Source organism: Bradyrhizobium sp. HKCCYLS3077, assembly GCF_051167555.1.
Taxonomy (GTDB): Bacteria; Pseudomonadota; Alphaproteobacteria; order Rhizobiales; family Xanthobacteraceae; genus Bradyrhizobium.
Genome location: NZ_JBNPTH010000004.1, coordinates 841,376 through 896,703, shown reverse-complemented (window position 1 = coordinate 896,703; position 55,328 = coordinate 841,376). Strand labels below are relative to the sequence as shown.

Annotated in this window: 55 protein-coding genes and 2 tRNA genes (2 of these 57 running past the window's edge); 40 read left to right on the top strand and 17 right to left on the bottom strand. The window is 65.9% G+C overall.

Going from position 1 to position 55,328, the window contains the following annotated elements:
• From ACQR0Z_RS20390 to dhaK, 12 genes are all read left to right on the top strand, one after another.
• A protein-coding gene (locus ACQR0Z_RS20390; protein ID WP_434919790.1) for an ABC transporter substrate-binding protein crosses the window boundary here: on the top strand, positions 1 to 972 show its 3' portion. It extends 360 nt beyond the left edge of the window; the window shows 972 of its 1,332 coding nt (coding positions 361–1,332); its start codon lies off the left edge, out of view; the stop codon is at positions 970 to 972.
• Between the two features lie 228 nt (positions 973 to 1,200).
• Positions 1,201 to 2,163, top strand: coding sequence for a carbohydrate ABC transporter permease (locus tag ACQR0Z_RS20385; protein WP_434857321.1), 963 nt, complete (start codon positions 1,201 to 1,203; stop codon positions 2,161 to 2,163).
• A complete protein-coding gene (locus ACQR0Z_RS20380; RefSeq protein ID WP_434919789.1) occupies positions 2,160 to 3,113 on the top strand; it encodes a carbohydrate ABC transporter permease in 954 nt (317 codons plus the stop codon). The genes ACQR0Z_RS20385 and ACQR0Z_RS20380 overlap by 4 nt, the downstream gene beginning before the upstream one ends.
• A complete protein-coding gene (locus ACQR0Z_RS20375) occupies positions 3,110 to 3,328 on the top strand; it encodes a hypothetical protein (protein WP_434919788.1) in 219 nt (72 codons plus the stop codon). The genes ACQR0Z_RS20380 and ACQR0Z_RS20375 overlap by 4 nt, the downstream gene beginning before the upstream one ends.
• 4 nt (positions 3,329 to 3,332) lie before the next feature.
• Complete coding sequence (locus ACQR0Z_RS20370) at positions 3,333 to 4,442, top strand: ABC transporter ATP-binding protein (RefSeq protein WP_434919787.1); 1,110 nt, start codon at positions 3,333 to 3,335, stop codon at positions 4,440 to 4,442.
• Positions 4,435 to 5,445, top strand: a complete 1,011-nt coding sequence (locus ACQR0Z_RS20365; protein WP_434919786.1) for an ABC transporter ATP-binding protein — start codon at positions 4,435 to 4,437, stop codon at positions 5,443 to 5,445. The genes ACQR0Z_RS20370 and ACQR0Z_RS20365 overlap by 8 nt, the downstream gene beginning before the upstream one ends.
• A gap of 2 nt (positions 5,446 to 5,447) precedes the next feature.
• On the top strand, positions 5,448 to 6,053 hold the full coding sequence (gene dhaL, locus ACQR0Z_RS20360) for a dihydroxyacetone kinase subunit DhaL (protein ID WP_434919785.1): 606 nt from the start codon (positions 5,448 to 5,450) through the stop codon (positions 6,051 to 6,053).
• A 2-nt stretch (positions 6,054 to 6,055) separates the two neighbouring features.
• Positions 6,056 to 6,454, top strand: coding sequence for a dihydroxyacetone kinase phosphoryl donor subunit DhaM (dhaM, locus tag ACQR0Z_RS20355; protein WP_434857315.1), 399 nt, complete (start codon positions 6,056 to 6,058; stop codon positions 6,452 to 6,454).
• Between the two features lie 12 nt (positions 6,455 to 6,466).
• The gene (locus tag ACQR0Z_RS20350; protein ID WP_434876020.1) at positions 6,467 to 6,769 is read left to right on the top strand and encodes an HPr family phosphocarrier protein; all 303 of its coding nucleotides are present in this window, start codon (positions 6,467 to 6,469) and stop codon (positions 6,767 to 6,769) included.
• On the top strand, positions 6,770 to 8,377 hold the full coding sequence (gene ptsP / locus ACQR0Z_RS20345; RefSeq protein WP_434919784.1) for a phosphoenolpyruvate--protein phosphotransferase: 1,608 nt from the start codon (positions 6,770 to 6,772) through the stop codon (positions 8,375 to 8,377).
• Positions 8,374 to 8,826 carry a hypothetical protein gene (locus tag ACQR0Z_RS20340; RefSeq protein ID WP_434857312.1) on the top strand — a complete coding sequence of 151 codons (453 nt, stop codon included), beginning with the start codon at positions 8,374 to 8,376 and terminating at the stop codon, positions 8,824 to 8,826. Before ptsP ends, ACQR0Z_RS20340 begins: the two co-directional genes overlap by 4 nt.
• Positions 8,823 to 9,812: a dihydroxyacetone kinase subunit DhaK gene (dhaK, locus tag ACQR0Z_RS20335; protein ID WP_434919783.1), complete on the top strand. Its 990-nt coding sequence runs from the start codon at positions 8,823 to 8,825 to the stop codon at positions 9,810 to 9,812. Before ACQR0Z_RS20340 ends, dhaK begins: the two co-directional genes overlap by 4 nt.
• A gap of 8 nt (positions 9,813 to 9,820) precedes the next feature.
• Here dhaK and ACQR0Z_RS20330 read toward each other — a convergent pair whose 3' ends face one another.
• Positions 9,821 to 10,582 (bottom strand): GntR family transcriptional regulator, encoded by a 762-nt coding sequence (locus tag ACQR0Z_RS20330; RefSeq protein ID WP_434919782.1) that lies wholly within the window; start codon positions 10,580 to 10,582, stop codon positions 9,821 to 9,823.
• Positions 10,583 to 10,661: 79 nt separating this feature from the next.
• Between ACQR0Z_RS20330 and ACQR0Z_RS20325 the strand changes: the two genes are divergently transcribed.
• From ACQR0Z_RS20325 to ACQR0Z_RS20300, 6 genes are read left to right on the top strand one after another with little or no spacing between them, the layout of a single operon-like run.
• Positions 10,662 to 11,969 (top strand): M20 family metallopeptidase, encoded by a 1,308-nt coding sequence (locus ACQR0Z_RS20325; RefSeq protein WP_434919781.1) that lies wholly within the window; start codon positions 10,662 to 10,664, stop codon positions 11,967 to 11,969.
• Positions 11,970 to 11,984: 15 nt separating this feature from the next.
• Positions 11,985 to 13,535, top strand: a complete 1,551-nt coding sequence (locus tag ACQR0Z_RS20320) for an ABC transporter substrate-binding protein (RefSeq protein ID WP_434919780.1) — start codon at positions 11,985 to 11,987, stop codon at positions 13,533 to 13,535.
• 15 nt (positions 13,536 to 13,550) lie between these two features.
• On the top strand, positions 13,551 to 14,498 hold the full coding sequence (locus ACQR0Z_RS20315; protein WP_434875725.1) for an ABC transporter permease: 948 nt from the start codon (positions 13,551 to 13,553) through the stop codon (positions 14,496 to 14,498).
• Positions 14,491 to 15,321: an ABC transporter permease gene (locus ACQR0Z_RS20310; protein ID WP_434919779.1), complete on the top strand. Its 831-nt coding sequence runs from the start codon at positions 14,491 to 14,493 to the stop codon at positions 15,319 to 15,321. Before ACQR0Z_RS20315 ends, ACQR0Z_RS20310 begins: the two co-directional genes overlap by 8 nt.
• Positions 15,318 to 16,892: a nickel ABC transporter ATP-binding protein NikE gene (nikE, locus tag ACQR0Z_RS20305; RefSeq protein ID WP_434919778.1), complete on the top strand. Its 1,575-nt coding sequence runs from the start codon at positions 15,318 to 15,320 to the stop codon at positions 16,890 to 16,892. Before ACQR0Z_RS20310 ends, nikE begins: the two co-directional genes overlap by 4 nt.
• An 18-nt stretch (positions 16,893 to 16,910) precedes the next feature.
• On the top strand, positions 16,911 to 18,125 hold the full coding sequence (locus tag ACQR0Z_RS20300; RefSeq protein WP_434919777.1) for a M20 family metallopeptidase: 1,215 nt from the start codon (positions 16,911 to 16,913) through the stop codon (positions 18,123 to 18,125).
• A 7-nt stretch (positions 18,126 to 18,132) separates the two neighbouring features.
• On the opposite strand, the gene ACQR0Z_RS20295 is transcribed toward ACQR0Z_RS20300, so the two are convergent.
• The 4 genes from ACQR0Z_RS20295 to ACQR0Z_RS20280 all read right to left on the bottom strand — a co-directional run bounded on the left by ACQR0Z_RS20295 (position 18,133) and on the right by ACQR0Z_RS20280 (position 23,140).
• Positions 18,133 to 18,489 carry a carboxymuconolactone decarboxylase family protein gene (locus ACQR0Z_RS20295; RefSeq protein ID WP_434857303.1) on the bottom strand — a complete coding sequence of 119 codons (357 nt, stop codon included), beginning with the start codon at positions 18,487 to 18,489 and terminating at the stop codon, positions 18,133 to 18,135.
• 9 nt (positions 18,490 to 18,498) lie between these two features.
• Positions 18,499 to 21,726 (bottom strand): efflux RND transporter permease subunit, encoded by a 3,228-nt coding sequence (locus tag ACQR0Z_RS20290; RefSeq protein ID WP_434919776.1) that lies wholly within the window; start codon positions 21,724 to 21,726, stop codon positions 18,499 to 18,501.
• On the bottom strand, positions 21,723 to 22,712 hold the full coding sequence (locus tag ACQR0Z_RS20285) for an efflux RND transporter periplasmic adaptor subunit (RefSeq protein WP_434875730.1): 990 nt from the start codon (positions 22,710 to 22,712) through the stop codon (positions 21,723 to 21,725). Before ACQR0Z_RS20285 ends, ACQR0Z_RS20290 begins: the two co-directional genes overlap by 4 nt.
• 119 nt (positions 22,713 to 22,831) lie before the next feature.
• Positions 22,832 to 23,140: an ArsR/SmtB family transcription factor gene (locus ACQR0Z_RS20280; RefSeq protein ID WP_434876021.1), complete on the bottom strand. Its 309-nt coding sequence runs from the start codon at positions 23,138 to 23,140 to the stop codon at positions 22,832 to 22,834.
• Between the two features lie 117 nt (positions 23,141 to 23,257).
• Here ACQR0Z_RS20280 and ACQR0Z_RS20275 point away from each other — a divergent pair, with 117 nt between their 5' ends.
• The 4 genes from ACQR0Z_RS20275 to ccoG are packed head-to-tail and all read left to right on the top strand — an operon-like array spanning position 23,258 to position 26,727.
• Positions 23,258 to 24,544: an NAD(P)/FAD-dependent oxidoreductase gene (locus ACQR0Z_RS20275; RefSeq protein ID WP_434919775.1), complete on the top strand. Its 1,287-nt coding sequence runs from the start codon at positions 23,258 to 23,260 to the stop codon at positions 24,542 to 24,544.
• Positions 24,541 to 24,981: a thioredoxin TrxC gene (trxC, locus tag ACQR0Z_RS20270; RefSeq protein ID WP_434875732.1), complete on the top strand. Its 441-nt coding sequence runs from the start codon at positions 24,541 to 24,543 to the stop codon at positions 24,979 to 24,981. The genes ACQR0Z_RS20275 and trxC overlap by 4 nt, the downstream gene beginning before the upstream one ends.
• A gap of 52 nt (positions 24,982 to 25,033) precedes the next feature.
• Positions 25,034 to 25,237, top strand: coding sequence for a YgaP family membrane protein (locus tag ACQR0Z_RS20265; protein WP_434875733.1), 204 nt, complete (start codon positions 25,034 to 25,036; stop codon positions 25,235 to 25,237).
• Between the two features lie 44 nt (positions 25,238 to 25,281).
• Positions 25,282 to 26,727, top strand: a complete 1,446-nt coding sequence (gene ccoG / locus ACQR0Z_RS20260; protein ID WP_434919774.1) for a cytochrome c oxidase accessory protein CcoG — start codon at positions 25,282 to 25,284, stop codon at positions 26,725 to 26,727.
• A 1,293-nt stretch (positions 26,728 to 28,020) separates the two neighbouring features.
• Here the strand turns inward: ccoG and eutC are convergent.
• Together eutC and ACQR0Z_RS20250 are read right to left on the bottom strand one after the other, a co-directional pair.
• Entirely contained in the window at positions 28,021 to 28,797 is a 777-nt protein-coding gene (gene eutC / locus ACQR0Z_RS20255) for an ethanolamine ammonia-lyase subunit EutC (RefSeq protein ID WP_434875735.1), read from the bottom strand.
• Positions 28,797 to 30,182: an ethanolamine ammonia-lyase subunit EutB gene (locus tag ACQR0Z_RS20250; protein ID WP_434919773.1), complete on the bottom strand. Its 1,386-nt coding sequence runs from the start codon at positions 30,180 to 30,182 to the stop codon at positions 28,797 to 28,799. The genes eutC and ACQR0Z_RS20250 overlap by 1 nt, the downstream gene beginning before the upstream one ends.
• A 262-nt stretch (positions 30,183 to 30,444) precedes the next feature.
• Here ACQR0Z_RS20250 and ACQR0Z_RS20245 point away from each other — a divergent pair, with 262 nt between their 5' ends.
• On the top strand, positions 30,445 to 30,789 hold the full coding sequence (locus ACQR0Z_RS20245; protein WP_035655349.1) for a Lin0512 family protein: 345 nt from the start codon (positions 30,445 to 30,447) through the stop codon (positions 30,787 to 30,789).
• Between the two features lie 10 nt (positions 30,790 to 30,799).
• Here the strand turns inward: ACQR0Z_RS20245 and ACQR0Z_RS20240 are convergent, their stop codons facing one another.
• The 3 genes from ACQR0Z_RS20240 to ACQR0Z_RS20230 all read right to left on the bottom strand — a co-directional run bounded on the left by ACQR0Z_RS20240 (position 30,800) and on the right by ACQR0Z_RS20230 (position 33,304).
• On the bottom strand, positions 30,800 to 31,606 hold the full coding sequence (locus ACQR0Z_RS20240) for an SDR family NAD(P)-dependent oxidoreductase (RefSeq protein ID WP_434919772.1): 807 nt from the start codon (positions 31,604 to 31,606) through the stop codon (positions 30,800 to 30,802).
• 16 nt (positions 31,607 to 31,622) lie between these two features.
• Positions 31,623 to 32,270, bottom strand: a complete 648-nt coding sequence (locus tag ACQR0Z_RS20235; protein ID WP_434857291.1) for a peroxiredoxin-like family protein — start codon at positions 32,268 to 32,270, stop codon at positions 31,623 to 31,625.
• Between the two features lie 266 nt (positions 32,271 to 32,536).
• Positions 32,537 to 33,304, bottom strand: a complete 768-nt coding sequence (locus tag ACQR0Z_RS20230) for an enoyl-CoA hydratase/isomerase family protein (RefSeq protein WP_434919771.1) — start codon at positions 33,302 to 33,304, stop codon at positions 32,537 to 32,539.
• 130 nt (positions 33,305 to 33,434) lie between these two features.
• Here ACQR0Z_RS20230 and ACQR0Z_RS20225 point away from each other — a divergent pair, with 130 nt between their 5' ends.
• Together ACQR0Z_RS20225 and ACQR0Z_RS20220 are read left to right on the top strand one after the other, a co-directional pair.
• Positions 33,435 to 34,346, top strand: coding sequence for a LysR family transcriptional regulator (locus ACQR0Z_RS20225; RefSeq protein WP_434875741.1), 912 nt, complete (start codon positions 33,435 to 33,437; stop codon positions 34,344 to 34,346).
• A 95-nt stretch (positions 34,347 to 34,441) separates the two neighbouring features.
• On the top strand, positions 34,442 to 34,690 hold the full coding sequence (locus ACQR0Z_RS20220) for a hypothetical protein (RefSeq protein WP_434919770.1): 249 nt from the start codon (positions 34,442 to 34,444) through the stop codon (positions 34,688 to 34,690).
• Positions 34,691 to 34,826: 136 nt separating this feature from the next.
• Here the strand turns inward: ACQR0Z_RS20220 and ACQR0Z_RS20215 are convergent, their stop codons facing one another.
• From ACQR0Z_RS20215 to ACQR0Z_RS20200, 4 genes are all read right to left on the bottom strand, one after another.
• On the bottom strand, positions 34,827 to 36,167 hold the full coding sequence (locus ACQR0Z_RS20215) for a TROVE domain-containing protein (RefSeq protein WP_434875743.1): 1,341 nt from the start codon (positions 36,165 to 36,167) through the stop codon (positions 34,827 to 34,829).
• Between the two features lie 97 nt (positions 36,168 to 36,264).
• Positions 36,265 to 36,343 (bottom strand) — tRNA-Glu (locus ACQR0Z_RS20210).
• A gap of 1 nt (position 36,344) precedes the next feature.
• A tRNA-Ser gene (locus ACQR0Z_RS20205) sits at positions 36,345 to 36,421 on the bottom strand.
• Between the two features lie 430 nt (positions 36,422 to 36,851).
• Positions 36,852 to 36,998, bottom strand: a complete 147-nt coding sequence (locus ACQR0Z_RS20200) for a hypothetical protein (RefSeq protein WP_434875744.1) — start codon at positions 36,996 to 36,998, stop codon at positions 36,852 to 36,854.
• A gap of 536 nt (positions 36,999 to 37,534) precedes the next feature.
• Between ACQR0Z_RS20200 and ACQR0Z_RS20195 the strand changes: the two genes are divergently transcribed.
• Both ACQR0Z_RS20195 and ACQR0Z_RS20190 read left to right on the top strand, forming a co-directional pair.
• Positions 37,535 to 38,617 (top strand): Acg family FMN-binding oxidoreductase, encoded by a 1,083-nt coding sequence (locus tag ACQR0Z_RS20195; protein WP_434875745.1) that lies wholly within the window; start codon positions 37,535 to 37,537, stop codon positions 38,615 to 38,617.
• Positions 38,618 to 38,696: 79 nt separating this feature from the next.
• Positions 38,697 to 38,924 (top strand): hypothetical protein, encoded by a 228-nt coding sequence (locus ACQR0Z_RS20190; RefSeq protein WP_434875746.1) that lies wholly within the window; start codon positions 38,697 to 38,699, stop codon positions 38,922 to 38,924.
• 3 nt (positions 38,925 to 38,927) lie between these two features.
• Here ACQR0Z_RS20190 and ACQR0Z_RS20185 read toward each other — a convergent pair whose 3' ends face one another.
• Positions 38,928 to 39,275 carry a hypothetical protein gene (locus tag ACQR0Z_RS20185; RefSeq protein WP_434919769.1) on the bottom strand — a complete coding sequence of 116 codons (348 nt, stop codon included), beginning with the start codon at positions 39,273 to 39,275 and terminating at the stop codon, positions 38,928 to 38,930.
• Between the two features lie 126 nt (positions 39,276 to 39,401).
• Here ACQR0Z_RS20185 and ACQR0Z_RS20180 point away from each other — a divergent pair, with 126 nt between their 5' ends.
• The 3 genes from ACQR0Z_RS20180 (at position 39,402) to ACQR0Z_RS20170 (ending at position 44,518) form a co-directional block, all read left to right on the top strand.
• A complete protein-coding gene (locus ACQR0Z_RS20180) occupies positions 39,402 to 40,106 on the top strand; it encodes a glutathione S-transferase N-terminal domain-containing protein (protein ID WP_434919768.1) in 705 nt (234 codons plus the stop codon).
• Positions 40,103 to 41,080: an oxygenase MpaB family protein gene (locus ACQR0Z_RS20175; protein WP_434919767.1), complete on the top strand. Its 978-nt coding sequence runs from the start codon at positions 40,103 to 40,105 to the stop codon at positions 41,078 to 41,080. The genes ACQR0Z_RS20180 and ACQR0Z_RS20175 overlap by 4 nt, the downstream gene beginning before the upstream one ends.
• A 141-nt stretch (positions 41,081 to 41,221) precedes the next feature.
• A complete protein-coding gene (locus ACQR0Z_RS20170; protein WP_434919766.1) occupies positions 41,222 to 44,518 on the top strand; it encodes an SNF2-related protein in 3,297 nt (1,098 codons plus the stop codon).
• Positions 44,519 to 44,548: 30 nt separating this feature from the next.
• Here ACQR0Z_RS20170 and ACQR0Z_RS20165 read toward each other — a convergent pair whose 3' ends face one another.
• Complete coding sequence (locus ACQR0Z_RS20165) at positions 44,549 to 44,749, bottom strand: hypothetical protein (protein WP_434857279.1); 201 nt, start codon at positions 44,747 to 44,749, stop codon at positions 44,549 to 44,551.
• A 218-nt stretch (positions 44,750 to 44,967) separates the two neighbouring features.
• Between ACQR0Z_RS20165 and ACQR0Z_RS20160 the strand changes: the two genes are divergently transcribed.
• From ACQR0Z_RS20160 to ACQR0Z_RS20120, 9 genes are all read left to right on the top strand, one after another.
• The gene (locus ACQR0Z_RS20160; RefSeq protein ID WP_434857278.1) at positions 44,968 to 45,324 is read left to right on the top strand and encodes an ArsC family reductase; all 357 of its coding nucleotides are present in this window, start codon (positions 44,968 to 44,970) and stop codon (positions 45,322 to 45,324) included.
• Positions 45,325 to 45,629: 305 nt separating this feature from the next.
• Entirely contained in the window at positions 45,630 to 46,385 is a 756-nt protein-coding gene (locus ACQR0Z_RS20155; protein ID WP_035648423.1) for an ABC transporter ATP-binding protein, read from the top strand.
• Entirely contained in the window at positions 46,378 to 47,124 is a 747-nt protein-coding gene (locus tag ACQR0Z_RS20150; protein WP_434857277.1) for an ABC transporter ATP-binding protein, read from the top strand. The genes ACQR0Z_RS20155 and ACQR0Z_RS20150 overlap by 8 nt, the downstream gene beginning before the upstream one ends.
• Before the next feature lie 40 nt (positions 47,125 to 47,164).
• Entirely contained in the window at positions 47,165 to 48,388 is a 1,224-nt protein-coding gene (locus tag ACQR0Z_RS20145; protein WP_434919765.1) for an ABC transporter substrate-binding protein, read from the top strand.
• A gap of 78 nt (positions 48,389 to 48,466) precedes the next feature.
• Entirely contained in the window at positions 48,467 to 49,354 is an 888-nt protein-coding gene (locus ACQR0Z_RS20140; protein WP_434875753.1) for a branched-chain amino acid ABC transporter permease, read from the top strand.
• Position 49,355: 1 nt separating this feature from the next.
• Positions 49,356 to 50,324, top strand: coding sequence for a branched-chain amino acid ABC transporter permease (locus ACQR0Z_RS20135; RefSeq protein ID WP_434857274.1), 969 nt, complete (start codon positions 49,356 to 49,358; stop codon positions 50,322 to 50,324).
• Between the two features lie 143 nt (positions 50,325 to 50,467).
• Entirely contained in the window at positions 50,468 to 51,112 is a 645-nt protein-coding gene (locus tag ACQR0Z_RS20130) for a DUF47 domain-containing protein (protein WP_434919764.1), read from the top strand.
• A 14-nt stretch (positions 51,113 to 51,126) separates the two neighbouring features.
• Entirely contained in the window at positions 51,127 to 52,134 is a 1,008-nt protein-coding gene (locus tag ACQR0Z_RS20125; RefSeq protein WP_434919763.1) for an anion permease, read from the top strand.
• Positions 52,135 to 52,469: 335 nt separating this feature from the next.
• Entirely contained in the window at positions 52,470 to 54,089 is a 1,620-nt protein-coding gene (locus tag ACQR0Z_RS20120) for a peptide chain release factor 3 (protein ID WP_434857272.1), read from the top strand.
• Positions 54,090 to 54,111: 22 nt separating this feature from the next.
• Here the strand turns inward: ACQR0Z_RS20120 and ACQR0Z_RS20115 are convergent, their stop codons facing one another.
• Positions 54,112 to 54,627 (bottom strand): MarR family winged helix-turn-helix transcriptional regulator, encoded by a 516-nt coding sequence (locus tag ACQR0Z_RS20115; protein WP_434919762.1) that lies wholly within the window; start codon positions 54,625 to 54,627, stop codon positions 54,112 to 54,114.
• A 244-nt stretch (positions 54,628 to 54,871) separates the two neighbouring features.
• Between ACQR0Z_RS20115 and ACQR0Z_RS20110 the strand changes: the two genes are divergently transcribed.
• A protein-coding gene (locus ACQR0Z_RS20110) for an autotransporter domain-containing protein (RefSeq protein ID WP_434919761.1) crosses the window boundary here: on the top strand, positions 54,872 to 55,328 show its 5' portion. It continues 1,613 nt past the right edge of the window; the window shows 457 of its 2,070 coding nt (coding positions 1–457); it begins with the start codon at positions 54,872 to 54,874; its stop codon lies beyond the right edge, outside the window.

Sequence of the window (55,328 nt, the reverse complement as noted above, 5' to 3'; positions counted from 1 at the left end):
TTCATGCCGGCGACCGTCGCCGGCTACGCCGAATGGCCGAAGGGCACGCCGAACTACTGGGCGCTGCCGGCGATGGGCGACGCCAATGGCTGGACCTACCGCAAGGACTGGTTCGCGCGGCCGGAGATCCGCGAGGAGTTCAAGAAGAAATTCGGCCGCGAACTCGAGGTGCCGAAGACGCAGACCGAGCTGAAGGACATCGCCGAGTTCTTCCAGAAGCGGGTGATCGACGGCAAGACCGTCTATGGCGCGGCGATCTTCACCGAGCGAGGCTCGGAAGGCATCACGATGGGCGTCACCAATGCGCTGTATCCGTTCGGCTTCAAGTACCAGAACCCGAAGAAGCCGTATGACATGCAGGGCTTCGTCAACTCCGACGACGCGGTGAAGGGCCTCGAATTCTACAAGGCGCTCTACAAGTGCTGCACGCCGCCGGGCTATTCCAACGGCTACATGCAGGAGGGCCTCGACGCCTTCAAGTCCGGCCAGGTCGCGCTGCAGATGAACTGGTTCGCGTTCTTCCCCGGCCTCTACAAGGACCCGAATGTCGGCGGCGACAAAATCGGCTTCTTCGTCAACCCGGCCCAGAAGGAAAAGGGCTCGCAACTCGGCGGGCAGGGCATCTCGGTGGTGGCCTATTCGCCGAACCGTGCCGAGGCGCTGGCCTACATCAAATGGTTCGCCTCGCTCGACACCCAGAAGAAGTGGTGGGCGCTCGGCGGCTACAGCTGCCACAAGGGCGTGCTCAACGACCCCAACTTCAAGACCACCGCGCCGTTCGCCGCCGACTTCCTGGTGGCGATGGACCAAGTGGTCGATTTCTGGGCCGAGCCGTCCTACGCGCAGCTCCTGCTCGCGATGCAGAAGCGCGTTCACGACTACGTCGTCGCCGACCAGGGCACGGCCAAGGGCGCGCTCGACGGGCTGATTGCCGACTGGACCAAGGTGTTCAAGGAGGACGGAAAGCTCTGACGATTGCGCTTCTCAGTACCGATCTCTCCACGTGTCGTTCCGGGGCGCGCGAAGCGCGAGCCCGGAACCCATACCCCCCAGGAAGCCGCGTGAGGCACAGATGTCCGTTGGATCTCGCCCCAAAGAACGTCCTGTGGCTATGGATTCCGGGCTCGCGCTTCGCGCGACCCGGAATGACGAGAAGATGAAGCAGCTCCCCCAAGCAGCCACCGTGAAGCAGCCCCTCGCATGACCGACCAAACCGGATTGAGTGGCCTCGTCGACCGCGCCGCCCTGGTGACGCCGCCTGTCTTGGCGCGTCGCGCGCGCGGTCTGTCCGAGCGCGCCATCGCCTGGCTGTTCATCACGCCGACGATGCTGCTGCTGCTGGCGATCAACATCTTTCCGCTGATCTGGACCATCCGGCTGTCGTTCACGAACTACCGCGCCAATCGGCCCAACGCGACGGTGCTCGATGTCGGGCTCGCCAACTACCAGTCGATCCTGACCGATCCGGATGTCTGGGCGGCGATGACGGTGACGGCCCGTTTCGTGTTCTGGAGCATCCTGATCCAGACCGTGCTCGGCTTCGCCCTGGCCTGGCTGATCGACAAGAAATTCCGCGGTCACGGCCTGTGGACCACCTTGATCCTGCTGCCGATGATGCTGTCGCCGGCGGTGGTCGGCAACTTCTGGACGTTCCTCTACCAGCCGCAGACCGGGCTGTTCAACTACGTCGTTTCGGCCGTCACCGGCACGCCGGCATCCTCGTTCCAGATGCTGGCGCAGGTGCCGCTGGCGCCGTGGGCGATCGTCATCGTCGATACCTGGATGTGGACGCCTTACGTGATGCTGATCTGCCTCGCCGGCCTGCGCTCGATCCCGGACTACATCTACGAGGCGGCCGAGGTCGACCGCGCCTCGCCCTGGCGGCAGTTCTGGTCGATCACGCTGCCGATGGCGCTGCCCTTCATCATGCTCGCGGTGCTGTTCCGCGGCATCGAGAACTTCAAGATGTTCGACATGGTCAACCTCTTGACCGGCGGCGGACCCGGATCGACGACGGAGGTCGCCTCGATCACGTTGAAACGCGAGGCGTTCGAGAAGTGGCGCACCGGCTATTCCTCGGCGTTCGCGATCATCCTGTTCGTCACCGTGTTCGGCCTCGCCAACATCTACGTCAAGGCGCTCAACCGGGTGAAAAGCCGATGACCGGTCTCGTCTCAGCCCATTCCGTGGTCGATCCATCGCCGCTGGTGAAGCGGATCGCGGCGGCCGTGGTGATCGCCTATGCCGTCGTCACGCTGGTGCCACTGCTGTGGATCGTGATGACCGGCTTCAAGTCGCCGTCGGACGCGATCGCCTATCCGCCGAAGATCATCGCCGAGCCGACGCTCGAGGGCTATTGCAACCTGTTCACGACGCGGACGCGGCAGGCGCCGGAGTATATGGCCAAGCTGCCGCCGGCCACCGGCCTGTGCGACCGCATCTCGCGCGAACGTAACATGGTGATCGCGGGACCGTCGAACTACATTCCGCGCTACGTGAACTCATTGGTGATCGCGTTCGGCTCCACGGCCCTGTCGGTCGTGCTCGGAACGCTCGCGGCCTACGCGTTCTCACGCTTCAAGGTGCCGCTGAAGGACGATCTGCTGTTCTTCATCCTGTCGACCCGTATGATGCCGCCGATCGCGGTCGCGATCCCGATTTACCTGATGTATCGCGAGCTCGGCCTGTCCGACACCAAGCTCGGCATGATCCTGCTCTATACGTCGGTCAACATCTCGCTCGCGGTCTGGCTGCTCAAGGGCTTCATGGACGAGATCCCGCGGGAGTATGAAGAGGCCGCGATGGTCGACGGCTACACGCGGCTGCAGGCCTTCTTCAAGGTGGTGCTGCCGCAGGCCACGACCGGCATCGTCGCCACCGCGATCTTCTGCCTGATCTTCGCCTGGAACGAATACGCCTTCGCCGTGCTTCTGACCTCCGGCACGGCGCAGACCGCGCCGCCCTTCATCCCGATCATCATCGGCGAAGGCGGCCAGGACTGGCCGGCGGTCGCGGCAGGCACGACGCTGTTCCTGATCCCGATCGTCGTGTTCACCGTGGTGCTGCGAAAGCATCTGTTGCGCGGCATCACCTTCGGAGCGGTGCGCAAATGAGCGAAGCCACGCAGAACCTTCCTGCCGAAACCGGCGCTCCGCGTTGGCCACGCGCGCTGCGCCGCGGACCGATGGAGACGGTGGCGACGATCCTGATCGCGGCCGGCGTGCTGATGCTGCTGCAGCCGTTCGCGCTGGTGCTCTACACCTATTCCTTTGTGACGACGCTCGCGGGCGTCGTGATGTTCACCATCGTCTCCAGGTTTCCGGATTGACGCCATGGCCGAGATTCGTATCGAAAACCTCGAGAAGCATTTCGGCGGCTTCGCGGCCGTGCGCGGCACCAGCTTCACCATCGCCGATGGCGAGTTCTTCTGCCTGCTCGGTCCCTCCGGCTGCGGCAAGACCACGACCTTGCGGATGATCGCGGGCCTGGAATTGCCGACGTCCGGCACGATCAGCCTCGGTGGCGAGGACGTCACCTTCCGCCGCGCCAGGGAGCGCGACATCGCGATGGTGTTCCAGCTGTTCGCGCTGTACCCCCACATGAACGTTCGCAAGAACATCGCCTTTCCGCTGGTGTCGATGGGCGTGCCCCGGGCCGAGATCAAGCGCAGGGTCGAGGAAGCGGCGCGTATCCTGCGCATCGATCACCTGATCGATCGTCCCGTCAGCGGATTGTCCAGCGGCGACCGCCAGCGCGTCGCGCTCGGCCGCGCCATCGTGCGTGAGCCCAAGGCGTTCCTGATGGACGAGCCGCTCGGTGCGCTCGACGCCGAGTTCCGGCACATCATGTGCGGCGAGCTGCGCGCGCTGCATGATCGCCTCAAGGCGACCACTGTGTTCGTGACCCACGACCAGCTCGAGGCGATGTCGATGGCCGACAAGATCGCGGTGATGAACCGCGGCGTGGTCGAGCAGTTGGGCACGCCGCAGGAGATCTATGACCGGCCGGCCTCGATGTTCGTCGCCGACTTCATCGGCTCTCCCGCCATGAACTTCATCCGCTTCGACGCAAAGCTTGCCGCGGGCACCGAGACAGTCCGGATCGATGGTGCTGACATCAGCGTGCCCGTGCTGCGCGAGGATGCCGACGGCAGCGCACTGGTGCTCGGCGTCCGTCCGGAGCAGGTGACGCTGACGACCGAGGGCGGCCTGCGCGGCGAGGTGTTCGGCGCCGAATATCTCGGCACCACCCAGATCGTCACCATCACCACCGCGCACGGCATCGTGAAGGCACGCATCCCGGCTGCGGTTCGAGTCGAGCGCGCGGAGCCGGTCGGACTGAGCTTCCGGGCTGACCGTCTCTCGCTGTTCAATGCCGCGACCGGCCGCGCGATCCGCACGGCGCTGTATGAGCAGCCGGCGAGGGGGGGCCGTCATGGCTGAGACGCGCCTCAACGCTGTCAGCAAATCCTTCGGCACCAAGCCTGCGGTGCGTGATCTGTCGTTGACCATCCGCGACGGCGAACTCGTCGTGCTGCTCGGGCCGACCGGCGCCGGCAAGACCACCACGCTGCGCCTGGTCGCCGGGCTCGAGACGCCGGACCGTGGCTCGGTGATCATCGGCGGCGTCGACCAGACCGGTGCGACGCCGGCTGCGCGCGACGTGACCTTCGTGTTCCAGCAATACTCGCTGTACCCGCATCTGTCAGTCTACGACAACCTCGCTTTTCCGCTGCGTTCGCCGGTGCGCAAGACGCCGGAATCCGAGATCAAGCGCATCGTCGGCGATGTCGCGGCGATGCTGCGGATCGAGGACAAGCTCGGCAACCGTGCCACGCAATTGTCGGGCGGCCAGATGCAGCGGGTCGCGATCGGGCGCGCGCTGGTGCGCCGGCCGGCGATCGCGCTGCTCGACGAGCCGCTGTCCTCGCTCGATGCCAAGTTGCGCGCCGATCTGCGCATCGAGCTGAAGCGCATCCAGCAGGATCTCGGCGCCACCATGCTCTATGTGACCCACGACCAGATCGAGGCGATGACGCTGGCCAACCGCATCGGTGTCATCGACCAGGGCCGGCTGGTGCAGGTGGGAACCCCGCGCGAGGTCTACGAGGATCCGGCCAATACCTATGTCGCGACCCGGCTCGGCAGCCCCGGCATCAATCTGTTGCCGCGCGGGCTGTTTCCGGACCTTGCAGTTCCCGGCGACGTCGCGACCATCGGCGCGCGGACCGAGCACATGACCGTGCGTCGCGCAAACGGAGGCGCGTCGGCGCGGGTGAAATGGATCGAGCATCTCGGCGACCAGAACCACCTGCACATCACGCTGAACGATCAGACAATCGTCAGCCTGGTCGAGCCGGACACGGAATTGAAAGTCGGCGACTCCGTCGCTATCGAGTTTACCCGGCCGCTGCTGTTCGACCGGGCGGGTCAGCGGGTGAGATAGAGATGGACCAGGCATTCAAGCGCAGACTGATCGTGGCGATGGCCGATGCCATCATTGCGCATGCCGAGGAGCTGACGGCGCTCGATTCCGCGATCGGCGACGGCGATCATGGCCTCAACATGAAGCGCGGCTTCGAGGCGTTGCTCGCCGACGCGGACAACATCACGGCCAAGCCATTGCCCGATGCGCTGAAGGCCGTCGGCATGGCCCTGGTGATGAAGGTCGGCGGCGCCTCCGGTCCGCTGTATGGCACGCTGGCGATGGGGTTGGGCAAGGCGCTGCCGTCGGAACCATCTGCGGCCGATGCCGCGGCCGCGCTCGGCCGGGCCATCGAAGACGTGAAAGCGCGGGGCAAATCCGAGGCCGGGCAGAAGACGATGCTCGATGTCTTGATTCCCGTGCAGGCGGCCTTTGCCGCCGGCGGCGACGATCTCGCGACGCGGCTGCCCGCGATCGCCGCCGAGGCCGCTGACGCGACGGTGCCGATGAAGGCGATCCGCGGCCGTGCGTCCTTTCTCGGCGAGCGCTCGATCGGGCACATGGATCCCGGCGCCCGCTCGTCCAGCCTGCTGGTGCAGGCGATCTGCAGTGTTTTCAACGAGGCCTGAACATGGGTGAGCAGAAGAACGTCGGCATCGTCATCGTGTCGCATTCCGCCAAGGTGGCGGAGGGCGCCGCCGACATGGTCAGGCAGATGGTCGGCGACAGCGTGCCGCTCGCAGCCGTCGGCGGCAATGCCGATGGCGGACTGGGCACTGATGTGGGCGCCATCATGGGCGCGATCGACAAGGCCTGGTCGGAGTCCGGTGTTGCCATTCTGGTCGATCTCGGCGGCGCCGAGACCAACAGCGAGATGGCCGTCGAGATGATGCCGGAGGAACGGCGCGAGCGCATCGTGATCTGCAATGCGCCGCTGGTCGAAGGCGCCGTCATGGCGGCGACGGAGGCCTCCGGCGGCTCCTCGCTGGATGCGGTCCGCGCCACCGCCGAAGAGCTGATGGCTGGATGAGTGGGAATGATGATGGCTGACGGTGGAGAGATCGGCATGCAGGACGTCAGGGCGCATGCGCTGTTGACCAACGAGGTCGGGCTGCACGCGCGCCCCTCGGTCAAGCTCACGCAGCTCGCCAAGCGCTTCGCTGCGACGGTCGAGATCGCAGTCGCGGCCGATGGTCCGTGGACCGACGCCAAGAGCCCGGTGAAGATCATGCGCGTCAAGGCGGCCAAGGGCGAGACATTGTACATGCGCGCGAACGGCTCTGATGCCGAGGAGGCGGTGCGCGCGCTGGCGGATCTCGTCCATCGCAAGTTCGACGAGGAGTAGATGGTGGAACGCTGCATCCGAGGTCGCGCAGCGTCGGAAGGCCTGGCCGTGGGGCCGGCGGTGGTCCTGCGCGCGCTCGAAGGCGCCAGCCGGGTCAAGGGCTCGATCGCCGAGGAGCACGCCGCGCTGGCGGCGGCGGTGGCGGGCGCGCGACTGGCGGTGGCCGATCTCATCACGCGCCTCGATGGCGACGCCGCCGAGCTGATCGGTTTTCAGCTCGCGCTGCTCGAAGACGATGCGCTGACCGAAGCCGCCTATGCCGGGATCGAGACCGGCATCGCGGCTGACGATGCCTGGCGCGCGGCGATGGCCGCGGAGATCGCGGGCTATGAAGCCGCCGATGACGAATATTTTCGCGCCCGCGCCAGCGATCTCGCCGACATCAGGGATCGCGTGCTGCGGCATCTGTTCGGACTCGAGGACAACGGCGCGATGCCGAGCGGGGCGATCATCGTCGCCCGCGACCTCGCACCGTCGGCCTTTCTCGGGATCGACTGGTCGAAGGGCGGCGGCATCGCGCTTGGCGAGGGCAGCCCGACGAGTCATGTCGCCATGCTCGCGCGCGGCCGTGGTGTTCCGATGGTCGTGGGGCTCGGCCACGTGTGGGAGAGCCTCTCCGGCTCGCTGCTCGTTGACGGTGGCGCTGGCCTTGTCGAGGTCGATCCGAGCGTTGAGCGGGTCGAGCGGGCGCGCTCGCTCGGCGCGGCTCTCCTGCAGCGGCGCGCCGATGCGACGGCACATCAGCTCGAGCCCGCTGTGACGCGTGACGGCACGGCGATCTCGGTGCTCGTCAACATCTCCGGTCCATCCGACATGACGGCGCTGCCCGCGGCGGCCTGCGATGGCGTCGGATTGGCACGCACGGAATTTCTGACGGGCAATCTGCTGCGAGACGAAGAGGCGCAATATCGGGCCTATGCCGAGCTGATGCGATGGGCCGACGGCCGTCCCGTGACGATCCGCACGCTCGATGCCGGCGGCGACAAGCCGATCCCGGGCTATACGGTCGATGGCGAGAGCAATCCGTTCCTGGGTCTGCGCGGTATCCGCCTGTCGCTGCGCCATCCCGACATCTTCCGCGTTCAGCTGCGGGCGCTGGCGCGCACGGCCGCGCTTGGGCCGCTGAAGGTGATGCTGCCGATGGTGACGAATGCGGCCGAGCTTGAGACGGCGCGCGCGCATCTGCGTGCGGTGCTGGCCGAACTCGGCGACAGCAACATCGCTTTCGCTGAGCCGGCTTTCGGGATCATGGTGGAAGTGCCCGCTGCAGCCCTCGCCGCACAGGACTTCAATGCCGATTTCCTCTCGATCGGCACCAATGATCTGACGCAATATGCGACAGCGGCGTCGCGGGACGGCACCGAGGTTGCCGACTATGCCGACGTGCTGCATCCCGGTGTGCTCGCAATGATCGCGCATGTCGTGCGCGCCGGCCGGGTCAGTGGCATCGATGTCTCGATCTGCGGCGATGCCGCCGGTGACGTCAGGACGATTCCGGCGTTGCTGGAGGCGGGTGTGCGCGCGCTCTCCGTCTCCCCCGGATTGTTGCCGCAGGTGAAAGCCGCGATCCGCGAGCTCGATCTGGCCACGCTTGCGGAGAGCGCATGAGCGAGCAGGATTCATCGGGAGCGTCCAGCCCGCTCGCCGACTACAAGGCCATCCTGCGCGCGGTGGTCGAGAGCCGCCCGTCCGGCACGCGGCAGCGGCTGGCGGAGGCGATCGGCAAGAACCGCAGCTTCATCTCGCAGATCATCAACCCGGCCTATCCGACGCCGATCCCGCTGCAGCATCTCGAAACCATCTTTCACATCTGCCATTTTTCGCCGCATGAGCAGCAGGCGTTCCTCACTGCCTACCGCGCCGCGCATCCGGGCCGGCTGGAAGAGGCCGAGACACAGCGGCCGATGCGGCGCCTCGTCGTGGAGTTGCCGGATTTCGGTGACGACGCGCTGAACGCCCATGCCGACCGCATCATCAGCGGCGTCGCGCGCGGCATCACCGCGCTGATCTCGGCCAATGAAAACAAGGACGAAACTGATCCGGGAGGGAAGCCATGAAGAAGCTGATCAACGCCGTGGACGACTTGCTGACCGAGAGCCTGCACGGTTTCGCTGCCGTGCATGGCGACATCGTCGCGCTCGGCGAGGACAACAAGTTCGTCCGCCGCAAGACCCTGAAGCCGGGGAAGGTCGCGCTGATCTCCGGCGGCGGCTCCGGCCATGAGCCGCTGCATGCCGGCTTCGTCGGCCAGGGCATGCTGGATGCCGCCTGTCCCGGCCAGGTCTTCACCTCGCCGACGCCCGACCAGATGCTGGCGGCCGCGCAGGCGGTGGAGACGGGCGGCGGCTCGCTGTTCATCGTCAAGAACTACGAAGGCGATGTGATGAACTTCGCAATGGCCGCGGAGATGATGGAGACCAAGGTTGCTGCCGTCATCACCGATGATGACGTTGCAGTGGAGACGTCGACCTATTCGACCGGGCGCCGCGGCGTCGCCGGCACACTGGTCGTGGAGAAAATGCTCGGCGCGGCGGCCGAGCAGGGGCGCGATCTGGATGCGCTCAAGGCGCTCGGTGACGAGGTCAACAAACGGACGCGTTCGATGGGCGTGGCTTTGACGTCGTGCACCGTGCCCGCGGCCGGCAAGCCGACGTTTGCCCTCGGCGAGGATGAGATGGAGATGGGCGTCGGCATCCACGGCGAGCCCGGCCGCCGCCGCGTGAAACTCGCCTCCGCCGATGCGATCGCCGAGGAGATGATGGGCGCGATCCTGGCCGATCTCGCGCCCAAACCCGGCACGCCCTGCCTGCTGCTGGTCAACGGCTTCGGCGGTACGCCGGCGATGGAGCTCTATGTGATGGCCAATGCCGCGCGCCGTCTATTGGAAGGCCGCGGGCTCGCGATCGCGCGCGGACTGGTCGGCTCCTACGTCACGTCGCTCGACATGGCCGGTTGCTCGCTGACCGTCACCGCGTTCGACGATGGGACATTGGCGCTGTGGGACGCACCGGTACACACCGCGGCATTGCGCTGGGGCTGCTGAGCGCGAGTTCAGCGGATCTCGTTCGAATAATAGTGATGCGCTGTCGTGGCGCGGTGCTGGCTGAGGATCGCCAGCGCCCCGGTCTGGTCATAGGCCTCTTCGTCGATGACCAGCACGGCGCTCGGAGAGGGCAGGCCCAGCAGTTTGCGATCTTCCTTGGTGGCGACCTCGGCCGTCACCTTCTCGCGCACCGCCGCGACTCGGATGCCATAGGCCTCGAGCAGGTGCCGATAGATCAAAGCGGGGACATTCTTAGGCTCGCGCGGAAAGTCCGGCATCCGGCTCGCGACCATCGCGATACGAGAGTACAGCACCGGCGCGCCCGCCACCCGACGGATGCGCTGCAGGTGCAGCAGCGGTTCGCCGTCGTCGACGGCAAACAGCGCGGCCTGGTCCGGTCCGGCAGGTCGGGTGGTCACCGACAGTACCTCGGCATCCGAGTGCAGCAGGCTGCCGTCCTCGCCGAGCAGCCGGAAATACTGAAAGAAGAAGCTGAGGCCGTGTCGTGACGCCCGGCCGGTCACCACCGTCCCCGTCTTCCGCCGCCGCATCAGCATGCCGCCGGCCGTCAGATCAGCCAGCGCCCGCCTGATCGTGCCGACGGCGACGCCATATTGATTGGCGAGCGCGACCTCGCCGGGCAGCACCGTGCCCGGCGCGAGATCACCGATCAGGATCGCATCCGCGATCTGCCGCTTCACATGCTCGTACAGCGGCACGGGCAGGGCTCCGGGACCCGCGCCCACGCTCTCTGCCGCTTTGCTGGCCACGCCTGCCTTTTTCATGGAATTGACAAGTGCCACATTGTGATTTTTATTTCTATATAGAATATAGGATTAAGCGCGCGACATGAAGCCTCAGGAGATCCCGGATCAGAGCGCGGCCAATTTGGCTGACGCTGACGCTTTCGCTGCGATCGAGCGGCTGTCGGACACGGCGGTCGATGATCTCCGTCGCATGGTGGCGGTGGATACGAGTTTTCCGCCGGGCGCCGGCTATGAGCAGTTCGCCGATCTGATGGAGCAATTCGCGGCACCGTTGGCGCTGGATTGCGAACGCGTCGTCGTGCCCGAGGAACTCTGGCGGGCTCCCGGCGCCGATGGACCGCGCACCAACGTGATTGCGCGGCGGCGCTCGGGCAGGCCGGTGCTCGGGCTGTATTTCCATGTCGACACGGTGCCCGCTGCGCCGGGCTGGATCAGTGATCCGCTGCAGCTCGCTCGCGAAGGCGATCGCCTCATCGGCCTCGGCGCCGCGGACATGAAGGGTTCGATCGCAGCCACGCTGCTCGCGCTGCGCGCCGCGCGGCAGACCGGCCTCGTGCTCGCCTATGATCCGATGCTGCTGTTGTGCACCGACGAGGAGGCGGGGCTCTATCCAGGCGTCCGCTATCTAGCAGAGCAGGGACGCCTCGAAGGGCACATTCTGAACTTCAACGGCAGCGCCATGCCCCGAATCTGGGCCGGCTGCTTCGGCCTGTTCACGCTGACGGTGCGCGTGCGCGGCAAAGCGGCCCATGCGGGTGAACAGCGCAGCGCTGGCGCCAACGCGATCGAGGCGTCGTTGCCGATCCTCAATGCGATCGCTGGCCTGAAGCCTGTCATCGCGCAGCGAACCTCCGGCTTGCCACCACCACCGCAGGCGGCCAGACCGTTGGCCGCAAGCCTCGACATCTCAGCCGTTCATGGCGGCCAGTGCGGCGGCCAGATCCCGTCGCAGCTCGAAATCCTGTTGTGCCGCCGCTATGCCCCCGAAGAGGATTTTGCCGCTGCGCGCAGCGAGATCGAGACCGCGATCACACAGGCCGCAGCTGGACTCGATCTCGAGATCATCCTGACCGGTCATCTGATGCCGACCGCCGATCCTGGAGGTCCGCATTGGCCGCGCTGGCAACGCGCGCTCTCGGCCGGGTTTGGCTACGCGCCTGAGGACTTCGCGCGCTGGGGCGCGTCCGGCTGCTCCGATTTTGGCTGGGTCCAGCAGGCCACCGGCATGCAGGAGGTCCTTCTCACCGGTCTTGGCAAGCCCGACAGCCGCATTCATGCGCCCGGCGAGGCGACCACGCTGACCGATATCGTCGCATTGGCGAAATCGGTGCTCGCTTATCTTTCAGCCGAGTTCTGTCCCGAACTCTCTCCCGAACACACGACGCCCTAAGAGGATTCCGCCTAGATGTCGTCCGTCACCCGCCGCCATTTCCTTGCTGGTACCGCGCTCGCGCTGGGCGCTCTGCCGCAGATCTCTCTCGCTACAGAGGCGCCGAAGCGCGGAAGCGTGCTGCGCATTTCCGTCGATCAGGGCGCTGCGGTGATCCATCCGCTATTGGCGCGCGTCAATCCGGAATATCTCGTCACTGAGCTGCTCTATTCCAACCTGACCCGGCTGAAGCCGAACATGGCGGTCGAGCCGGATCTGGCCCTGTCCTGGGAGCATGCGGCAGGCTTGACCGAATGGACGTTCAAGCTGCGGCCCAATCTCAGCTTCCACGATGGATCGCCACTCACGGCCGATGACGTCGTCGCGACCTTCAAGGCGATCCTCGATCCGAAGACTGCCTCTCCCGCGCGCACCAATGTCGGACCTATCCAGGACGTGGTTGCGATCGACGCCGCCACTGTCAAGTTCACGTTGTCCGTCTCCTTCGCCGATTTCCCCGTCGCGCTCGCCTACAACAATGCGCGCATCATCCCGGCGAAAGTTGTCGCCGCGGATCTCGCCAGCCTCGCCACCAAGCCGAATGGTTCAGGACCCTTCAAGCTCGTGTCCTATGAGCCGGACCGCAAGATCGTGGTCGAGCGCAACCCGGCCTACTACGATCCGGCGCGGCCCGCACTCGATCGCATCGAGATCCTCGTCTATCCCGACCGCACGGCCGAGGCGTCGGCCCTGATCTCGGGCGACATCGATCTGATGCTCTCGACCACGCCCGGCGAGTATGAGCGGCTCGGCAAGGCCTCCGGCATCAAGGCGTTGCGGATTCCCTCGGGACAGTTTCTCAACGTCAACATGGGCTGCGACCAGAAGCCGTTCAACGACGTTCGCGTGCGCCAGGCGCTTGCGCTGACGATCGATCGCGAAGCGATGGCTGGCTTCGTGGCTGGCGGCTATGGCACCCCCGGCAACGACACGCCGCTGAGCCCCGCCTATCGCTTTTACAAGGAAAGCAAGCTGAAGACGCCTGATATCGCCAAGGCCAAGCGGCTGCTCACCGAGGCCGGCTACCCCTCCGGCATCGACTTGACGATGGTCGCCTCCGACAAGCCGGACACGCGCACGCAGCTCGGTGTTGCGATCCGCGAGATGGCGGCGCCGGCCGGTTTCCGCATCAGCGTTCAGACCATGCCGCACGCGACCTATCTCGACCAGGTCTGGAAGAAGGGAAATTTCTACGTCGGCTTCTACAACATGCAGTCGACCGCGGATGCCATCTTCAAGCTGCTCTATACGTCGGACGCGGCCTGGAACGAAACGCGCTGGAACAATGCGCGCTTCGATGAGATCGTCAATGCCGCGCGGAGCGAGACCGATGACGCCAATCGCGCGGCGCTCTATGGGCGGGCCCAGACGATGATGAGCGAAGAGGTACCGTCGGTGATTCCGGTCTTCTTCGATATTCTCGCGGCGCAGCGGTCTTACGTCGAAGGCTATCAGTTGCATCCGCGCGGATCGGTGTTCCGGTTCGATCTGGTCTCGCTCGGCGCCGGTGCGCCGAAGCGCGCCTGAGGACGAGGTCCACCGGTGTCGCTTGCCTGGCTGCTGCGGCGGCTGCTGCTCATGATCTATACGGTCGCCGTCGTCTGTGTGCTGGTGTTCGCCATCACGCAGGCGCTGCCGGCTGATGCCGCGCAGACGTTGCTGGGCGAGAACGCGTCGCCGGAGGCGCTCGCGGCGGTCCGCGCACGGCTGGGGCTCAATGATCCTGTCTGGCTGCAATTCGTCCATTGGGTAGAGCACGCGGTCAGCGGCAATTTCGGCGTCTCCATGCGGACAGGTCTGCCGGTGGCGCCGGAGATGCTGACCGCGCTGTCGCGGTCGCTGTTGCTTGCCGCCGGCTCGCTTGCGCTCACACTTCTGATCGCGGTGCCGCTCGGGATGTTCGCCGCGCTCCGCCAGGGCCGGATGGCCGACACCGCAGCCAGTGTGATTGCCTATCTCGGCGTTTCCCTGCCGGAATTCGTGACTGCGACTGTCCTCGCTCTGCTGCTGACGGACATCCTGCCGTGGTTGCCGGCGACCGGCTACGTGTCGCCGCTCGAAAACCCTTCGCTGGCGCTGCGTCATCTGGCACTGCCGGTCCTGACCGTGTCGGTGATCCTCGTCGCGCATGTCATGCGCATGATGCGTTCTGAAACTCTCGACGTGCTGCAATCCGACTATGTTCGGGCCGCCCGATTGAAGGGCTTGCCGGAGCGCACGGTGCTGGTCCGCCATGTCATGCGCAACGCGCTGCTGCCGGTCATCACCATCGTTGCGCTCGACGTCGGCTATCTGCTCGGCGGCATCATCGTGATCGAGGAGATCTTTGCCATCCCCGGGATCGGCCGTGCCCTGATGATCGCCATCACCACGCGCGATCTGCCGTCGATCCAGGCCGGGGCGATGATCATGGCGGTGACCTACGCGATCACCAACACGCTGGCGGACATGGTCTATGCTCTGCTCGACCGGCGGATCCGCTATGACTGAGCTGCTCCGACGGATGATCCGCAAGCCGCAGGGCGCGATCGGCATCGTCCTGCTGGCCGTGCTCGTCGCGGTCTGCCTCCTTGGTCCGTGGCTTGCGCCGTACGGTCCGGAGAAGATGGATTTTCTCGGCCGCTTCCGGGCGCCGGGCTGGCAGAACCTGTTCGGCGCCGACCAGTTCGGCCGCGACGTGCTGAGCCGCCTGCTGTCTGGCGCGCGCGCCACCGTTCCGATGGCACTCGCGGCGACCTTGGCCGGCACCGCGATCGGCGCGGTCATCGGTATCGCCTCGGCATATCTCGGCGGAAAGGCGGATGAGTTCATCATGCGTACCAATGACGCGGTGATGGCGATCCCTGGCCTGCTGATGGCGCTGCTGCTGGTCAGCACGCTCGGCAATGGTGCCGGCAATGCCGTAACTGCGATCGCGATCGCCTTTGCGCCGGGCATGGCCCGGGTGACGCGCTCGGTGGCGCTCGCTGTGCGCAACCAGGACTTTGTCAAGGCCGCGGTCGCGCGCGGCGAGGGCGCCCCGCACGTCATCTTCCGCGAGATGCTGCCCAACGTGATGGGGCCCATCATCATCGAGGCGACCATCCGGGTGTCGTTTGCGGTGATGTTATTCGCGACGCTCAGCTTCCTCGGCCTGGGTGCGCAGCCGCCCGCGTCGGAGTGGGGCCTGATGGTCGCCGATGCACGGCAGTACATGCATCGCGCGCCATGGATCCTGATCGCGCCGTCGGCGGCGATCGCGCTGTCGGCGATTGCCTTCAATCTCGTCGGCGACGCGCTGCGCGATGCGCTCAACCCGCGAGAAGATCGATGACAGCCGCGCTCTCGATCACCGACTACGGCCTCGACTACGTGACGCCCGTGGGCGCGATCCCCGTGTTGCGCGACGTTACGCTGGCCATCGCGCCCGGCGAGGTGCTCGGCCTCGTCGGTGAATCCGGCTCCGGCAAGAGTTCGCTCGCCTGGGCTTTGATGCGACATCTGCCGGCCAATGCGCGCGAGGTCTCGGGCTCGCTTCGGCTCGGCGACATCGATTTGCAGGCGCTCGGACCAAGACAGTTGACGGAGGTGCGCGGACGCCGGATCGGCATGGTGTTCCAGGATCCCTCCACGGCGCTCAACCCGACGCTGACCATCGGCCGTCAGGTGACCGAGGCGCTGATGCGTCATCGGGCTCTGAACGGGCGGGACGCCAGAAATCTCGCAATCGAGCTGCTCGGCCATGTCGAGCTGCGTGATCCCTCCGCCATGCTGCGCCGCTACCCGCACGAGATCTCCGGTGGCGAGAAGCAGCGCGTGATCATTGCCACCGCGTTCGGTTGCCGGCCCGACGTGATCGTGTTCGACGAGCCGACCACGGCGCTGGATGTCATCACCGGTGCGCGCATCATCGACCTGTTCGGCCGGCTGCGCGCCGAGACCGGCGTTGCCGCGCTGTACATCTCGCATGACCTGGCGATGATGACCCGCGTCGCCGATCGCGTCGCGGTCATCCGGCATGGCCGGGTGGTCGAGCAGGCGAAGGCGTCGGAGATCTTCCGCAAGCCGCAGCACGACTACACCAAATCGCTGATCGCGGCCGTGCCGCGTCCGGAACGGCGGCTGGTGCACGATGCGCCGGGTTCGGCCGTGCTGCTCGAGGCCAGGGGCATCGAGGTTCACTATGGCAGGCGCAGCCTCTTCCGTGCGGCGCCGCCGCCCGCGACGCAGGCCGTCAATGTCGACATCCGCGCTGGCGAGATCGTCGGTCTTGTCGGTGAATCCGGCTCCGGCAAATCGTCGATGGCGCGGGCGCTGACCGGGCTCGCGCGATTCTCCGGCGCGATCAGCTTCGATGGCCGGACGCTGCATGGAGCCGGCGACATGAACCGAGGCTATCGCCGCGATGTCCAGATCGTCTTCCAGCATCCGGATTCCTCGCTCAACCCACGCCACCGTGTCGGCGAGATCCTGTCGCGGCCGCTGAAGCTCTATGGTGGCGATCTGTCGTCGGTGCCGCGGCTTCTCGAGCAGGTACGGCTCCCGGCATCCTATGCGGAACGCTGGCCGCATCAGCTTTCGGGCGGCGAGAAGCAGCGCGTAGCGATCGCACGCGCCTTCGCGGCGCGCCCGCGACTGGTGATCTGCGACGAGATCACCGCGCCGCTCGACGTCTCCGTGCAGGCCCAGATCATCGAGCTTTTGCTGGCACTCCGTGCCGAAACCGGCACGGCCTATCTGTTCATCACCCACGATCTGAATCTCATCCGGCAGATCGCCCACCGCATCGTCGTGATGCGTCACGGTCAGCTTGTCGACAACCGCGCCGTCGATGCCTTCGGCGCCGAGGATGTTCACCCCTATACACGCGAGCTGATGGCGGCTTCGCCCGTCCCAGTCGGCTGACCGCAAGGAATACATCACATGGACCGCAACGATCTGCTCGCCCGCATCGATGTCCCGGCTGCGCTCGCGCTGCTGTCGCGCATGGTGCAGCACAAGAGCTATTCGAAGACCGAGGGCGAGAAGCAGCTCGCCACTTTCATGGCCGATCAGATGCGCAAGATCGGTCTCGACGCCGCCGTTGCGCCGTTCGGCAACGAGGGACGCGTCAACGCAGTGGGGCGCTGGAAAGGAACCGGCGGCGGCAAGAGCCTGCTGTTCAACGGCCATGTCGACACCAACCCGGTGACCGAGGGCTGGACGGTCGATCCATGGGGAGGAAAGGTCGACGACAAGTTCATCTACGGCATCGGCGTGTCCAACATGAAGGCGGGCGACGCGGCCTATTTCTGCGCGGTCAAGACACTGATCGAGGCCGGCGTGAAGCTCAGAGGCGACGTGATTCTGACCTATGTGGTCGGCGAGCTGCAGGGCGGCGTCGGGACGTATTCGCTGATCGAGCAGGGGCTGCGCGCGGACTACTTCATCAACTCGGAGCCGACCGATCTCAAGGCGATGACCATGCACGCGGCGGCGTTCATGTTCATCATCGAGCTCGTCGGCAACACGCGCCATCTGTCGAAACGCGAGGAGGCGGTCGATGCGATCAGCGCCGCCTGCGACCTCATTCCGCGCCTCAACGCGATGACGTTCTCCGGCGCCCGCTCGCCGGCGCATGCGGCGATCAATCGCGTCCATGTCGGCGTCGTCCACGGCGCACTCGGCCGTGAACTGCATGAGTGGCGGACGCCGCAGGTGTCGGACTTCGTCCGCATCAAGGGCTCCGGCCGCTACGCGCCGGGCCAGACAGAGCAGGGCGCGCTGGCGGACATGCGGCGCGAGCTCGATGCATTGGAGGCGCGGTTTCCCGGCCTCAAGGCGCATCTGATGTCGGAGGACCGTGCCGGCGTCCCGACGATGCCGCCCTTCGAGGTCGCCCCGGACAGTCCGATCGTCCGCGCCATCAACGACGCCTACCGCGCCGTGCGCGGCGAGGCACAGCCGACCGGGCCGGTCGCGCCAAGCTGCTTCTATGGCACCGATGCCGGCCATCTCTATGCCTCAGGCGGCATGGAGGGCATCGTCTGCGGGCCCGGTGGCCGGTACAACACGATGCCGGACGAGCGCGTCGACATTCCCGACTATCTCGACATGATCCGCATCTACATGCTCGCCATTCTCGACATCTGCGGCTGAGTACGGCTCAAGCGGCGGCCGCCTGCTGCTGGAACTGCTCGAACGCGGCGATCGCGTCGGCGGCGTACATCAGCGACGGGCCGCCGCCCATGTAGATCGCCATGCCGAGCGTCTCCTCGACCTCCTGCTTGGTCGCGCCGAGGCGGACCAGGGCCTCGGCATGGAAGCCGATGCAGCCGTCGCAGCGGACGGCGACGCCGATCGCCAGCGCAATCAGTTCCTTGGTCTTCTTGTCGAGCGCGCCGTCAGCGCCGGCCGCCCGCGCCAGCGCGGAAAAACCCTGCATCACATCGGGGATGTCCTTGCGCAGCGTCCGCAGATTGCCGGAAATGCTCTTGCAGAGGTCGGGGAAGTTCTTGTCCATGATCGTCTCCTAGGACATCTTCGTGGTGGGTTTGCCAGGCTCGCGCAGCGCGATGTAGATCGCGGGGATGACGAGCACGGTGAGCAGGGTGGACGACGCCAGGCCGAACAGCAGCGAGATCGCCAGACCCTGGAAGATCGGATCGAGCAGGATCGTCGCCGCGCCGATCATCGCCGCGAGCGCCGTCAGCAGGATCGGCTTGAAGCGCACGGTGCCGGCCTCGAGCACGACGTCACGCAAGGTCTTGCCCTCGCCGCCGCTGTGCCGGATGAAGTCGACCAGCAGGATGGAGTTGCGCACGATGATGCCGGCAAGCGCGATGAAGCCGATCATCGACGTCGCCGTGAACGGCGCGCCGAGCAGCCAATGGCCGAGCAGGATGCCGATCAGGGTCAGCGGGATCGGCGTCAGGATGACCAGCGGCAGTCGGAAGCTCCTGAACTGCGCTACGACCAGCACGTAGATGCCGAGAATGGCGGCACCGAAGGCCGCGCCCATGTCGCGGAAGGTGACATAGGTGATCTCCCACTCGCCATCCCACAACAAGGTCGAGTGTGACTCGTCCTCGGGCTGGCCATGAAAGCCGATCACCGGCTTCGGCAGCTTGCCCCAGTCATGCGCGTCGATGCGGTCCGCTACCGCGAGCATGCCGTAGAGCGGCGCCTCGAAACGGCCGGCGAGTTCGGCCATCACCATGTCGGCAAAGCGGCCGTCGCGGCGGAAGATCATCGGCGATCCCTCTTCCATCGTCGCCTTCACGACCTGGCCGAGCTCGACCACGGTCTTGCTGCCGGGCACGGTGTTGGCCGGCACCGGCGTGGACGCCAAGGCTTGGCTCCAGCTCTTGGCGCGCTTGGGCAGCTTCACCGCGATCTCGATCGGGTTGCGGTCCTCGCCACGATGCGAGTAGCCGACCGAGATGCCGCCGAACAGCGTCTGGATGGTGTCGTAGACGTCGCGCTGCTCGACGCCGAAGAATTCGAGACTGTCCTGATCGATCGACAGCCGCAGCCGCGGTCGCCGCTGACCGATGGAGTCGTCGATGTCGACGATGAACGGGACATCGGCAAACACCTTCTTAAGCTCGGTCGTGACGGCCCTCCGGGTCGCGGCATCCGGGCCGTAGATCTCGGCCAGCAAGGTCGCCAGCACCGGCGGGCCGGGCGGCACCTCGACGACCTTGATGCTGGTGCCGGAGGGCACCGAGACCGCCTTCAGCCGCTGCCGCAGATCGAGCGCGATGTCGTGGCTCGAGCGTTTGCGGTCGCCACGCGCGGCGAGATTGACCTGGAGCTCGCCGAGCTCAGGCCGTTCGCGCAGGTAGTAGTGCCGGACGAGGCCGTTGAAGTTGAACGGCGCCGCCGTGCCGGCATAGCTCTGCACGTTCGTGATCTCCGGCAGCTGATGTGCGATATCGGCGGCCGCGAACAGCGTCCGCTCCGTATCCTCGAGGCTCGCGCCTTCGGGCAGATCGACCATTACGGCGATCTCCGACTTGTTGTCGAACGGCAGCAGCTTGACGGTCACGGACTTGGTCGCGAACAGCGTCATCGACAGCAAGGTGGCGATGCCCACGCCGAGCAGGAAGATCCAGGCGGAGCGCTTGCTGGCGACGATCGGTCGCGCGACGCTGCGATAGATCCGGCCGAGCCGGCCCTCGCCATGTGCGTCGTGATGCGCTCCGGCCCCCGCGGCGGGGGTCTGCTTCGGCGCGAGCCGCAGCATCAGCCAGGGCGCCACGACCATGGCGACGACAAACGAGAACAGCATCGCGGCTGACGCGTTTGCCGGGATCGGCGCCATGTACGGGCCCATCAGGCCCGACACGAACAGCATCGGGAGCAGGGCGGCGACCACGGTCAGGGTGGCGACGATCGTCGGGTTGCCGACCTCGGCCACCGCCTCGACGGTTGCCTGCAGGCGCGGACGGCCGTCGCGCATGCCCCAATGGCGGGCGATGTTCTCGACCACGACGATGGCGTCGTCGACCAGGATGCCGATCGAGAAGATCAGCGCGAACAGGCTGACGCGGTTGATGGTGTAGCCCGTCAAATTCGCGGCGAACATCGTCAGCAGGATCGTGGTCGGAATGACGACGAAGGTGACGAGCGCCTCGCGCCAGCCGATCGCGATCGCGATCAGGACGACGATGGAGATCGTGGCGAGGCCGAGATGGAACAGCAACTCGTTGGCCTTCTCATTGGCGGTCTCGCCATAGTCGCGCGTCACCGTGACCGCGACGTCGCTTGGAATGAGGCTGGTCTTGAGCCCTTCGAGGCGCTGCGCGATGTCGTGCGACACCACGACCGCATTGGCGCCGGCGCGCTTGGCGAGCGCAAGGCTCACCGCGGGCACGCGGTGCCACTCGCCCTTGTCGTTACGGGCGTCGTCCCAGACGCGGTGCTCGGCGAGATTGGGGCCGATGACGACATTCGCGACATCGCGCACATAGACCGGGCGGCCGTCGCGCGTCGAGATCAGCAGCAGGCCGATATCGGGAATGCCCGTCAGGGTCTGGCCCGCCGTGACGTTGCGGACGATGCCGCCGTCGCGAACGTCGCCGGCGAGGAAGGAGCGGTTGGCATCCTTCACCTTGGCGACGAGCTGCTGCAAGGTCACGCCGAACAGCGACAGTTTTTCGGGGCTGGGCTCGACGCGGATCTGCTGCGCGCCGCCGCCGGAGATGTAGGTGAGCCCGATATTGTCGACCTTGGTCAGCTCGGCACGCAGCTTGTCGGCGAGCTCATACAGATCTTTGTCCGTCCAGCGCTCCGCGGCCTCCGGCTTTGGCGACAGGGTGAGCACGGTGACAGCGACGTCGTTGATCCCGCGGCCGACGATCAGCGGCTCGGGAATGCCGACCGGGATTCGATCGAGGTTGGCGCGGATTTTCTCGTGGACGCGCAGGATCGCGTCCTCGAACTTGGTGCCGACCAGGAACCGCGCGGTGACCATGACACGGTCATCCTCGGTTTGGCTGTAGACGTGCTCGACGCCGTCGATCGCCTTGACGATCGTCTCCAGCGGCTTGGTCACGAGCTCGACGCCGTCAGGCGCGCGCAGGCCGTCGGCGTTGACGCGGATGTCGACCATGGGCACGCTGATCTGCGGCTCCTCCTCGCGCGGGATCATCACGACGGCGATAAGGCCGACCACGAGCGAGGCGAGCAGGAACAGCGGCGTGAGCGGCGAGGCGATGGTCGCCTGGGTCAGCTTGCCTGAGAGTCCGAGTTTCACGGCTGCACCAACTGGTCGCCGGCGCGCAGGCCGGACAGGATTTCAAGTCCATCGGGAAGGTCGGCGCTCGGCAGCGCGCGGCCGCGCTGCACGGGGATGCTGACCTGTTGCGCACCCTGCTGCAGTCGGACGTAGTCGATGCCGAAGCGGGTGCTGACATAGCGGGCAGGGATCACATAGGCATCGCGGTGGCCGCCGGAGATCCAGACCCGCAGCCGGTCGCCGACGAAGTACTGGCCGAGGCCGGGAACGATCGCGTCGGCGACGACGCGGCCTTCCTCGATCTGCGGATAGACGAGGTCGATCACGCCCCATTTGTCGCCGCTGTCACCGAACTCGGCGCCATCGATGCGGATCTTGTCTCCGGCCTTCAGGAACAGCGCATGGCGCTCGGGCACGCGCAGCCGCAGCTTGAAGTTCTGCTGCGCCACGGTGACGACGGGGTCGCCGGGCAGCACCACGGATCCGACGACCACGAGCCTCTTCAGCACGCGGCCATCATCGGGTGCCAGCACCTGGCCTTCGCTCATCTGCTGATTGACCACGGCGCGCTCGGCGGTCTTCGCCCGCAGCCCATTCTCGGCGACGTTCAGCGCGGTGCGGGTCTCGTCGAGCTTGACCCGGGGCAGGGTGCCGCGCTCGACGAGGCCCTCGGTGCGGGTGAAGTCGATCTGCGCCTGGTTGGCCTGCGCCTGCAGCGCCTCGATCTGGGCGTCGAGCGATTTGAGTTGCAGCGCGAGCTTCTCGTCGCCGATCAGGGCGATCGGCTGGCCGCGCTTGACCGGGTCGCCCTCGCGGACGGAGAGCTGAGCAACCGTGCCCCCGATGCGGCCGCGCGCCGGGACGACGCTGACGCTTTCCACGGTCGCGAACACCGCCTTCTCGTCGGCCACCTGGCGCGGGGCCACCGTGAGCGTCTCGGCCTTGGCGGGGACCATCTGCCAGCTCATGACGGCGATCAAGCTCAGGAGCGATAATCTGCGCATTGGCTTCATCCTGTTTTCATTTGAATCAAATGGGGCGGCCGAGCCAAACGGGCGGTCCAGACATCTCACCGGACTGCGGGTTCCCACTTGATGCTGCTCAACTTGCTTGCGGTGAATGGTCATAGTCTCGATCCGGATTTCGGCGGCGGCGCCGCGCAATAGACCTGATAAAGCGTCTTCAGGACCTCGCGGGCCGGCTCGCTGCTGATCGAATAGTAGATCGTCTGTCCGTCCCGCCGTGCGATGACCAGGCCATCCTTGCGCAGCAGCGCAAGATGCTGCGAGACGGTCGAGTCGCGCAGGCCGAGAGACGCAGCCAACTCGCCGACCGAGCGCTCAACGTCGACCAACTGGCAGATGATCAGGAGCCGATGGCGGTTCGACAGCGCCTTCAGGAGGTCGCTGGCCTGGTCGGCCGCCGCTTCCATGGTGTCAGCATCAAATTTCATAGTTGCGTATATACGAAGATGAGAATATATAGTCAAGGCCGGCCTGGGAGATTGAGGTTGAGCAGAACAAAAACGAAGGAAGGCGAGGAGGACCCAATGGCGGACGTCGTCGTGATCGGAGCGGGGCTGAGCGGCTCCTTGATGGCTTATGAATTGCTGCCCCAGATGCGAAAGGAGGATCGCGTGACCGTCATCTCGCAAGGGTCCTCGTATCATTTCGTACCCTCCAACCCGTGGGTGGCGGTGGGCTGGCGCAAGCGTGACGACATCGAGATCGATCTCGTTGACGTCATGCAACGCAAGGGCATCCGTCTGCTGACCCAGGGTGCCAAGCGGGTGCACCCGGACGACAACCAGGTCGAGCTGACGGACGGCACGATGGTGGCTTACGACTATCTCGTCGTTGCCACCGGCCCGGAGCTCGCCTTCGACGAGATTCCCGGTCTCGGCCCCGATGGCCATACCCAGTCGGTGTGCCATGTCGACCATGCCGCGCATGCCAAGGCGGCGTTCGACAAACTGGCCGAGAAGCCGGGGCCGGTCATCGTCGGCGCGGTGCAGGGCGCGTCCTGCTTCGGGCCGGCCTACGAATTCCTCTTCATTCTCGAGACCGAGCTGCGCCGCCGCAAGATGCGCGACCAGGTGCCGATGACCTTCGTGACCTCCGAGCCCTATATCGGCCATCTCGGCCTCGACGGCGTCGGGGATACCAAGGGGCTGCTCGAAAGCGAGATGCGCGAGAAGCACATCAAGTGGATCACGAGCGCGCGCGTCACCAAAGTCGAGGACAGCCGGATGGTCGTAGAGGAGGTGGCCGACGACGGCTCGGTGCGCAAGACCCATGAGCTGCCTTTCGCCTATTCGATGATGCTGCCAGCGTTTCGAGGCGTCGGCGCCGTCAGGGGCATCGATAAGCTGACCAATCCGCGCGGCTTCGTCCTCGTCGACAAGCATCAGCGCAACCCGGCCTATCCCAACGTGTTCGCGATCGGCGTCTGCGTCGCGATCCCGCCGATCGGGCCGACGCCGGTGCCCGTCGGCGTGCCCAAGACCGGCTTCATGATCGAATCGATGGTGACCGCGACCGCGCTGAACATCGGCACGCTGCTGCGCGGGCAAGAGCCGAAGACGCAGCCGACCTGGAATGCGATCTGCCTTGCCGATTTCGGCGATTCCGGCGTCGCCTTCCTGGCGCAGCCGCAGATCCCGCCGCGCAACGTCAACTGGTCGTCGAAGGGGGAGTGGGTGCATTATGCCAAGGTCGCCTTCGAGAAGTATTTCCTGCGCAAGATGAAGCGCGGCACGCCCGAGCCGTTCTACGAGAAGTTCCTGCTCGACCGGCTCAACATCGCAAAGATCAAGGAAGTCAGGACGGGCACATGAGCGAGACCTTTCAACTGGTGTGCGGCCATTGCGGGCAGATCAACCGTCTGCCCGCGGGCCGTGCGGCCACCCAAGGCAAATGCGGCAAGTGTCACGCGCCGCTGTTCTCCGGTCATCCGATCGAGGTCGACCAGGCCGCCTTCGCGCGCCACCTTGCGAACAGCGACCTGCCTTTGCTGGTCGATGTCTGGGCGCCCTGGTGCGGGCCGTGCCGGGCGATGGCGCCGATGTTTGCGCGCGCCGCGCAAGAGCTCGAGCCGCGCGTGCGGCTCCTGAAGCTGAATTCCGACGAGGCCCCGGAGGTCTCGGCCAAGTTCGGCATCTCCGGGATTCCGACCCTGCTGCTGCTGCACAAGGGCCGGGAGCTCCAGCGGATTTCGGGTGCGATGGATTCGCAACGAATCGTCGCCTGGACGATGTCCGGCCTGCGGCCGTGAGGCCACGGCACGGGCTTGATTACGCTCAAATGCAACCATGGAGGACCATGTCATGAACGTCGATAAAGCAGTTCTCACCTTCGCCGGGTTCGTCGTCCTGCTCAGCCTCGCGCTCGGCTGGTACGTGAATCCATACTGGTTCCTGCTCACCGCCTTTGCCGGCGTGAACATGATCCAGGCCTCGTTCACCGGCTTCTGTCCGGCGGCGATCGTGTTCAAGAAGCTGGGCTTGAAGAGCGGCAACGCATTCTCCTGAGCCGGCGGGAAGGTGGGGCGAGATGAGAATGAAGCGAGGACATCATGGCTGACTCGGACGAAACCTATATTGTCGGGCCGCTCTACAAGGCGCGCGACAAGGTCTATCCGGCTGCCGTGCACGGCCGCTTCCGGCGTATCAAATGGACGATCCTGTGCATCACGCTCGGCATCTATTATCTGCTGCCGTTCGTGCGCTGGGACCGCGGACCCGGAATGCCGAACCAGGCGGTGCTGGTCGATTTCCCGCATCGCCGCTTCTACTTCTTCTTCATCGAGCTGTGGCCACAGGAGGTCTATTACTTCACCGGCCTGCTGATCATTGCGGCCGTCACCCTGTTCCTGATGAATGCGGTCGCCGGCCGGCTGTGGTGCGGCTATCTCTGCCCGCAGACGGTGTGGACCGACCTGTTCTACGCCGTGGAGCGCTGGGTCGAGGGTGACCGGCGCGAGCGCATGATGAGCGACAAGAAGGGGTGGACCTTCAGTCACATCCGCAAGGTCGCGACCAAGCATGTCCTATGGATCATGATCGGCTGGTGGACCGGCGGTGCCTGGGTGCTGTATTTCGACGACGCGCCGACCCTGGTGAAGGACCTCGCGACGTTCCAGGCGCCGTTCACGGCCTATCTGTGGATCGGCATCCTGACCGCGACGACCTACATGTTCGCCGGCCATGCCCGCGAGCAGACCTGCATCTACATGTGCCCGTGGCCGCGCATCCAGGCAGCGCTGACCGACGAATGGGCGCTCAACGTCACCTACAAGGGCGACCGCGGCGAGCCGCGCATGTCGGTGAAGAAGGCGGAGGCGGCGCGGCTGCAGGGCGCGCCGGCCGGCGACTGCGTCGACTGCCATCAATGCGTCAATGTCTGCCCGACCGGCGTCGACATCCGCAACGGCATCCAGCTCGGCTGCATCCAGTGCAGCCTGTGCATCGACGCCTGCGACAGCGTGATGACCCAGATCGGCCGTCCGACTGGGCTGATCGGCTACGACACCGACATCAACGTGGCCAGGCGCAAGGAAGGCAAGCCGGAGATCTATCGCATCATCCGGCCGCGCACGATCATCTATGCGAGTTTCATCGCGATCGTCGGCGGCATCATGCTGTATACGCTGGCGACGCGCGGCACGATGGGCATCAACGTGCTGCACGAGCGCAATCCGCTGTTCGTGCAGCTGTCGGATGGCGGGGTGCGCAACGACTACACGGTGCGGCTGCTCAATAAGCGCGGCGCGCGCGACTTCGTGCTGGACGTGACCGGCCTGCCAAACGCCAAGGTCACGGTCGCCGGCGAGACGCGGGCGGCCGATGGGCGGATGGTGATCGATGTCGGCCAGGATCAGACCCGGGAGATCCGCGTGTCGGTCGAGGCCAAGGGCGCGGATCTGCCGGCCACACCCGTCGACATCGAGATCAGGATCACCGATCCGGCGACGGGCACCTCGGTCAGCGCGCGCGATCACTTCGTGCCGGCGACGCGATAGCGGGGCAATGGCCGAGTCGCCGAGTGCGGGGCCTCATGGTTCGAGACGCGCCGCGGACCACGATCTGACCTCGCATTCGCGCTCTCGGCGCGGCGCTCCTCACCATGAGGGGCGAGCGTCGAGGGCGATGCCGCACACCGGGCCATGAACAAGCCAAGAGCGTGTGCACGGTCCGGGTTCAGCTCCGCAGGCCCAATTGCACGTTGACGATGAGCGGACGACTTCCTCTCCTCACCCTGAGGAGGCCGCCCTCGGCGGCCGTCTCGAAGGGCGAGGCCCAGCTGTTGCCCACAACTCACAGCTCGACGAGTGCCAAGCCTGATGGGGACGTTCACGAAATCAAACAGCGCATTCAAGAGCGATCGTATGAACCAGACATCGTCAAGCGTTCCCGCGACGCGATGCGCCCGAGTGGCTCCAGGTCGTTTCGCCCTTCAAAAGAGAGGGCGCGGGGAATGCCGGGCGCTGGCCGCACCCATGGCCCGCCTGCAACACAAAAAGCAGGCGGCAGTCACCACAGGTTCAGCCGAAACACCCGGCATTCCCCGCGCGATGGTCTTCACGCTTATAACGCGATCTCCCCGGTGTCCGGCTTGTTAGCCACCGTCGCTCTCCGGATCATCACCGAAAAGCTTAGCGCCAGCATCGGGGCGCCAGGACCACGCGTCTTCACGTCCGCAGCCAGCCGTTCGTCGGCGCACTGAAAGCACGCTGCGACATGGCCGCGGCCACCGCATCCCACCCCGCGTGTCGTGACGATCGCGATGCGCCCCTCTCATGGGGCGGGACGGCGACACATAATCATGAATTCGGAAAAATGGCAATATAAATATCATTTGCCGAAGCGCGGGCCGCTCCATCTCGCCAAGCCACATCCGCCGCGGCGTATGGGTCCCGGGTCAGCGTCCGCCAACGCTTCGCGTTGTTGGCCTTGCCCGGGACGACGGGGAGAGTGTGGCGCGCGTGTGTGCCATGGGCGATGACGTGCCTGATGAGCTGGCGCCTTCATCGGCCAACCCCCCCCCCCCCGCTGTCGTCCCGGACAAGCGCGCTCAGGCAACGCGCAAGCGTTGTGCTGAGCGCGCGCCGATCCGGGACCCATACTCCCAGGGAGATGTGTGAGGCACGATGGCCACGCCATCTCGCCAAGCCACGTCCGCCGCGGCGTATGGGTCCCGGGTCAGCGTCCGCCAACGCTTCGCGTTGTCGGCCTTGCCCGGGACGACAGCGAGAGTGTGGCGCGCATGTCCGTCACTCGCAGCTCAGATGCGAGCTGTTGCGTCAATGTCCGGCTCAATCCGGCGCGGGCAATTGCGGCACGCGGGCGAGGCCGACGCCTGCCGTGCGGTGCTGGAACATGCGTGCGATCAGGTCCGCGGCCTGGCGCGCGGCGTCGGCCGGCGCGAGCCCGCCCTGGCGGACGTTGGAGATGCAGTTGCGCTCGGAATCGACGCGGCCGCGGCGCGGCATCCAGGTCAGATAGAGGCCGAGCGAGTCGGCGGCGGTGAGGCCGGGGCGCTCGCCGATCAGGATGAGCGAGGCGGACGCGCCGAACATTTCGCCGATGTGGTCAGCGAGCGCGACGCGGCCTTGCGACGCGACGATCACCGGCGACAGGCTGCGGCCGGTGGCGGCGAGCAGGGGCATCAAGGCGTCGAGCACGGGCAGGGCGTTGACCTGCACGGCGCGGCTGCTCAATCCGTCCGCGACCACCACGACGATGTCGGCTGGCGCGCGCGCCTCCGACAGCATCGCCTCGGACTCCGGCGACAGCAGGCGGCCGGCGTCGGGGCGTTGCAGGTAGACGCTGCGGTCGGTGGCACGGCTGTGGACGGCGAGCGCCGGCCAGCCATGGGCGCTCAACTCGGCCGCGAAGCTCTCGGCCTCGAACGGCTTCAGGACGGCATCGCGGGCTTCGGCATGCGCGGCCTGGAAGGCGAGATGCGCCGAGGTCGGCACGCCCGGACCGCATCGTCCGAGCGCGATGCGCGCCTCGGTGTAGCGCGACAGCGAGGTCCAGTCGTCGGGAGAGGACGTCGCAGGCGCCTTGATGTCATCCGAGCCGCTCATCACTCGGCCTCCAGCAGCGGCAGTGCGGGCATCAGCCGCGCCGGCTCGAAGCTCAGCTCACCTTTGGGATCGCTGATGCCGGTGGCCGCAAGCCAGGCCTCGAATTCCGGCGCCGCGCGCTTGCCGAGCACCTTGCGCACATACAGCGCATCATGGAACGACGTGCTCTGATAGTTCAGCATGATGTCGTCGGCGCCGGGGACGCCCATGATGTAGGTGCAGCCGGCGACGCCGAGCAGTGTGAGCAGGGCATCCATGTCGTCCTGGTCGGCCTCGGCATGGTTGGTGTAGCAGACGTCGCAGCCCATCGGCAGGCCCATCAGCTTGCCGCAGAAATGATCCTCCAGCCCGGCGCGCATGATCTGCTTGCCGTCGTAGAGATATTCCGGACCGATGAAGCCGACGACGGTGTTGACCAGCAGCGGCCGGTAGCGCCGCGCCACGGCGTAGCAGCGCGCCTCCAGCGTCTGCTGATCGACGCCGCAATGTCCTGCCGAGGACAATTCGCTGCCTTGCCCGGTTTCGAAATACATCACATTGCCGCCGTCAGGGCAGCGCTGCAGGCTTTGCGCGGCGGCGTAGGCCTCGTCGAGCAGCGCCAGCGTGATGCCGAAGCCGCGATTGGCCTCCTCGGTGCCGGCCAGCGACTGGAACACGAGGTCGACCGGCGCGCGGCGCTCGATCGCCTTCAGCGCGGTCGTGACATGCGCGAGCACGCAGGACTGGATCGGCGCGTTCGCGGCCAGGCGCAGCGTCTCGATCATGTCGAGCAGCCGGATCATGGTCTCGACATCGTCGCTCGCCGGATTGATGCCGATGGTGGCGTCGCCGACGCCATACATCAGCCCGTCGAGAATCGAGGCTGCGACGCCCTTCGGATCGTCGAGCGGATGATTGGGCTGCAGCCGCGTCGCCATCGTTCCGGGCAGGCCGATGGTGCAGCGGAAGCGCGTGACCACCTCGCATTTGGCCGCCACCGTCACGAGATCCTGCAGTCGCATGATCTTGCTGACGGCCGCGACCATTTCGGGAGTCAAGCCCGGCGACACGGCGGAGAGCATCGCCGCGTCGGTGGCATCCGACAGCAGCCATTCGCGCAAGCCGCCGACAGTGAGGCTTGCAATCGGAGCGAATGCGTTGCCGTCGTGCTGGTCGACGATCAGCCGCGTGATCTCGTCGCTCTCATAAGGAATGACGGCCTCGGTGAGGAAGTGCCGCAGCGGCAGATCGGCAAGCGCCATCCGCGCGGCAACGCGCTCCGCTGCATCCTGCGCGGCGAGCCCGGCGAGCACATCGCCCGAGCGCAACGGCGTCGCCTTCGCGAGCAGCGTTCTCAAATCGTCGAAGCGGTAGGTCGTGCCGCCCAGCGTGTGTGAAAAACCCATGGCGGCTCTCCTCACAAATTGGGCTGGAGTGACCCGGACGGCCGGAGCGATTCATTGCATGGCCGGGCCCGGAAAACGGAACGGGAGATCATGTCAGGGCCTCCTGGATGTCATGCAACGCATCATGCCGCTTATCATGCACGATATATGCCCGCATCCGATGACCAATTTGCTGCAGGGTCGTCTCTGGTCTGCCGGGTTGCGCCGGCTGCGCACATGGCTAAGGTCGCGCGCCGAACAACGCAATACGAGGAACTCCGCCATGGCGCGCATTCGCTGTATCACCGAGATGGGCATGGGCGTGGACGTCCATGGCCGCGACGCCACCAAGGCCGCCAGGCGCGCGGTGTCGGATGCGATCCGCCATTCCAGCCTCGGCTTCTTCCGCATGGTCGGAAAGACGCCGCAGGACATGCTGGTGGACGTCACCATCGGCGTGCCGAACCCGGAGGCGGTCGATACGGCGGCTGTCGCCAAGGAATTGCCTTACGGCACCGTGACGGTGACCGCGGTCAAGGGCGGGCTCGAGATCCCGGCCGAGGCGGGCAGCGACGCCATCATCATCGCCAACGCCGCGGTGCTGGTGCATCTCGACGACGGCAAGTGAGCGCTTGCGCTCACGGCGCGTGATGGTCCGCGACCGCGGCCTCGAGCCGCGGCTTCAACGTGCGGAAGCGTTCGTCGATCTCTTCGGGACGGTCGCGGTTGAGGGCGATCATGGCGCGGCGGGTCTCGTTGGCGCGGATCACCTCGCGGGCGCCGGAGAAGAGGCCGTCGACCAGCGCGTCGGCGACCATCTCGGGTGTCTCGCGCGCAAAGCCGAGCTCGGGACCGGCCTTGTTGCTCGCCATCATCGGGGTTTCGGTGGCGCCGGGATAGACGGTCAGGACGCGAACGCCTTCGTCGAGCAGTTCGCGATGCAGCGCCTCGCCGAACCGTGCGAGGCCGGCCTTTGCCGCCGCATAGGTCGCGTAGAACGGCGCGCCGACCAGGGCGATGCCGGAAGACACGTTGACGATTGCGCCGTCGCCGCCGGCGCGCAGCAGCGGCAGCGCCGCGCGGGTCCACAGGATCGGGGCGAGCAGGTCGACCTCGATCATGGCGCGGATGTCGGCGATCTCGGTTGCTTCGAGGCGCCCGGCGCGAACGTTGCCGGCATTGTTGACGAGGATGTCGAGCCGGCCGAAGCGGTCGCGCGCCACGGCCAACGCTTGCGTGCAGGCCGTGCTGTCGACGACGTCGCCGGCGAGCGTCTCGATCTTGACGCCGTGGCTCGCCGCGAGCGTGGCGGTCTCCGCGAGCTTGGCCGCGGTGCGGCAGAACAGCACGAGGTGAACGCCGCGGGCGGCGAGGGCGAGCGCGGTGGCGCGGCCGATGCCGCTGCCGGCGCCGGTGATGAGGGCGATCTTGCCGTCCAAGGTCATGGGATCAACTCCTTGTTCAAACGGCAGCGGGCATGGCGAGCGCGGCGAGCGCCGCATCGGGCTCGAGCCGGGTGCGATAATCCGGGCTGACATGGGCACGCAGGATGCGGCCGCCCTTGGCGATGACGTAGGTCGCGGGCATCGGCAGCGACCAGCGGCCGTCGCCATTGTGCACGGGCAGGTCGTGGCCGAATTTCTGGTACAGCGCCTTGATCGGCGCTGACAGTTCGTAGCGGATGCCGAGCGCGTCGGCGAGCCGGCCCTCGGTATCGGACAGGACGTCGAAGGCGAGCGCGTTCTTCTCCGCGGTGGTCAGCGTGTTGTCGGGCGTTTCCGGCGAGACCGCGACCAGCCGTGCGCCGCGCGCGGTGATCTCCGCGAGCCGAGCCTGATAGGCGCGGAGTTCGAGATTGCAATACGGGCACCAGCCGCCGCGATAGAATGTCACGATGAGGGCGCTGTCGGCCATCAGGGCCGCGAGGTCGGTGATCCCGCCTTTGTGGTTGGGCAGCGCGGGGGCAGGGAACGTCGCGCCCTGCTTGAGGGCACGCGCCGCGAGGTCTTCGAGCGTGGCGTTGTCGGATTCGACGAGTCGGGCGATGTCGTCGCCGACACGCGAGGTCCAGGCGGATTTGAAGGCGTCGAGTTCGGTTTGCAGGGACATGGTGGTGATCCTTTGGAGAGAATTCGGCGAGCGGCTTGCTCGGTCTGCACCTCTCCCCGCTTGCGGGGAGAGGTCGGATCGCATCGCCAGATGCGATCCGGGTGAGGGGGTACAGGTCTCGCCGCGGAGATTTCCCGTGCGGCTGCCCCTCACCCCGACCCTCTCCCCGTGAAGGACGGGGAGAGGGGGCGCAGCGTCGCTGGGGCAAGGGATTGGCTCACATCGAGCGGACTAACTACGCAGGGGCTGGGAGTTCTCCGACTTTCTCAGCGTTGCCCGGCCGTCATCTGCTGCACCAGGGCGTTGGCGCTGGCGCCTTCGAGGGCGAGGCCGTAGCCGACTTCGCGGACGATGCGCTCCTTGAGCGGCTGGACGAAATGGATGCGGCTGTTGCGGCGGGTGACTTCGGGCTGGCGCAGATAGAGCGCGGCGAGCTCGCGGGCGAAGGCGACCGTGTTGCCGTCGTCGGTGATGTGGTTGACGACGCCCCAGCTCAGCGCCTCCTGCGCCGACAGCGGCTGCGGGTTGAGCAGGAACGCCTGCGCGCGGCCGGCGCCGGCGCGATACGACCAGGTGGTGAAGATGCCGTCGCCCGGCACGATGCCGCCAGCGAAATGCGGCAGGTCGTTGAAGGTGGCGCTGCGACCGGCGACGATGACGTCGGCGAGCAGCGCATATTCGGTGTGGATGTGGGCACGGCCCTCGATCGCGGCGATCAGCGGCACGCGGATGTTGGCGATGTTCTCCAGGATCTGCGTGCCTTCGTCGTGAACGCGCGACCAGGCATTGGCGTCGCCGACATTGCCGAAGCTGGCGAAGTCGATCTCGGCCATGTAGTCGCCGACGCCGGTCAGGATCACGACCTTGTTGTCGCGGTCGCGGCCGATCTCATAGAAGGCGTCGGTGAACTCGGTGTGGTCGCGCGCATCGAAGCGGATCGGTCCGCCATCGCTGTGCATCTCGACCAGCAGGACTCCCTCCGCGTCGCGGCTCAGGCGCAGATGGGCGAAGCGGGTGAAGTAGGACGGGGTCATGGCTCTCTCCGTGGCGATGGGCGGCGACGTGCCGGCCGTTGCTGTCGGAAGGACAATCGCGCATTCGGCACGCTTGGATAATTGGCGGCGGTCAGATATCATTCATACGATTTTCGTATGGATGGTTGTCATGGATCTCCTGGGACCGATGCGGACCTTCGTGCGGGTGGTGGAGGCCGGCAGCTTCACCGCCGTCGCCACCGAGCTGAACACGACGCAGCCGACCATCAGCCGCCAGATCGGCGCGCTGGAGGATCACCTGCGGACGCGGCTGTTCACCCGCACGACGCGGGCGCTCACGCTGACCGACGACGGCCGGGTGTTCTACGAGCACGCGCTGCGCGCGCTGGAGGCGGTGTCGGAGGCCGAGGGCGCGGTTGGGCGCCGGCGGCAGAAGCCGTCCGGGCTGTTGCGGCTGGCCGCGCCGGTCGTGTTCGGCCGGCTGCATGTAGTGCCGCGGCTGCCGGCGTTCCTGAAGCGCTATCCGGACGTGTCGATCGATCTGATCATGAGCGACGGCTTTGCCGACCTGGTGGAGCAGGGCATCGACGCCGCCATCCGCGTCGGCGAGATCACCGATCCCGGGCTGATCGCACGGCGCATCGGCACGGTGCAGCGCGTGACCGTGGCGTCGCCGGCCTATCTCAAGGCCCACCGTGCGCCCAAGGTGCCGGCCGATCTCGCCGAGCACCAATGCATCGTCTACACAAGGCTCGCCACCGGAAACCGCTGGCTTTTCGAGGGCGCTGACGGACCGGTCGCCGTCGAGGTGAGCGGACGCTATCGCGCCGACAATTCGGAGGCCGTGCGCGACGGCGTGCTCGGCGGGCTCGGCATCGCCGTGATTCCAACATTTGCCTTTTCGCAGGAGATCGAGAGCGGGGCGGTCAAGGTGCTGTTGCAGGATTTTGCGCCGCGGCCGCTGCCGATGCACGCGGTCTATGCCTCGCGGCGGTTCGTGCCGCTCAAGGTACGCGCGATCATCGATCATCTCGCCCACGAATTCTCGCTCGACGCGCGGCTGTCATCCTACACGGCGTGATGCCGCTGGGGCGGTGCTGGAACAGCATCCGCCGCCCATGCGTTCGAACCGGCAGATAAGCCGACAACGATCGGCGACACGCCAGGAGATTTTTCATGGAACGCACGATCATCGGCCATTTCGCCACCCGCCGCGCCGCCGAGCTCGCCGTCGAGCATCTGGTGCAGGACCACGGCATCGCCCGCACCGACGTGTCCGTGCGCGCCGCAGGCGAAGCCAACAGCGCCGGCTCGAAGGCCGCCGGCGCCGACGTCGAGAGCGGCCATCCCGGTGTCGACAAGCAGGGGGCGCCGGAGCTCGAAGGCGAGATCGAGGTGTCGGTCGGCGGCCGCGCTGCCGGCTAGGCAGACGTGGAGGGCATCATGAGGGAGGCGGGAGCGCGGAGCGTCAGCGCGCACTGACGGCATCGGATGCGCCTCGCGCCGATCTCAAACGCAAAAAGGCCCGGGCGCGTGTTTGACGCGTCCGGGCCGGTTGTTGTCAGTGCAGCGTGCTCCCGCGAGAGCTTTCCTCCTGCGCCGCGATCCAGGCGATCACGGCCTCGGAGAAGCCGTTGACCCGCGTCCAGGGTCCGTATCCGACCCCGTGCTGGTACGACGCCACGTTGACCATGGTCCCGCGCGCCTTGGGCTGCGGCACCGCATCGTGGCTCTGCTCGTCCGTGAAGACGATCAGGCGGTCGCCCTTGCGGTCGACCTCGCCCACCGCACGTCCGAGATAGGTCCCGGAATGCGGCTGCGATCCGAGGATCGCATCGCGCAGCGCGAAGCCACGCCGCGGCGGCACCTTCACGACCTTGTCGCTGAACGTGAAGATCTCCACCTCGTCGCAGACCTCGCGGGCGAGGATCGCAAGCCCGCACGCGGCCTCCGCGCGCGTCATCTCCGACTGCGCGGACAGCCTTGCGAACATCGAGCCGGACACGTCGATCAGGAGCCGCGTGCGGCCTCGCAGCCGTGCATAACCCTTGATCGACTTCAGCATCGCCTGCTCGAGCTCCGGCTCGACATCAGGCGCGTGCCGCGCCGCCGTGATGAACCGATACGGCAGGACACGGTCCGTCCGCATCGTCTCGATCGCGGCCGCGATGGCCTCGCGCGACACCCCGGCCTGACGCATCAGGCGCAGGTTGCGCAGCAGCGCCAGCGCTCCGAGCCGCCTCTCGGCGAGCAGCCGCTCGAAGCTCTCCCGCTTGTCCGCGCCAGTCGAGAGCGCGACCTCCCAAGTGTCGGGCGAGGGCAGCTCGCCATCGACGAGCTGCTTCCACACCGCCTCCTGGGCCACGTCCTTGGGCCTGGCGTGCACCAGGAACAGGACGTCGCGCAGTCGCACCGGGCCCTCGCGGTCATATTTCGCGAGCTGATAGGCGTCGAACTTCGCGAACGCCTTCGCCAGCCCCTTCTTGACCTGCGCCGACACCGGCTGCCGCTTGCGCTGCTGCTGCGGCCCGAGGGAGTCTGCCCAGTAGATCGCGAGTAGCTCGGTCATCTCGTCCGGCCGCTGGATGATGCGCGCAAGCGTCTCGGCGACCAGCGCACGGTGCTGGGGCAGCCGCGCCATCTCGCGGGCGACGAGCAGCGGCGCGTGCCGCAGCTTCATCTCCTCGCGCGCGCGGACCGCAAGCCCGGCGACCTCGCGCGGCTCGACCTGCGCTACGAGCGACGTGATCCGATCGGCGATCGCGACCCCGTCCTCGTAGAACTGGTCCTCCCACAACAGGCAGCTCATCAGCGTGCGCTGCAGCGCCTGGACGGGCGCGAGCTGCCGGGACGGCGCACCCTCATGGGTGAAGGCGCGCAGGGACTTGTTGAGCCTGACCATGATGGCCTCCTCTTGGCTTGGGTTGATGATGGATGGAGTCGCCGGAGTACCGGCCAGTGCGCATGATGTCGGTTGAGATCGCATGCGATAGGAACCACGCGCCGGGAACGGGCGAATGCTGAGGTCCGCTCCACTCGCGTGGAGCGGCTAGTGCTCTGCCGCTGAGCTACCGGCGCATGGAACGCCGGGTGGGAGTCGAACCCACGACCTCTCGATTAGCAATCGAAGTATCAGCACTCTTCACCACGGCACGTGGAGAACGGGACGCAGAGGATATCTGCGCCGTCTCTGAGATGACCGCCTTTCGTCGACGATCGGTGACATGGATCACGAGCCGGGAACGGGCGACGACTGTACCCGGTCCACTCGCGTGGACCGGACAGTGCTCTACCCCTGAGCTACCGGCATTTGCGCCGGGCGGGACTCGAACCCGCGACACCTGGCGTGGCAAGCGAAGTAACAGTCGTCTTCACCACGGCTCGTGAAACTGGTCGGCGGGGAACGGGTGATGCTGTTGCTGCCCCAAGGGAGCGCTCGGTTTCAACGAAGTAACAGACATCCTCACCACCGCTTGGCCGCCCGGCGGTCGCTGGACGGCGTTGTTGGCTTGCTGGGGAACGGGCGATCACGGCAATACGACGATCGAAACGCAGGCTCGACATCAGCCTCACCGTAGCCCGCGACTCACCCATCTCGCTTGACGGATTCCACGGTACGATCGATCGAAGGCGGCTCATCGCCGCGTTGACGCGAAGGATCCGCGATCTTCACCACCAGCAGCTCCCGGCCGCGAACGGCCGGGAAGTCAAATAGCTTGTCTGCGGCGCTCATTGGCGCCGCGCGTTGCGAGCTCCTTGGAGCTCGCTCTGTCATCGGTGTCCGGCGTCACGCCTCGTTCCCTCCGACAGGCCCCGCGCTCTTGGGCACGCGCGTCACCTGCGCGAGCCCCGAGATCCGGGTCTCCCGTTCCGGCTGGTCGCCGGGACAATTTGTAGTTCGCCGTGCAGCCGGCTCGCGAAGGGCAACAAAAAACCCTCCGGAGCGGCTGGCTCGGGAGGGTCCGTGTGAACAGGACAATGGATCTTGCGTCAGGCAAGATCGCTCCTCCGAGCATGGCGTGCGTCATCCGACGGCCCAAAGCCGCTGGACGTGCAAATCATGTGTTCGTCACCGAAGGACATCGTCGTTCTCATTGTTAGTCGCGGACGCAATCGCTCGCGAGGTCGCGGGGCATACGCTCGTTTGTTGTTGCTGTCAACAGTGCGTTGCGGACTTTCTCGCTCACTTCTGGCGATGTTGATTTGAAACAAGACAGGACGGCGTTGCGCGCCTATCATTGTTGTCATGAATTCGGCGGGCATGTGGTGATGAACCGACGGCAGATCCTGTTAGGAGCGAGCAGCGCGCTGACAGCGGCTGCGCTCGGCGCGGGCGCCTGGCGCTCGGCCACCGGGGCGATGTCCGCGTACGAGAGCTACAGCGCGCGGCTGCGTGCGCCTCTGTCGGGCGAGATCGCCGACGTGATCCGCTACGCGACCTTGGCGGCCAACGGCCATAATACCCAGCCGTGGCGCTTCGCCGTTTCGGCCGATGCGATCACGATCGCGCCCGATCTGTCGCGACGCACGGCGGTGGTCGATCCCGACGATCATCATCTGTATGTCAGCCTCGGCTGCGCGGCGACCAACCTTGCGATCGCGGCCGCCGCCAGCGGCCGTCCGGGCGAGGTGATCATCGATGGTCCGCTGGTGCGCTACGTCTTCACCGGCGGCCGGCGCGATGACGTCGATCCGCTATTGGCCGCCATCAGCCGCAGGCAGTCGACGCGCGCCGACTATGACGGACGCGAGGTGCCGCCGCGCGATCTGTCGTCGCTGCAGGTCGCCTCGGCGGTGGCCGGCGTCGATCTCGCCATCGTCACGGCGCCGACTGATATCGCCGCCATCCGCGACCTCGTGATCGCCGGCAACAGCGCGCAGATGCGCGACGCCGCGTTCATGCGCGAGCTGAAGGAGTGGATCCGGTTCAATCCGCGCAGCGCGATGGCGAGCGGCGACGGCTTGTTTGCTGCAGCGAGCGGCAATCCGTCCTTGCCGACGACGCTGGGCAGCCTTGCCTTCGATCTCCTGTTCGATGCTGCGGCCGAGAACGACAAATATGCGCGACAGATCGCATCCTCGTCAGGCATTGCAGTGTTCGCCGCCGAGCAGGCCGATCCCTCGCACTGGATCAGGGCGGGGCAGGCGTGCCAGCGCTTCGCGCTCGAAGCGACGCGCCTCGGGCTCAAGCTCGCCTTCATCAATCAGCCGGTCGAAGTGGCCGCGTTGCGGCCCGAGCTGGCGCGACTGATCGGGACGACGCGGCGGCCGGACCTCGTGCTGCGTTTCGGCTACGGCCCCACGCTGCCATTCTCGCCGCGCCGGCCTGTCGATGCGGTGGTGGGTTCATGAGTCGTTCCTGTCAATCTTGACGGATTCGCGACTCGGTGCATTGCTTCATGACATGTTCGAGAACACCCGATTGGCACGCATGAGCGACGGGCATTATTGCCTGGTGCGCGACCTTGGCCTGGTCAAGGGCGGCAAGGGCATGCGTCATCATGAGGTGGTGGTGGACTTCAGCTATCGCGGCCTCAAGGTGTTTGCCAAGCAGGGCGCATCGACCCTGATGCGCCGCGTCGCGGCGAAGCTGGCGCAGTACGAGGCGACGGCGAAGCTGCCGGCGCTGCTGCGCGTGCGTCTGCGCGAGCCGCAGTAGACGTCACCGCCTGGGCTTGCGCTTCGGATCGTACGGACTGTCCGGGTTGACGTCGAGATCGACATCGGCGACGCAATATTGCGGCTGGCTGTGGCTGCGTCCCGAATGCCAGCGGCCCTCGCGCAGCTCGACCTCGCTCATCCCGGCAACATCGAAGCACTTCCATTGACCGCCCGGTGGCAGGCCGCTGCTCGCGCCGCCCGCGAACTGGAAGGCGAGCACGCGCTCACGGCCCGCGGTGTGGCCGAGGACGATCGGACAGATCGCGCGGGCGTGGCCGCGATAGAGGCACAGCACCTGCCGGCGCTTCATCATCGCCTGCATGATCAGGTCATAGGTCGAACTCGCCATGCGCCATCTCTGCACGTCTATTGCACGATAAGACCATGCTCCCGCACCGGTTCCCAGCCCATGCCTTGCGGCGCGAGCGCATGGGCTTAGATTGAGCCTTCAACGCAACAGGCGAGCCAAGCCATCATGTCCGACCTTTCCAGCTTCCCGATCACCAAGCGCTGGCCGGCGCAGCATCCCGACCGCATCCAGCTCTATTCGCTGCCGACGCCGAACGGCGTGAAGGTCTCGATCATGCTGGAAGAGACCGGGTTGGCCTATGAGCCCCACGCGATCGATTTCGGCAAGGACGACCAGAAGACGCCCGAGTTTCTCTCGCTCAATCCGAACGGCAAGATCCCGGCGATCATCGATCCCGCTGGTCCCGGCGGCCAGCCGCTCGGCCTGTTCGAGTCCGGCGCGATCCTGCACTACCTCGCCGAGAAGACCGGCAAGTTCCTGCCCGCCGATCCGGCGCGGCGCTGGCAGACCATCCAGTGGCTGCACTTCCAGATGGGCGGTGTCGGGCCGATGTTCGGCCAGCTCGGCTTCTTCCACAAATTCGCCGGCCGCGACTACGAGGACAAGCGGCCGCTGCAGCGCTACGTCGCCGAGAGCAAACGGCTGCTCGGCGTGCTCGAAGCCAGGCTCGACGGGCGCGAGTGGATCATGGACGGCGACTACACCATCGCCGACATCGCCACGCTTGGCTGGGTGCGCAACCTGATCGGCTTCTACGGCGCGCGCGAAATCACGGCCTTTGACGAACTGAAGCACGTGCCGGCCTGGCTGGAGCGCGGCCTGGCGCGGCCGGCGGTGCAGCGCGGGCTGGAGATCCCGAAGCGGCCGTGATCGTCAGCGAGGCGGATTTCGAGCGTTGCCTGGATGAGGTGCTGTCGGCGCCCGCTGTCGTCGGCGACGGCGTGCTCGGGCCCGACAGCGTGATGTGGCGGGTGCATCGCGAGGCCGCGCTGTTTCTCGGCGCCGGCCGCGCACTGCTGCTGCAGCTCGCTCATCCCTGGGTCTCGGCCGGCATCGCCGAGCAGTCGAAGGTGTTCGCCGATCCGCTCGGCCGCTTCCACCGCACCTTCAGCATCGTCTACACGATGGTGTTCGGCACGCGCGACCAGGCGGCCGCCGTGGCGCGGCGGCTGTACCGGCGGCATGCGGCTGTCGATGGCGTGATGACGGAAACGGCCGGGCCGTTCGCGGCCGGCTCGCGCTATCGCGCCAACGATGTCGACGCCCTGCGCTGGGTGCATGCGACGCTGGTCGAGACGGCGATGATGTCCTACGGTCTGCTGTGTCCGCCGCTGACCGATGCCGAGCGCGAGCAGTATTGGCGCGACGCGATGCGCTTCGCGGGCCTGTTCGGGATTCCCCGCGAGGTGCTGCCGCCGGACTGGGCGTCCTTCAAGCTCTACACGGCCGAGATGATGGAGTCGGAGACGCTGACGGTCAGCACCGCTGCGCGCGACATCGCCCAGCGCATCTTCTCCGGCGAGGCGACATGGATCGGGCCGCCGCGCTGGTTCACGGCGCTGACGGCCGAGATGCTGCCGGAGCGGCTGCGGCTGGCGTTTGATCTGCCCTATGGCGAGCGCGACCGCCGCAGCGCCGCGCGCGCCCGGATCTGGCTGCCGCGCATCTATCGGTCGTTGCCGGAGCGGCTGCGCACCGTCGGGCCGTATCAGGAAGCGATGGCACGTATTCACGGCGAGCCGTGTCCGTCCTTCACGCGCCTGCTCAACCGCGGCTGGATCGGGCAGCCGCTCATGCCGGCTGCGAACGCCGGTGGCGTGCGGCGCCCTTCCGCGCAGAGCTGACCTCGCGTCGCGCGGTTGGGGCCAACAGGCGCGCCGTTCCTCGGAGATATCCCCAGGCCGCAGGTCCACGCCCATCTTTCGGCGCTGATCGTGCTACATGGGTGCTGCGCAGCCACGTTGGCATGCGTCAGGTTCACCATCATGCCGCTTCCCTTCAAAAAGCCCGGGGCCATCCGTTCGCTCTTCAGCCATGCCGCCTTTCAGAAGGCGGAGCTCCTACAGCGCAGTGGCGGCGTTTTCGATTTCGAGATCAGCGACGACGGCCTCGAACTGGCCGCGTCGGTGAAGGGCTCGCAATCCTGGCCGTATGAGGTCGAGATCAAGCTGAAGCCGGACAAGCACGGGCGCGTGGGCGTCATCGGGACGTGTACGTGCCCGATGCAATTCAACTGCAAGCATGTCGCGGCAGTGCTGCTCGAAGCGACCGAGCCGCCGGAGGATGACGACGACGACCTGAAGACACGCGCGAAGCCGGAGAAGGCGAGCCGGGTGGTGCTGCCGCCGGAGATTACGACCTGGCTGAACAGGATTGGCGCGGTCAGCCGTGGGGAAGCCTATCCTCCCGCGGTCAAGCAGAGGCTGATCTATGGTGTGCAGCCGCATTCCGAGTCCGGAGGCCCAGCCTATCCAGTCGTCCGGCTGTGGTCGGTCCGGGTCGGCAAGGACAACAGCTTCTCCGGAGCGTTCTCGAAGGTCGAGAGGATGCCAGCAGGCGCCGATTATGCGGCGGCGTACTACCGCGACAGCGATCTCGATATCGCGACGCGGCTTGGACCCCACGTCTTTCTCGACGGACAGTGGGCCTTCCGAATCGGCTCTCCCGCGCTGTTGAAGCGGATCGTCGACACGGGGCGGGCCTATTGGCGCGATCATGCCGGCCCGCTGCTGCGCTGGGGCGACAAGCGCAATGGCCGGATTGAATGGCAGCCGGTCGGCCTGCGAGGCGTCGGTGCAAGGCTCGTCGTCGAAGGCGTGACGGCGCTGCATGCCAACCCACCCGTGTACGCCGAGGAAAAGACCGGAATCGTTGGCGAGGTCGATCCCGGGATTGATCCGCAAATGGCGCAGCACCTGCTGAGTGCGCCGACGCTGCCGAAGGCGGTGATCGGCGAGGTCTCGCGGCATCTCAGCGAGCGGCTGCCCGCGCTCGATCCCGCTCTGCTGCCGTCGCCGCCGAGCGAGGTCGTCCGGATCGAGGCCAAGCCGGTGCCGATCCTGCACCTGCGACGCGGACCTTATCCGGGCTATGGCTTCCAGGGCGTCCACACCAGCGGGCTTCCGCTCGGCGTGGTCCGCCAAGTCTACCGTTATGGTCCGATCGAGATCGAGGCCGACCAGGGCGGCAGCGAGATCGAGATGTTCCACGATGGCCGCGTGCACGTCGTGACGCGTGCCAAAGCGGACGAGCGCAAGATCTCCAAGCGGCTGACCGAACTCGGCCTCGTTCCGCTCAGGAAAGTCCAGACCTACAGCTTCGGCGGATTCGGCGGTGATCTCACTTTTGCCGACGAAGGCCGTTGGCTGCAGTTCATGCATCTCGACCTCGACCCGTTGCGAGCGGAGGGCTTCGAGATCCGCATCGATGACACCTTCCCGTTCCGGATGGCCGACTCTTCCGGCATCGTCGACATGGAAATCGAAGGCAGCGGGATCGACTGGTTCGAGTTCGGCTTCAAGATCGACATCGACGGCAAGCCGCACGATCTCGCCGAGCTTCTGGCGCGGCTGCTCGCGGAGCCTGGGATCGTCGACGCGCTGGCGGAGGCCGACTCCACCGCGAAGCACATGTATGTACCGCTGCCCGACGGCCGGCACCTGGCGCTCGCGGCCGGTCGTTTCCTGCCGGTCCTGCTGGCGCTGCAGACGATGGGGCTGAGTGGCGGCAGCTTCGATGCCTCCGGCAAGCTCCGGCTCTCGCGTGCGCAATTGGTGCCGCTGCTGGCGCATGACGCGGAGGCGTTCAAGGGACCTGACGATCTGCGGCGGCTGGCCGATCTGCTGCGGCAGCGTCAGCCTGACGACATCGAGCTGCCTGCCGGCTTCAAGGCCAAGCTGCGGCCGTATCAGCAGCACGGCGTCGCCTGGCTCGATCTCTTGCGGCAGGCCAATCTCGGCGGCGTGCTCGCCGACGACATGGGCCTCGGCAAGACGGTGCAGGTGCTGGCGCTGCTCGCGCTGGAAAAGGCGCGCGGCGCGATCACGGCGCCGGTGCTCATCGTCGCCCCGACCAGCCTGATGACGAACTGGTTCAACGAGGCTGCCAAGTTCGTGCCTGATCTGAAGGTCCTGGTGTTCCACGGCGCCGCGCGCAAGGAGCTGGTCGATCAGATCCCGCAGCACGACGTGGTGCTCACGACCTATCCGCTGATCGCGCGCGACCATGAGCTGATCCTCGGCCGCGACTGGCACATGGCCATTCTCGACGAGGCGCAGACGATCAAGAACCCGAACGCCGCGACGACGCGCTGGCTCAGCGCGATCAAGGCCAGTCATCGCTTCTGCCTCACGGGCACACCGATGGAGAACCATCTCGGCGAGCTCTGGTCGATCATGAGCTTCGTCAACCCCGGCTATCTTGGCGACAAGAGTGCGTTCACGCGCAACTGGCGTTCGCCGATCGAGAAGGAGGGCGACCAGGTGCGGGCCGCGGCGCTGACGCGCCGGGTCAAGCCGTTCTTGCTGCGACGGACCAAGGAGGAGGTGGCCTCCGAGCTACCCGCCAAGGTCGACATCGTGGAAACGGTGGCGATCGAGGGCAAGCAGCGCGACCTCTATGATTCGATCCGTGCGGCGATGGCCAAGAAGGTGCGCAAGGCGCTCGACGAGCGCGGGCTCGCCCGCAGCCACATCATCGTGCTGGAGGCGCTGCTGCGGCTGCGCCAGGTCTGCTGCGATCCGCGGCTGCTGAAGCTCGACGACAAGACCGAGCGGCCCTCGGCGAAGCTCGACCGCCTCATGGAGATGGTCGAGGAGTTGCTGAGCGAGGGACGCAAGATCATCATCTTCTCGCAATTCACCTCGATGCTGGCGCTGATCGAGCAGCGCTTCAAGGAGCTGGAGATCGGCTACGAACTTCTCACGGGCGATACGCGTGATCGCAAGCGCGCGATCGAAGGGTTCCAGAAAGGGAAGAGCCCGGTCTTCCTGATCAGCCTGAAGGCCGGCGGCGTCGGGCTGAACCTGACGGCCGCGGACACGGTGATCATCTACGATCCCTGGTGGAATCCCGCCGTCGAGGCCCAGGCGATCGACCGCGCCCACCGCATCGGCCAGGACAAGAAGGTCTTCGTCTATCGATTGGTCACCGCTGGGACGATCGAGGAGAAGATCGGCGAGCTGAAGCAGCGCAAGCAGGCGATCGCCGATCGGCTGTTCGACAACGAAGGCAATATCGGCAAGGCGCTGACCGAGGACGATATTGCCGCGCTGCTGTCTTGAGGCAGTGGCACGCGATCGGCCGTGTTCCGATCACGCCAGCGCAATGTCCTCGCGGTCCCTGGTCTCCTCGACCCAGGCATGGGCGGCGAACCATTCATGATAGGTCCGGCAGTGCGGGCAATAGGCGCGCGAGAAGAACACGGGCATGCGCCGAAAACGCGCGGCATCCATTTCCATTCCCGTCTCGATGCTGCGGCCGGTCTGCGGACAACGCACCATGATCTTGCCCATTCGCGGTCTCCTGTTCGCGCGCCAGATACGCCGGGGATGCGAAGAAAATGTAATGCTCAGCCGACACTTTCATGGCAAAGCTCGGAGTGAATTCCGACTGTGGAACGAACGGCGTTCGCGCATCAAAAGCGGGTGAATCGCACTGCAAAATGCGGGGCCGATTGTCGCAACATGAGACATTCTTCGGCATCGCACACGAAGGGTTGAGGACGAGTGGCATGAGCATCACGATCTACGGAATCAAGAACTGCGACACGATGAAGAAGGCGCGCGCCTGGCTCGACGAGCACGGCGTGGCTTACGACTTCCACGACTACAAGACCGCCGGAATCGACAAGGCGACGTTGAAGGCGTGGAGCGACGAAGTGGGCTGGGAGGTTTTGCTCAATCGCGCCGGGACGACGTTCAAGAAACTGCCGGATGCGGAGAAGGAGGGGCTGACCGAGAGCAAGGCGATCGCGCTGATGCTGGCGCAGCCGTCGATGATCAAGCGCCCGGTGCTCGATCTCGGAACCAAGCGCGTGGTCGGCTTCAAGCCGGACCTCTACGCGAAGGACGTGAAGGCCGCCAAATAATAGCTGGCTGCCACCACCTTCGCGCTCGCGAGTTTCGGGGACGCGAGCGGATGTGACAGAACGACGGTGGTCCGTTACTCTATGTCCGCGGGTAGGACACAGCAGAATCAACGCGAGGTTCAGAAGGCGCCCCGCGACCGCGTTGCCCAGCTTTCCGCCTTGCTTAACTCCCTCGATTGACGGCATATTCCGGCCCGAAGCGGTCGCGGAGGGCGGCGCGGAATCGTTCAAGCCCTCCGGTAGAGCCGCCGTACAGGAAGAAGCGAGGGCCGGGCGCCATCCGCGCCGGCTCGGGGGGAATCTGTTTGGCTGACGAGTTCATTCTCGAAACCCACGGATTGACGAAAGAATTCGCGGGGTTTTTTGCCGTTCGCGATGTTTCGCTCAAGATCCGCCGGGGCACCATTCACGCGCTGATCGGCCCCAACGGGGCCGGCAAGACGACGTGCTTCAATCTCCTGACCAAGTTTCTGCGGCCTTCGGCCGGCAAGATTCTCTATAAGGGGCAGGATATTACGGCTGTGGCGCCGGCCGACGTGGCGCGTCTCGGGCTGGTCCGCTCGTTCCAGATCTCAGCGGTGTTTCCGCATCTGACCGCGCTGGAGAACGTCCGCGTCGCCCTGCAGCGCCAGCATGGTTCGTCGTTCGACTTCTGGCGCTCCAAGAGCGTGCTGAACCGCTTCAACGGCCGCGCGCTGGAGCTGCTCAATGATGTGGGCCTCAGCGAATTCGCCAATATTCCGGCCGTCGAAATGCCCTATGGACGCAAGCGCGCGCTGGAGATCGCGACCACACTCGCGCTCGATCCGGAGATGATGCTGCTGGACGAACCGATGGCCGGCATGGGCCACGAGGACATCGACAAGATCGCAGCCCTGATCAAGCGCATCTCGGCCAAGTACACGATCCTCATGGTGGAGCATAATCTGAGCGTCGTCGCCAATCTCTCCGACACCATCACCGTGCTGACGCGCGGGCAGGTGCTGACCGAGGGACCTTATTCCGAGCTCTCCAAGGATGAGCGCGTCAAGGAAGCCTATCTGGGAGCCGGACATGCCTGAGGTGATGACGGCGACGAAAACAGGCCAGGCGGCTGCCACCAGCACCATTCTCGACGTCAAGAATCTCGAGAGCTGGTACGGCGAGTCCCACATTCTCCACGGCATGAACTTCAACGTGAATGCCGGCGAGGTCGTTACCTTGCTCGGGCGCAACGGCGCCGGCAAGACCACGACCCTGAAGTCGATCATGGGGATCATCGGCAAGCGCACCGGCTCGGTTGCCTTCAACGGTCAGCAGCTGATCCGCATGACCTCGGACAGGATCGCGCGGCTCGGCATCGCGCTGTGTCCGGAAGAGCGCGGCATCTTCGCCAGCCTCGACGTGCGCGAGAATTTGCTGCTGCCGCCGGTCGTGCGGCCGGGTGGGCTGACGCTTGACCAGATCTTCGAGCTGTTTCCGAACCTGAAGGAGCGGCTGAAGAGCCAGGGCACCAAGCTCTCCGGCGGTGAACAGCAGATGCTGGCGATCGCGCGCATCCTGCGCACCGGCGCGAGCTTCCTGATGCTGGATGAGCCGACCGAGGGCCTCGCGCCGGTCATCATCCAGCAGATCGGCCACACCATCGCGCGGCTGAAGAAGGAGGGGTTTACGATCCTCCTCGTCGAGCAGAACTTCCGTTTCGCCTCGACGGTGGCCGACCGCTACTACGTCGTCGAGCACGGCAAGGTCATCGACGGATTCGCCAATGCCGATCTGTCCGCCAACATGGACAAGCTGCATACTTATCTCGGCGTCTGACCGGCGCCGGGACTGTTTCTTGGAATTTGGAAAGTTGGAAATGAAGAGCAAATTCATCGCGTCATTGCTGCTGGGCACGGCGCTGACCCTGGCCAGCGGCAGCATCGCTCTGGCGGGCGACAAGGTCGTCAAGATCGGCGCGTTGTCCGATCAATCTGGCCTGTATTCCGACCTCGGCGGCCCCGGCTCCACGCTCGCGACGCAGATGGCGATCGAGGATTCCGGCCTCACCGCGAAGGGGTGGAAGATCGACGTCATCTCGGGTGACCACCAGAACAAGCCCGACATCGGCACCTCGATCGCGCGGCAGTGGTTCGACGTCGACAAGGTCGACATCATCGTCGACGTGCCCAATTCGGGCGTGGCGCTGGCGGTGAACAACGTCGTCAAAGAGAAGAACGGCGTCTACATCAATTCGGGCGCGGCGACCTCCGACCTCACCAATGCGCAGTGCTCGCCGAACACCGTGCACTGGACCTACGACACCTACATGCTGGCCCACACCACCGGCCAGGCGCTGGTCAAGGCCGGCGGCACCACCTGGTACTTCCTGACCGCGGACTACGCCTTCGGCGCGGCGCTGGAGCGCGACACCACGGCGGTGGTCACCGCCAATGGCGGCAAGGTGGTCGGCACCGTCAAGCATCCGCTCAACACCTCCGACTTCTCGTCCTTCCTGCTGCAGGCGCAGTCGTCGGGCGCCAAGGTGATCGGGTTGGCCAACGCCGGCGGCGACACCACCAACTCGATCAAGCAGGCGGCCGAGTTCGGCCTCACCAAGGGCGGTCAGAAGCTCGCTGCGCTGCTGCTGTTCCTGACCGACGTGAAGTCGATCGGGCTCGACATCGCGCAGGGCCTCAACTTCACCGAGACCTTCTACTGGGACATGAACGACCAGACCCGTGCGTTCTCGGCGCGCTTCTCCAAGCGGATGAAGAACGGCGCGCCGCCGACCATGGTGCAGGCGGGCGTCTATGCAGGCCTGTTGCATTACTTCAAGGCGCTGGAGGCGCTGGGCGAGAACCCGCATGACGGCGTGAAGATCGTCGACAAGATGAAGTCGATTCCGACCGAGGATACGCTGTTCGGCAAGGGCGAGATCCAGCCCAACGGCCGCACCATCCACACCGCCTATCTGTTCGAGGTCAAGAAGCCGTCGGACTCGAAGGGCCCGTGGGATCTCTACAAGATGGTCGGCTCGGTGCCGGGCGACCAGGCCTTCACGCCGCTCGACAAGAGCGCGTGCGCGCTGTTGAAGAAATAAGCCGCTGCGGTCCCGGCGGTTCGCCGCCGGGACTGTCGTTTGACCCTTGGGAAACGCCGAGAAAAATAGAACAAGACGATGCAGGCTCTCTACGCACAGCTCCTGGTCGGACTGATCAACGGCTCGTTCTACGCGCTGCTCAGTCTCGGGCTTGCCGTCATCTTCGGCATGCTCAACATCATCAATTTCGCCCATGGCGCGCTCTACATGATGGGCGCGTTCTGCGCCTATTTCCTGCTGAATCTCGGCGGCATCGGCTATTGGTGGGCCCTGCTGCTGGCGCCGATCATCGTCGGCATCTTCGGCATGGTCCTGGAGCGCACGCTGCTGCAGTGGCTCGCCGGGCTCGACCATCTCTATGGCCTGCTGCTCACCTTCGGCATCGCGCTGATCGTGCAGGGCCTGTTCCAGAACTATTTCGGCTCCTCGGGCCTGCCTTACGCGATCCCCGACTATCCGCAGATCGGCGGCTTCCGCGGCCTTCAGGGCGGCATGAACCTCGGCTTCATGTTCCTGCCGATCTATCGCGGCTGGGTGGTGATCTTCTCCCTCGTGGTCTGCCTGGCCACCTGGTTCCTGATCGAGCGCACCCGGCTCGGCGCCAATCTGCGCGCCGCCACCGAGAATCCCACGCTGGTGCGCGCCTTCGGCATCAACGTGCCGCGCATGATCACGCTGACCTACGGGCTCGGCGTCGGTCTTGCGGCGCTCGCCGGCGTGCTGTCGGCGCCGATCAACCAGGTCCGGCCGCTGATGGGCGCCGACCTGATCATCGTCGTGTTCGCCGTCGTCGTGATCGGCGGCATGGGCTCGATCATGGGCTCGATCATCACCGGCTTCGCGCTGGGGGTGATCGAGGGACTGACCAAGTATTTTTATCCCGAGGCTTCCAACACCGTGGTCTTCGTTCTGATGGTCCTGGTGCTGCTGGTGAAGCCGACGGGTCTGACCGGACGGGCGGCCTGACATGACATCGATCACCGACGAGACCCTGCCGATCACCCCGCGCGCGATGCGCGACGAGATGATCGTGTTCGTCATCATGGCGGCGCTGCTCGCCATCGTGCCGTTCACCGGGCTGTATCCGTTCTTCGTGATGCAGGCGCTGTGCTTCGCGCTCTTGGCCTGCGCCTTCAACCTGCTGATCGGCTATGGCGGGCTGCTGTCGTTCGGCCACGCGATGTTCCTGGGCACCGCGGGCTATTGCAGCGCGCATGCGCTGAAGGTCTGGGGTTTCCCGCCGGAGCTCGGCATCCTCACCGGCGTCGCCGGCGCCTTCGTGCTGTCGCTGGTCACCGGCTACATCTCGATCCGCCGCCAGGGCATCTACTTCTCGATGATCACACTGGCGCTGTCGCAGCTCCTATACTTCGTCTACCTGCAGACGCCGTTCACCCACGGCGAGGACGGCATCCAGGGCATTCCGCAGGGCAAGCTGTTCGGCTTCATCGACCTGTCGAAGCCTGTCACGCTGTACTACGTCGTGCTGGTCGGCTTCCTCGCCGGCTTCCTGCTGATCTTCCGCACCATCAACTCGCCGTTCGGCGAGGTGCTGAAGTCGATCCGCGAGAACGAGCAGCGCGCGATCTCGCTCGGCTACAAAACCGACCAGTACAAGCTCTTGGCCTTCATCCTGTCCGGCACCATCGCGGGCTTCGCCGGCTCGCTGAAGGTGTTCGTCGCCCAGAACGCCTCGCTGACCGACGTGCACTGGTCGATGTCCGGCGAGATCGTGCTGATGACGCTCGTCGGCGGCCTCGGAACGGTGTTTGGCCCCGTCGTGGGAGCCTTCGTGATCATCGCCATGCAGCAATATCTGGCCGGGTTCGGGCAGTGGGTCACCGTCATCCAGGGCGTCATCTTCGTCGCCTGCGTGCTCACCTTCCGCCGCGGCGTGGTCGGGGAAATCGCCCATTTGTTCAAGCGATCCCTGTAAGCCATTGATCTAAAATAAGATTATGTGCGGGGCAGAAAGTGGTGGATCATCCGTCCACCGCTTCTGCTGCGGCGTGATCCGGAGTATGACACTTCCGTGACAGGCCAGCCCTGGCCCGTTTCGGAATGGATGGATCTCGTCCCATGCTGAACTGGTTTCGCGCCGTCCTCCCCAAGGAGGAGCGGTTTTTCGATTTGTTCGCCCGCCACAACAAGGTGGTGATCCAGGGCGCGCATGCGCTGCAGGACATGCTCAAGGGCGGCGACGATGTGCTGACCCACTGCCAGCGCGTCAGCCAGCTCGAGAACGAGGCCGACAACATCACCCGGGAGGTGCTGACTGCCGTTCGCCGCACCTTCATCACCCCGTTCGATCGCGGCGACATCAAGAACCTGATCACCTCGATGGACGATGCCATCGACCAGATGCAGCAGACCGCCAAGGCGGTGGTGCTGTTCGAGGTCAAGGAGTTCGAGCCGACGATGCGCGAGATGGGGACCTTGCTGGTCGACTGCGCCAATCTGATCGGCCGCGCGCTGCCGCTGTTGCAGGCCATCGGCCAGAACGTGCCGATGATCACCGCGATCACCGAGGAGATGACCAAGCTCGAGGGCCGCGTCGACGATCTCCATGACATCGGGCTGAAGGAACTGTTTCTCAAGCACCGCAACGCCAACACCATGGACTTCATCGTCGGCGCCGAGATCTACGATCATCTGGAGAAGGTCGCCGATCGCTTCGACGACGTCGCCAACGAGATCAATTCGATCATGATCGAACAGGTCTAGGGTAGGGACGCGCCGTGGACGCTCATCTCGGCCTTCCCATCCTGGTCGGCCTCATCGCCGTCGCGCTTGCCTTCGACTTCCTGAACGGCCTGCACGATGCCGCCAATTCGATCGCGACCATCGTCTCGACCCGCGTGCTGCGGCCGCAATACGCGGTGTTCTGGGCGGCGTTCTTCAATTTCATCGCCTTCGGCGTGTTCGGCCTGCACGTCGCCCAGACCATCGGCACCGGGATCATCGATCCCGCCATTGTCGATGCGCAGGTGATCTTCGCCGCCCTCGTCGGCGCCATCGTCTGGAACCTCGTGACCTGGGCGGCCGGCATTCCCTCGTCGAGCTCGCACGCACTGATCGGCGGCCTGGTCGGGGCGGGGATCGCCAAGGCGGGACTCTCGGCCGCGGTGTGGAGCGGCCTGTCGAAGACGGTGCTGGCGATCGTGCTGTCGCCGCTGGTCGGGCTGATCCTGGCGATGATCCTGGTCGCGATCGTGTCTTGGGCCTCGGTGCGCTCGACGCCCTTCGCCGTGGACCGCGCCTTCCGCATCCTGCAATTCGCCTCGGCGTCGCTGTATTCGCTCGGGCACGGCGGCAACGACGCGCAGAAGACGATGGGCATCATCGCCGTGCTGCTGTACTCGCAGGGCCATCTGGGCGAGCACTTCACGGTGCCGTTCTGGGTCGTGCTGTCGTGCCAGGCGGCGATGGCCTTGGGCACCCTGATGGGCGGCTGGCGCATCGTCCGCACCATGGGCCTGCGCATCACCAAGCTGAACCCAATGCAGGGCTTCTGCGCCGAGACCGGCGGCGCCATCACGCTGTTCCTGGCGACCTTCCTCGGCGTGCCCGTCTCGACCACCCACACCATCACCGGCGCCATCGTCGGCGTCGGCGCCGCCCGCCGGGCCTCTGCCGTGCGCTGGAACGTCGCCGGATCCATCGTCTATGCCTGGATCTTCACGATTCCGGCCTCGGCGATCGTCTCGGCCGCAACCTTCTGGCTGGTGTCGGTGCTGCGGCACTGATCCGGCGGGACAGCCGTCTGGAGGCGTTCGGGGCCTCATGGTTCGAGACGCGCCGCAAAGGCGGCGCTCCTCACCATGAGGGTTGGGATTTTGCCGAGTCTAGGTATTTCGCTGCACATTCGGACCTCGTCCTGAGGAGCGCGCCGTTTTGCGCGCGTCTCGAAGGACGGCCGCGGGCGGGGTGCCAGTCCGGGCGTGCCCGGCGGGCAGCTGTTTAACTCCCCGGTTGGAGTTGCGGTGCAAAACGCCTATATGGAGGGCGCGCGGCGGCCGTGAGCCCGCGCTTTTCCCACGACATCGCCGCTCTTTGGCCCCGAACCGACGTCCGCCGCCCCATGTCCGATACCGCCGTCACCACCGAACAGCCGTCCCGTTCGCCGCTCTCCGACGAGGTGGCGCGCCGGCGCACCTTCGCCATCATCTCGCATCCGGACGCCGGCAAGACCACCTTGACCGAGAAGCTGCTGCTGTTCGGCGGCGCTATCAATCTCGCCGGCCAGGTGAAGGCCAAGGGTGAGCGGCGCAACACCCGCTCCGACTGGATGAAGATCGAGCGCGACCGCGGCATTTCGGTCGTCACCTCGGTGATGACCTTCGAGTTCGAGGGACTGGTCTATAACCTCCTGGACACGCCGGGCCACGAAGACTTCTCCGAGGACACCTATCGCACGCTGACCGCGGTCGACTCCGCCGTCATGGTCATCGACGCCGCCAAGGGCATCGAGGCGCGCACGCGAAAGCTGTTCGAGGTCTGCCGCCTGCGCGACATCCCGATCATCACCTTCATCAACAAGATGGATCGCGAGAGCCGCGACACGTTCGATCTGCTCGACGAGATCGAGAAGACGCTGGCGCTCGACACCACGCCGATGACCTGGCCTGTGGGGCGCGGCCGCGACTTCATCGGCACCTACGACGTCAGGGATGGCGGCGTGCGCCTGCTCGAAGGCGGTGGCGCCAAGACCGGCGCGGCACAGCAGATCGAAATCTCGGAGCTCGGCAAGCTCAACGCCAATCTCGACATGGGCCAGATCACCGACGAGCTCGAACTGGTCAAGGAAGCCTGCAAGCCGTTCGAGCTCGACGCCTTCCGCGAGGGCCATCTGACGCCGGTCTATTTCGGCAGCGCGCTGCGCAATTTCGGCGTCGGCGATCTCCTGGAAGGTCTCGGCCGCTACGCGCCGTCGCCGCGCGCGCAGGAGTCCAATTTGCGCAAGGTCGACGCCGCCGAGCCGCGCATGAGCGCCTTCGTGTTCAAGATCCAGGCGAACATGGATCCGAACCACCGCGACCGCATCGCGTTCGCGCGTCTCTGCTCGGGCAAGCTGAACCGTGGCATGAAAGCGAAGCTGGTGCGCACCGGCAAGACCATGCCGCTGTCGAGCCCGCAATTCTTCTTCGCCCAGGACCGCTCAGTCGCGGACGAAGCCTTCGCCGGCGACGTCGTCGGCATTCCCAATCACGGCTCTTTGCGCATCGGCGACACGCTGACCGAAGGCGAGGATCTGACCTTCGTCGGCGTGCCGAGCTTCGCGCCGGAAATCGTGCGCCGCGTTCGCCTCACCGATGCGATGAAGGCGAAGAAGCTCAAGGAAGCCCTGCAGCAGATGTCGGAGGAGGGCGTCGTGCAGGTGTTCCGCCCGCGCGACGGCGCGCCCGCGCTGGTCGGCGTCGTCGGTCCGCTGCAGCTCGACGTGCTGAAGGCGCGGCTCGATGCGGAGTACTCGCTGCCGGTCGAGTTCGAGATCTCCGAGTTCTCGCTGGCGCGCTGGATCTCCTGCGACGACAAGAAGAAGCTGGAAGCCTTCATCGCCTCCAACAATTCCGGCGTTGCCGACGACGTCGACGGCGATCCGGTGTTCCTGGCCAAGAACGAGTTCTATCTCGGCTACACCAAGGAGCGCGCCGAGGGCATCGTGTTCTCCAACGTCAAGGACGTGAAGAAGAAGGCCTGAGCCCGCGTCCTCGTCGTCGGGACTAACGGTTGCGGCCGAAGACCTCGAGCACCTGCAGCAGCTGCCGGTGTCCGTCGGCACCGACCTTGTCGATCAGCCGCTGCTCATGCTCCTGCACCAGGCGGTCGGCCCGCGCCAGCAGCGCGGTGCCGGCTGCGGTGAGATGCAAGGCATTGGTCCGCCGGTCCGACGTCGGCAGGCGCTCGAGCAGGCCCCGCGACTGGAGTTCGTCGAGCGGCGGGATGATTCCGGAGCGGCTGATGCCCAACACCTCCGACAGCGCCATTTGCGACAGCCCGGGATTGTCGCGGACGATCACCAGGATCGAGTATTGGGCGGGACGCATGTCGAGCGGCGCGAGCGTGGCGTTGAAATCCTCGAAGACCCACAGCTGCGCCTGCCGGATCAGATAACCCGCAAGCCCCGTAAGGCCGACCACGCTGATCTCGGGCCGGTCCTTGCCAGCCTCAGGGCCGAGAGAACGCCGTTTCGAACGCGCGAGTGCGCCCCCCACGGCGAGTTGAGTCCGATCCGCCAAGTGACCCCTCATGTCTGATGCATCGAGGCCACACACTGCCTCAACGCGCGGTCGATTCAAACTGAATGTGTAATTGTTCTTGACATGAACAGATCATCCAATGAACATTATGTGCACAAGAGCGACCATATGACGCGCTGACGTCGGGATGACGATACCCCTGAGCAAGGCTGGGGCGTCTGACCCCTCCGGAAGCGTGTCCACAACGCGATCAACGCGACGGCGCTCATCAGGGGAGAGTCAAATGCGCAATGTCGTGGGGCGACGCGGGTCCAAGACCGCCAGCAGCAAGCACATCGATCGCCAGGGCCGGAGCAGAGCGGGGCGCGCATCATCGCGCAGCCGCTGGGCCATGGCTGCGGCGGTTGCGGCTGTGGGGATGATCGGCAGTTCGACCGGCTCATCAGCTCAGACCTATACGCCGATCGCCGTCGTTCCGACCCCGGATGCCTATGCCTACATCCAGCAAAATCCATCTGTTCAAGGGCTGTTCGGCCCGACAGTCACGGGCCAGTTCACACGACTGACGGTGTTCGGCGACAGCTACGCCGACTGGGGAAATGCGCTGCGGGCCGGGTCGGCGGTCCCGCCGAGTGGCCGCTACAGCGCGGGACTGTCGATGGCCGACGCGCTCCAGCTTCACTACGGGCTTCCCACCTCGGCAGTCGCCAACTACGCGACCGGTGGCGCGATGAGCGGCG

Coding starts and splice junctions, on each gene's coding strand:
- ACQR0Z_RS20300 (WP_434919777.1), top strand. CDS start 16,911: ATGGACCGCAACGATCTGCTCGCCCGCATCGATGTCCCGGCTGCGCTC.
- ACQR0Z_RS20120 (WP_434857272.1), top strand. CDS start 52,470: ATGTCCGATACCGCCGTCACCACCGAACAGCCGTCCCGTTCGCCGCTC.
- ACQR0Z_RS20265 (WP_434875733.1), top strand. CDS start 25,034: ATGAACGTCGATAAAGCAGTTCTCACCTTCGCCGGGTTCGTCGTCCTG.
- ACQR0Z_RS20375 (WP_434919788.1), top strand. CDS start 3,110: ATGAGCGAAGCCACGCAGAACCTTCCTGCCGAAACCGGCGCTCCGCGT.
- ACQR0Z_RS20275 (WP_434919775.1), top strand. CDS start 23,258: ATGGCGGACGTCGTCGTGATCGGAGCGGGGCTGAGCGGCTCCTTGATG.
- ACQR0Z_RS20280 (WP_434876021.1), bottom strand. CDS start 23,140: ATGGAAGCGGCGGCCGACCAGGCCAGCGACCTCCTGAAGGCGCTGTCG.
- ACQR0Z_RS20240 (WP_434919772.1), bottom strand. CDS start 31,606: ATGACCTTGGACGGCAAGATCGCCCTCATCACCGGCGCCGGCAGCGGC.
- ACQR0Z_RS20135 (WP_434857274.1), top strand. CDS start 49,356: ATGACATCGATCACCGACGAGACCCTGCCGATCACCCCGCGCGCGATG.
- nikE (WP_434919778.1), top strand. CDS start 15,318: ATGACAGCCGCGCTCTCGATCACCGACTACGGCCTCGACTACGTGACG.
- ACQR0Z_RS20245 (WP_035655349.1), top strand. CDS start 30,445: ATGGCGCGCATTCGCTGTATCACCGAGATGGGCATGGGCGTGGACGTC.
- ACQR0Z_RS20230 (WP_434919771.1), bottom strand. CDS start 33,304: ATGACCCCGTCCTACTTCACCCGCTTCGCCCATCTGCGCCTGAGCCGC.
- ACQR0Z_RS20250 (WP_434919773.1), bottom strand. CDS start 30,182: ATGGGTTTTTCACACACGCTGGGCGGCACGACCTACCGCTTCGACGAT.
- ACQR0Z_RS20195 (WP_434875745.1), top strand. CDS start 37,535: ATGAACCGACGGCAGATCCTGTTAGGAGCGAGCAGCGCGCTGACAGCG.
- ccoG (WP_434919774.1), top strand. CDS start 25,282: ATGGCTGACTCGGACGAAACCTATATTGTCGGGCCGCTCTACAAGGCG.
- ACQR0Z_RS20350 (WP_434876020.1), top strand. CDS start 6,467: ATGGCTGACGGTGGAGAGATCGGCATGCAGGACGTCAGGGCGCATGCG.
- dhaK (WP_434919783.1), top strand. CDS start 8,823: ATGAAGAAGCTGATCAACGCCGTGGACGACTTGCTGACCGAGAGCCTG.
- ACQR0Z_RS20320 (WP_434919780.1), top strand. CDS start 11,985: ATGTCGTCCGTCACCCGCCGCCATTTCCTTGCTGGTACCGCGCTCGCG.
- trxC (WP_434875732.1), top strand. CDS start 24,541: ATGAGCGAGACCTTTCAACTGGTGTGCGGCCATTGCGGGCAGATCAAC.
- ACQR0Z_RS20340 (WP_434857312.1), top strand. CDS start 8,374: ATGAGCGAGCAGGATTCATCGGGAGCGTCCAGCCCGCTCGCCGACTAC.
- ACQR0Z_RS20235 (WP_434857291.1), bottom strand. CDS start 32,270: ATGTCCCTGCAAACCGAACTCGACGCCTTCAAATCCGCCTGGACCTCG.
- ACQR0Z_RS20370 (WP_434919787.1), top strand. CDS start 3,333: ATGGCCGAGATTCGTATCGAAAACCTCGAGAAGCATTTCGGCGGCTTC.
- ACQR0Z_RS20225 (WP_434875741.1), top strand. CDS start 33,435: ATGGATCTCCTGGGACCGATGCGGACCTTCGTGCGGGTGGTGGAGGCC.
- dhaL (WP_434919785.1), top strand. CDS start 5,448: ATGGACCAGGCATTCAAGCGCAGACTGATCGTGGCGATGGCCGATGCC.
- ACQR0Z_RS20130 (WP_434919764.1), top strand. CDS start 50,468: ATGCTGAACTGGTTTCGCGCCGTCCTCCCCAAGGAGGAGCGGTTTTTC.
- ACQR0Z_RS20180 (WP_434919768.1), top strand. CDS start 39,402: ATGTCCGACCTTTCCAGCTTCCCGATCACCAAGCGCTGGCCGGCGCAG.
- ACQR0Z_RS20185 (WP_434919769.1), bottom strand. CDS start 39,275: ATGGCGAGTTCGACCTATGACCTGATCATGCAGGCGATGATGAAGCGC.
- ACQR0Z_RS20170 (WP_434919766.1), top strand. CDS start 41,222: ATGCCGCTTCCCTTCAAAAAGCCCGGGGCCATCCGTTCGCTCTTCAGC.
- ACQR0Z_RS20365 (WP_434919786.1), top strand. CDS start 4,435: ATGGCTGAGACGCGCCTCAACGCTGTCAGCAAATCCTTCGGCACCAAG.
- ACQR0Z_RS20140 (WP_434875753.1), top strand. CDS start 48,467: ATGCAGGCTCTCTACGCACAGCTCCTGGTCGGACTGATCAACGGCTCG.
- ACQR0Z_RS20145 (WP_434919765.1), top strand. CDS start 47,165: ATGAAGAGCAAATTCATCGCGTCATTGCTGCTGGGCACGGCGCTGACC.
- ptsP (WP_434919784.1), top strand. CDS start 6,770: ATGGTGGAACGCTGCATCCGAGGTCGCGCAGCGTCGGAAGGCCTGGCC.
- ACQR0Z_RS20160 (WP_434857278.1), top strand. CDS start 44,968: ATGAGCATCACGATCTACGGAATCAAGAACTGCGACACGATGAAGAAG.
- ACQR0Z_RS20165 (WP_434857279.1), bottom strand. CDS start 44,749: ATGGGCAAGATCATGGTGCGTTGTCCGCAGACCGGCCGCAGCATCGAG.
- ACQR0Z_RS20220 (WP_434919770.1), top strand. CDS start 34,442: ATGGAACGCACGATCATCGGCCATTTCGCCACCCGCCGCGCCGCCGAG.
- ACQR0Z_RS20295 (WP_434857303.1), bottom strand. CDS start 18,489: ATGGACAAGAACTTCCCCGACCTCTGCAAGAGCATTTCCGGCAATCTG.
- ACQR0Z_RS20150 (WP_434857277.1), top strand. CDS start 46,378: ATGCCTGAGGTGATGACGGCGACGAAAACAGGCCAGGCGGCTGCCACC.
- ACQR0Z_RS20285 (WP_434875730.1), bottom strand. CDS start 22,712: ATGCGCAGATTATCGCTCCTGAGCTTGATCGCCGTCATGAGCTGGCAG.
- ACQR0Z_RS20385 (WP_434857321.1), top strand. CDS start 1,201: ATGACCGACCAAACCGGATTGAGTGGCCTCGTCGACCGCGCCGCCCTG.
- ACQR0Z_RS20215 (WP_434875743.1), bottom strand. CDS start 36,167: ATGGTCAGGCTCAACAAGTCCCTGCGCGCCTTCACCCATGAGGGTGCG.
- eutC (WP_434875735.1), bottom strand. CDS start 28,797: ATGAGCGGCTCGGATGACATCAAGGCGCCTGCGACGTCCTCTCCCGAC.
- ACQR0Z_RS20310 (WP_434919779.1), top strand. CDS start 14,491: ATGACTGAGCTGCTCCGACGGATGATCCGCAAGCCGCAGGGCGCGATC.
- ACQR0Z_RS20190 (WP_434875746.1), top strand. CDS start 38,697: ATGAGCGACGGGCATTATTGCCTGGTGCGCGACCTTGGCCTGGTCAAG.
- ACQR0Z_RS20325 (WP_434919781.1), top strand. CDS start 10,662: ATGAAGCCTCAGGAGATCCCGGATCAGAGCGCGGCCAATTTGGCTGAC.
- ACQR0Z_RS20380 (WP_434919789.1), top strand. CDS start 2,160: ATGACCGGTCTCGTCTCAGCCCATTCCGTGGTCGATCCATCGCCGCTG.
- dhaM (WP_434857315.1), top strand. CDS start 6,056: ATGGGTGAGCAGAAGAACGTCGGCATCGTCATCGTGTCGCATTCCGCC.
- ACQR0Z_RS20200 (WP_434875744.1), bottom strand. CDS start 36,998: ATGAGCGCCGCAGACAAGCTATTTGACTTCCCGGCCGTTCGCGGCCGG.